We start from the raw sequence: 54,840 nt of genomic DNA on the forward strand, positions 1-54,840 counted from the left end.
GCGCATCTGCGCCTCTGAGGACTCGAGCGCTCATCGGCAGGACAGGGCGCAACCAGCGGCATGAGCGTGCCGTCGGATCAGGAGGTGGCCCGCTCAGCCAAGCCACCGATCGCCACATCTGCGGCCTTCACGCCGACCACCGAGATGGCCCGTACGTCTCGGTCGGTGAAGGAAGTGAGCGGGAGCTCCACGACGGTCGCTCGCGCCGTGCGGCCACCCAGGACAGGCACGACAAGAGCGTCACCCAGCGCCAGATCGTCACCGCCTTGGTCGACTCGAACGCCAGCCAAGGTGACGTCACCCTCGTACCCGTCCATCGGGTCGGAAGCGTCCCGAATCTCGAAACTGAATGTCCCCACGCTCACCATCGTAGGGCTGGACCGCGACCGCTCATCGGCAGGACCGCGCACAACCTGCGGCATGAGCGGAACGCTATGCCGCCATCCGCTCCGCGGCATGTGCGTGCGTCACGGAGCCGCGAAGTTGCTCGCGATCTTGTCCCAGAACGGGGGGCATGCCCCATCCACGTGTCCACCGACCGGTGGTGCGACGAAGTCCCTTCCGGTCGCAGGAGCGGCGAAGTCTGGCCGAGGTTTCACCGACGGAACGCGCTTGCGGCTGGCGGCGGCATCTTGGTGGCAGGCCTTGAGGCGGGAGGGCACGTCTGTCGCGAGCCAACTGGGAACCTGACCTGAGGCCGCTTCGAGATCGAGCAGCGCAGTCTTCGGGTCCTTCAGGAGCCGCCAGACCAGCGCGCCTCGGCACCAGGTGAGCACTGCACGGTCAACCGGGCCTTCAATCCAGGTTTGGAGTCCGACATCGAGGCTGTGAATGGCGTTCTTCGGCTCCCCTTTGAGGAGTGCAGACGTCGCATACAAGAGCCAGGCATCCGGGAGCCATGCACCCCCACCCCAGCCCACCCAGGACTTGGTCCAGTCGTGGCCTCCGCGCCAGTCGTTCTCTAGGACCGCGTCCACAGCGCGTTGACGACACTCACGTCCGAAGGAGGCGACGTCGCCTCCGGGGACTCTTGATGCATCGAAAGCCACTCGGAGAGGGTGTCACATGGCCGTCCTCGGAGTTCACGCTGAACGGCACGACCGCGCACAACGCGGCAAGACCGGATGGGCAGAACAGGTCTGTATCAACGCGTCCTCGTGCCACCGCCGTACGGGTCCGGAACGTCTGGAGGCATTCGGTCCACCAATGACACGGAGACCGGTTCGCGCCGCCGGGCAAGCATGCGTTGCTGAACTTCGCGCTCTCCAGGCCAGGTGGGTTGATCGTTCCCGTCCATGCCGACCAGCCACACCAGGCCACGCCCGGGTCCCGGGCTGATCTGTTCAGGCACCGCGTCGTAGACGAGTGCGACCGCGTAGGTGAGCGAGTCACCGGCCTGCCGCTGCGCCCAGTCGATCACCTGGAGAACGTCGGCACCGGTCACGTCGTAGGTGTCAGTCCAACCGGCAGTGGTCTCATCTGCACTGCCGAACAGGTACACCCGATAGCGCGGATGGTTCTCCTCCCAGCGGCTGTCGCGTTCGTCGACCTGCACGATCGTCACTTCGTTCACGAGCACGATCATCGCAACTTCCGCCTCGCGCAGGGACATCCGCTCGTCGGCATGAGCGGAAGCTTCAAGGGCGGGCAGTGTCGCGGATCAGCTGACGGATAAGTGTCGTGCATCAACCGTCGGAACGCACGGATCCGATTCGCTGTCCGATCCGGTTCGCTCCGATCCGACTCGCGATCGGTTACGACTTTCCTTACTGGTTCAAGGCGCGCCTTCGGCGCGCGCGGCGGGGCCCCCGCGCTGCAGGCGGCGCTGGCGCGCCGTCTTCGCGCACCCCACCTCGAGCAGCTGCTGCGCGACCGGATGGATGTCGTCGACCCGACGGAAATCGTGTCCCGGCGCCGGCCGGCGTCAAAGGCGCAGAGCGCCGCTCCGCGATGGCCTCCGGCCACCCCTGACCCCGGCCGACACCGGGCAGGAGCGCTGGCTATCGGGTCGACGACGGTGGTCTGCCTTCCCCCCGGGGGGCACCCCGCGCGCACCCCGGACGCCGATCAGCAGGCAGCCAGCCCATGCATTTGGCGGCTACACGGGGCAGGACGAGGTGGTCGAGGCCGGGGAAGCCTTCGCAATGAGAGGGTCAGGGGTTCGAATCCCCCCAGCTCCACCAGGCACCCACCTCGTCCCACCAGCGCAGACACCGCGCGAGGGGAGGGGTCTCGCCTTGCCAGCCACCCCCGGCCCGCTCACGCGCCCCCCGCCCCCGACCAGACGCTTCTGCCCAGGCATGGGAGCCATCTCTGGGGTCCGCGTCGAGCTCGAGGGCGTCCTGGGGGGCATCGCCAACGCGGCATCGCTCTCGCACACGACTTGCTGACGAGCGACGATCCCGTCCACGTCACGGTGGCGATCGTCGACCGCGCCGGTGGCGAGATCTTGAGCGGAGGACGGTCGCACAACCGCTCAGGTACCAGCCGAACGGTCCGGGCTCTCCTCCCACGGCGGGGAATGCCCCGCTCGTTGCAGCGGGCACGAGCGAGTTTCGGGGCTGATGTCCTTGACCAGCACAGTGCCGGCCCGGGTGCCGTCCGAGGTCCACAGCTCCCGACCGTGCGTGCCGTCGTCGACGGTGAAGAACAGCGCTCCTCCTGCAGCCGTCAGCGACTTCGCCCGGGTGTAGTAGGAGTCGTAGTGCGTGCCCTCGGGGTCGATGTCCTTCACCAGGACCGTGCCCGCACGCGTGCCATCCGAAGTCCAGACCTCGGGCCCGTGCGGACCGTCGTCACGATAGAAGAACAGGGCCCCGCCCACGTCGGTCAGCTCATACGGCCTGCCGAAGGAGCCGTCGCGTCGGCTGATGTCCTTCACCATGACGGTGCCCGCCCGGGTGCCGTCCGACTTCCACAGCTGGGTCGATGATGGGACGGTTGGTGGTCTCGTCGGCGCCGAAGAACAACGTGCCGCCCACGTCCGTCGGGGACTCCAGCGCCGGGTCGTAACTGTGGGACGAGGCAAGATCCTTGACCAGCACCGTGCCGCCACGGGTGCCGTCCGACCTCCACAGCGCACCACCATGGACGCCGTCGTCCGCGGTGAAGAACAGGCGCCCGCCCGACGCCCACGAGGTTGGATGGCCGACTCGGGCGGGTGCGAGGCTGACACTCCGCAAACGAAGCCACACCACCCGTGGACACCTCGACCGCCGCAGTCACGTCCGCCGGGTGCGCCGCAGCCATGGACGCTCCACCGCCACTCAGGCTGACCGCGGCGGCTGCGGCGGCGGCGCTCCGCCTTGCCCCGGCCCCACGTAGGCCACGGCGCAACACTTTCGCTCTGGCCACACGCGACCAGGCGATCCTCTCCCTCGCACGAGGTCGACGAGCGGTCATCACCCGACCTCCAACCCGTCAGCCTCGGCCCGTGCGAGCACCATGGAGCCGTCGCGACTCACATCCGCCTCGAGGGTGCGCAGGGAACTCCTCCTGCTGCCCTTCGACTGTACGAAGCAGGCATTCCCCGAGCATGAGCGCGATGCGCCATGTCCCGGTGGCTCAGCGGCTCCCGCGCCAACCGGGATCAGGACGTCCTGGCCCGCCGGTGCGGGACATAGGTGCGGGACATGGACGTCGACCTGCGCGGGCCATGGCACGCTCAACCGCAGTTCAGATGGCGGCATGGCATCCCGCTCAGGCGGCAGTCCCGGTCGCGTCAGTGGTGCCCGAGCAGCGCGGAACCGTCGGGATTGTCGATGACGTACTTCCAGCTGCCGTCGCCCTGGCGTCGGACGACCTCGGCAGTCGCCCCCTCCGGGCTCGAACCGTCCGGCATCTTCATGGTCCAGGGGGTGTGCATCAGGGCCAGGTCGCCCGCTTGGAACACCAGCGTTTCCCCGAACGTCAGCTCCGCACCCGAGTCGAGGTAGGCCTGGAGGGTCGCGCGGATCGCGGCCTGCCCGGTCGACGTCCCGTGAGGCGTCGGGAACACCGCGTCGTCCTCGTAGAGCGCCATCAGGCCGTCGAGGTCCCCTGCCGCGAAGAGGCGTTCGAAGAGGCGGCTCGCCTCGGCCGGCTCGTGCGCGCTCATGGGGCTCCCTTCGAGGTGGGTGACCGAACCCTACGCCGGGCGGGTCGCGGCGCCGCGGTGGTCGAGTCCACCACCGACATGGGTGGCGAGCGCCCGGTGGTGGGCCCCTGGTCTAGCGACGGCGTGCGGTCGTGGCGCCCGGCGGCCTGCGAGGGGCAGGGTGGCGAGACGTCATCCCAGCCCGAGGAGTCACCATGACCAGGTTCCGCACCCTGTCGCGCCACCTCACGCCCAGTCTCTTCATCTCCCTGCTGGCGCTGGTGATCGCCACCTCCAGCGGCGCGTATGCGCTGTCCACCCTCCGTGCCGGTGAGGTGCACACCCGGCACCTCGCCTCGGGGGCGGTGACGACGCCCAAGCTGGACGGCGGCGCCGTCACGTCGTCCAAGGTGAGGAACTTCGGCCTGCGCCTCATCGACCTCGGCGGCAAGGACCACGCCCAGACCGCCACCACGTCGCAGCCGCTCGCGATCCCGGCCGGCGAGTGCCGCCAGACGTTCCTGGACCTCTACAACCCCGCGCCCCCGGGAGTGATCGGGTCTCTGGTGGTCGGTCACGTGACCGATGCCGACGGTGGGCCCGTCCTGTCCAACAGCGGCGTGGTGCTGCCGACGATGATCAGCGAGACCAGCCAGGGCGGCGCGATCGCCAACCTCGTCGTCTGCGCGTCCGGCAACGAGAGCATCCCCGCCGGTTCGGTCTTCCACTACCAGCTGATCGGCCCCGGCAAGTAGTCGCGTCGGCGGGGCCTCTCGAGAAGGGGGCCCTGCCGCACGGCCGGGGTACGGTGGGAATCAATCACCTGCCGAACCGGACTCGTCGAGTCCGTGGGGGCAGATCGGAAGGTTGGGCGTCATGACGACGTCACCGCCAGGTCCCACATCACCGTCGCCCGAAGTCGCGCGTGTCGCGCTGCGCATCCGGGTCGACGCCAACGTCCACGACGGTCCGCTCGACGGGGCCTGGTGGCCCCAGTCGCGCGACCTCCAGCGCGAGGCCGCCGACCTCGTCGACCACTTCCCGGCAGCGGTCGGCCGGGTCGAGCGGCTGCTGTTCTCCCGTCCCGACTGGGACGCCGTCAGCGGCTCCCCGAGCATGCGCCGGATCCAGGCCGAGCGCGGCCCGGTGAAGGTCGGCTCGTTCCCGAGCGACGACACCCACGTGATGATGGTCAAGGTGCTGTCGGGTCGGCGGCTCCGGCTGCTCGTCGTCCCCAGCGACACCGAGGCCGGCCTCGCGGCGCGGCTGATGGAGCAGGCGGCGGACGACCACAACACCCAGTCGCCGAGCACGCTCCTCGGTCTCTCCACGCCCGACCAGAGCGAGTCCGCCCACACCGCGTGGGTCGACGACGCGGGGCAGCCGGCGTAGCAGCGCCCGACCACCGGTGCCGGCGGCGGCCTCCTGACGTCGGGCGACACCGCGAGGCACCGTCGGGGAGAATGGCTCCGCGCGCGGCCGCCCGTGGCCACCCCGGCGCGCCCCGCTCGCGGTCAGGAGGAGCTGCATGAGCGTCACCCGAGGGTTCGTGGGTCGGCGGAGGAACCCGGAGGGCAGGCTGCCGCCGGGCCAGTACGACACCGGCGCGAGCTGGCCGGTCCTCACCGCGGAGGCCACGCCGCGGATCGACCCGGAGCGGTGGAGCGTCACCGTGGACGGGCTCGTGGAGCAGCCGACGACGTGGACGTGGGACCAGCTCCACGAGCTGCCCCGCTCGTCGTACGTCGGCGACATCCACTGCGTGACGACGTGGTCCAAGCTCGACGTCGCGTTCCGCGGCGTGAGCGTGGACCTCCTGCTCGAGGCGGCCCGCCCGACCGGCGACGCGGCGTACGTGATGGCGCACGCGAGCACCGGCTACACCACCAACCTGCCGCTGTCCGACCTGGTGGACGGCAAGGCCTGGCTGGTGTGGGAGTACGGCGGCGAGCCGCTCCCGCAGGACCACGGGGGACCGGTGCGGCTGCTGGTGCCTCACCTCTACTTCTGGAAGTCCGCGAAGTGGGTGTCCCGGCTCGAGGTGATGGCCCACGACCGCCCGGGCTTCTGGGAGCAGAACGGCTACCACGACCGCGGCGACCCCTGGCTCGAGCAGCGCTACCAGGGTGACTGAGGAGGAGCGGATGTCGATCGAGGACGTGCGCCCCGTCGAGACCGCGTGGACCACCGGCACCGTCGTCGAGAAGGACCTGCCCACCGACCGCACCGTGCGGCTGCGCCTGCAGGTGGAGGGCCGGATCCGGCACCGGCCCGGCCAGCACTACCTGCTGCGCCTGCGCGCGCCCGACGGCTACACCGCGCAGCGCTCCTACTCCGTCGCCAGCGACGACGCCGACCCGCTGGTCGAGCTCCTGGTCGAGCGGCTGCCCGACGGCGAGGTCTCCTCCTTCCTCTCCGACGTCGTCGAGGTCGAGGACGTGCTGGAGATGCGTGGTCCGATCGGGCGGTGGTTCACCTGGGACACCACGACGCCGGCGCTCTGCCTCGTCGGCGGCACGGGCGTCGTGCCCGCCGTCTCCATGCTGCGCACCGCCGCCCGCCTCGACCGTCGCGACCTGCTGCGGGTGGTGGCGGTGGCCCGCGGCCCCGACGACCTGCCCTACCGCGCGGAGCTCACCCGCGCCGGCGCGGTCGTCGCGTACACCCGGCGCGACACCGACACCCGACCGGCCGGCGCCCCGACGCGCGCGGAGATCACGCCCCTGCTCGAGGGCGTCGAGCGCGCCTACGTCTGCGGCTCGGCCCGGTTCGCGGCGTACGCCGAGGCGCTGCTGCTCGACCTCGGCGTGCCGGCCGGCGACATCCGGGTGGAGCGGTTCGGTCCGACGGGCTGACCCGGCGGGGCGGTCCCCCGGCCCTCGGTCTTGAGCCGGGAGACCTCGACGACCCACACCCGCGGCCGTGGGACGTCGTGGGCTCTGGTGCCCCCCGGGGCCGCACGTAACCGGGGGACAGCGTGTGCAACTGCCGCGGCACCGGTCCTCACCCCTGCGGGTGTGCCGATCGTCACCCGACCGGTGCCAGCCTCGGCCGGGCGTCGTGACCACCGAACGGAGGCAGCGCCCTGAGCACCGTCTACACCTTCGTCGACCCCGCGACCGGTGCCTGGCGCAACCGGTCGGGCGGACGGCGGCCCTTCCCGATGACCTACCGGGAGCTGGAGCAGGCCGTCGCCGGCGGCCTGTCCCTCGCCCACCTCTTCGGCGCCGAGCACGTCGTGGTGGCGCCCTCCGACGGCCAGAGGACCGTGCTCCCCGTGACGGGCCACGACCCGCGCGTCCGCTCCTCGGCGCAGGGCTGACTGTTTGTTCAGTCACGGCCTGTCCAACGGCCGTCCTGCTGTCTAAACTCGGCGCATGCCCCGAGGTGATGCCGCCCCCCGCGCCGGTGGCGGGTCGATCTCGATCGTCGGCCTGCGCAAGGAGTTCGACGGCGTGGTCGCCGTCGACGGCATCGACCTCGAGATCGAGGGCGGCGAGTTCTTCACGCTGCTCGGCCCGTCGGGCTGCGGCAAGACCACGACGCTGCGGATGCTCGGCGGCTTCGAGCAGCCCACCGACGGCCAGATCCTCATCGACGGGGTCGACGTGGCCCAGAGCCCGCCCCACAAGCGGCCGGTCAACACGGTCTTCCAGAGCTACGCCCTCTTCCCCCACCTCGACGTGCAGAAGAACGTCGCCTACGGCCTGCGCTGGCGCAAGGACGTCGACAAGCAGGAGAAGGCGGTCAGGGTCGCCCGCGCGCTCGAGATGGTGCGCCTCAGCGAGTACGCCGAGCGTCGGCCGCACCAGATGTCCGGCGGGCAGCAGCAGCGCGTGGCCCTGGCCCGGGCGCTGGTCCTCGAGCCCTCGGTGCTGCTCCTCGACGAGCCGCTCGGGGCCCTCGACGCGAAGCTGCGCCACTCGCTGCGCGCCGAGCTGACCGCGCTGCAGCGCGAGGTCGGGATCACCTTCGTCTTCGTCACCCACGACCAGGAGGAGGCGCTGGAGATGTCCAACCGGCTCGCCGTCATGGACGGCGGCCGGATCGTGCAGCTCGGCACCCCCCGCGAGGTCTACCAGGAGCCCCGGACCGAGTTCGTCGCCGACTTCCTCGGCGTCGCCAACCTGCTCGACGTCGAGTGCCTGCCGGGCGGCGGCGCGACGCGCACGGTGCGCTACGGCGAGTTCACCCTCGAGGCGCAGGCCCCCGACGGCGCCGAGGACGGCGCGCGGCGCGCGGTGATCCGACCGGAGTGCGTCGAGCTGGACGAGGCCGGACGCACCGGCGACAACTGCCTGCCCGGCATGGTCGAGAACGCCGTCTTCCTCGGCTCGACGACCCAGGTGAAGGTCCGTCTGCCGCACGACACGGTGCTGCAGTCGGTGAGCACCAACCGCGTCGGCCGCGACGTCTTCACGACCGGTCAGCCGGTGACCGTCCGGCTCCCGCGCGAGGCGCTGCGGGTGCTGGCGCCCTCGGCCCGGCCGGCAGCCGAGGCCGAGCCGGTCGCCGTCGACGCCTGACCCCGGGGCGCGCAGGCCCACCCGCGCGACGCCGGTCGGCGTGCGACGATCGTGCCGTGGCTTCGTGGCAACCGCGCTGGGACGACTTCCCGGCACCGCTCCTGCAGTTCTGGAGCGAGCGACACCTGTGCACCCTGACCACGCTGCGCGTCGACGGCCGGCCCCACGTGACCCCGGTCGGCGTGGCGCTCGATCTCGAGGAGCGGTGTGCCTGGGTCATCACGTCCAGCAGCTCGCTGAAGGCCGTCCACGTCGCCGCCGACCCCAGGGTCGCGGCCTGCCAGGTGGACGGCCGGAGGTGGTCGACCATCGAGGGCACGGCCGAGGTGAGGACGGACGCCGCGTCGGTCCGTCGTGCGGAGGAGCGGTACGCCGCGCGCTACCGGACCCCGAGGCCGAACCCGTCACGGGTGGCGCTGCAGATCACGGTCGACCGGTTCCTGCGGTCGTCCGACCTCGCCGCGCCGGAGCCCGTCGCGCCGGCTCAGCCGTAGTCGGCGAGGTCCTCCAGCGCCGACCGGTCGCTGCCCCGGCGGCGCGCGCGCAACCCGACGTACGCGAGCAGCAGCGCGAGGAACGAGGCCACCAGCAGCAGCGTGGCCAGCGCGTTGAGCGCGGGCGTGGGGGAGGATCGGACCGCGTTGTAGAGCTTGATCGGGACGGTCGCGTTGGCCGCGTCGCCGAAGAGGAACTGGCTGACCACGAAGTCGTCGAGCGAGGTGGCGAAGACGATCATCGCCGAGGCGAAGATCGAGGGCATGAGCAGCGGGACCAGCACGGTACGGATCGCCTGCAGGGGGCTGGCGCCGAGGTCCTGGCTGGCCTCCTCGTAGTCGCGGCCGATCGCCAGCAGCCGGGAGCGCACGATGACCACGACGTAGGAGACCGAGAAGGTGACGTGGCCGAGCAGCATGGCTGGGAGGCCGAGCGGCACGAACGTGTAGAGGTTCACCATCACCAGGTAGAGCGCCGAGCCGACCACGATCTCGGGCGTCACCAGCGGGATCATCGCGATGCCGTTGGCCACCTTGCTGCTGCGCGAGCGCCAGCGGGTGAGCCCCATCGCGAGCATCACGCCCAGCGGGGTGGCGACGAGGACCGTCAGCAGGCCGAGGGTGAGGCTGTTCTGAAGCGACTGGAGCAGGCTCTGGTCCTCGCCGATCGAGCCCTCGGCGCAGCAGTACCACTGGGTGGAGAAGCCCTGCCAGGTGCTGCGCGACCGGCCGTCGTTGAAGGAGAACTGCACGGCGACCAGCACGGGGAGCAGCGACCAGAGGATGTACGCCCAGGTCAGGGTCGCGAGCACGTAGGGCTTGCGCCAAGGGTTGCGCCACGGCGGGACCCGCCGGCGGGTGCTCGGGCGGGGAGCGGCGGACGCGTCGCGTCGTACGTCGGTCGCGGTCACCGGGTGGCGTCCTTGCTCGCGCGCTGGGTGAGGACCAGGTAGTAGGCCATGAAGAACAGCAGGACCAGCGAGAGCAGCAGCACCAGCGAGGCGCCGTAGTTCTTGAGGGGCCCCTGCAGCAGGAAGAGCTCGATCTGGTTGCCGATCATGTTGGTCTTCGGCGAGCCCGAGACCAGCGTGTTGGTGTAGTAGTCGCCGGCCATCGGCAGCGCGGTGATCACCATCGCGGTGATCAGGCCCAGCTTCGACAGCGGCAGGGTGACGTGCAGGAAGGTGCGCACCATCCCGACGCCGAGGTCGCGCGAGGCCTCCAGCAGCCGCTGGTCGATCCGGTCGATGGAGGCGAAGAGCGGGATGATGAAGAACGGCAGGTAGCCGTAGGCCAGCGCCAGCACGACCGTGTAGGCGTTGCCCGCCAGCCAGTTGACCGGGTCGATGCCGACCACGCCGATGATCCGGTTCACGTAGCCGTCGTCCTGCAGCATGTTGATCCACGCCAGCATCCGGGTGATGTAGTTGATCCACCACGGCGCCAGGATCAGCGCCAGCACCAGCCCGCGGCGCTTCCCGGCGAGGCGGGCGGTGTAGTAGGCCACCGGGTAGCCGACGACGACGCAGATGGCCAGCGAGACGATCGTGTAGAGACCGGTGCGGATCCACACCTCGCGGTAGGTGCCCGAGATCGACTCGGAGAGCACGTCGAGGAAGGTGGTGAACTGCCAGTCGAGCGGGTTCCAGGCGGGGATCGGCTCGCCGAAGACGTTGATGTAGCCGCTGAACGCGACCGCCATCACGGCGTACGTCGGCACGACGAAGAGGGCGATCAGCCAGACGGTGCCCGGGAGTGCGAGGGCCGGCCACAGGCGCCGCGTCGCGCGCTCGTGGGTCGGCTGCCGGTCAGCCACCTGACTTGAACCTCGACCAGTTCTGGCGCCACAGCGCCTCGGTGCTGGGGCTCACCTCGTAGAAGGTGAGGCCGGTGTCGAAGTCCTCGGGCACCACCACGGAGCTCATCAGGTTCGACGGGATGTAGCCCTGGTCGACCAGGTACTCCGCGGAGAGCTTGGTGAGCGGGGGCTGGTAGCCGTTCCACCCGAAGTTCCTCAGCCCGATCTCGTTGTCGAGCAGGTCGTTGATCATGAGGTGGGCGAGGACCGGCTTGGTCGCGCTCTTCGGGATGGCGATGACGTCGTTGCCGACGACGCGCTGCGACGGGTCCTCGGGCCGCCAGTACGCCAGCACGTCGGGGGTCTCGCCCTTCGGCAGGTAGTACTGGCCGGCGATGGCGTCGCCCGACCAGGCCTGGTGGATGGTCGCCGTCCCCTCGGGCACCTCGGAGTAGGCGTTGACGTTCGCCTTGATGTTGACCAGGTCGATCAGCTCGATGAGCGAGTCGGTGGCCGCCTGCACCTCGGCCGGGTCGCTGGTGTTGATGTCGTCGGTGATGCCGTTGCGCAGCAGCGACATGCCGATGGCCTCGCCCGGGTCGTCGAGGAGGTAGACCTTGCCGGCGTACGCGTCGTCCCACATCAGGTCGTAGCCGTTGTCGGGCACGCTCGTGACCACGTCGGCGCGGTAGAGCACGCCGGTGGTGTAGATCGTGTACGGCACCGTGTAGCGGGCCTCCCGGTCGTACCAGGGGTCCTGGTACTCCTCCCAGACGTTCTCCAGGTGGGGCACGTAGCTGTGGTTGAGCGGCTGGAGCAGGTCGGCGTAGACCATCTTGCTGAGCACGCTCGGCCCCGGGAAGACGAGGTCGAAGGACTCACCGGGCGCGCGGATCTTGGCGAGCATCTCGTCGTAGTTGGTGTACGGCGTCACCTGCACCTCGACGCCGTGCTGGTCGCCGAAGTCCTTCATCACGCCCGGCGCCATGTACTGGTCGTAGTTCAGGATCTTGAACGCGCCACCGGTCTCGGGCTCCAGGCCGTCGGCGATCGCGGGGTTGGAGTCCTTGATCGGGAGCGTGACCGGGGAGTCGGGCCGGGCCAGCGGGTACGGCGCCTCGCCCCCCTGCACCTGGGGCGACCCGTTGTTGCACGCCGCGAGCAGGGGTGCCGCGCCGAGCCCGACGCCGAGCCACAGCCCGCCACGCAGCACCTGGCGGCGGTCGAGGGGGCGGCCCAGCGGGGGCAGCGCCGGTCGTGGTCGACGTGATCGCGGCGGTCGGGGCCGACGATGGTCCGGGTCCCACTGGTCGAAGCTCATCGCCACGTCTCCTCACAGGCGAGCCGGCAGGCTCCTGCATCGCTGTGACCCTTGACTGACTGTTCAGCCAAGCGAGGCCATTGTTGCTCGCGCGTGCCCGCGTGTCGAGTACCCCGCGCGGTCGACTTCCCCGGCAGCGTCAGCGTGCCGGCGCCCGGGAGGTCAGGAACTCGATGCAGCTCGCGGTCGACGCGAGCGCCGGGTAGTCGGCCTCGTCGATCCGCACGCCGGTCGCGCTGCTGAGCAGCTCGACGAACGACAAGAAGTCGAGGGAGTCGAGCTCCAGCTCCGAGCGCAGCCGCGCGTCGTCGTCGAGGTCGTCGAGGTCAGCGTCGGGGACGATCCGCAGGATCGCGGTCGCGACGGCGGCCCGTGCGGCCTCGGGGGTCAGGGCGGTGTCGGTCATAGCTCCTCCGGGTGGTGCAGGCGGTCGTCGATGTCGGCGAGCAGGCGCGCGCCGGTGAAGCCGTCGGTCGCGCGGTGGTCACCGGCGAGGGTCAGGGTGGTGACGGGGCGGACGCCGAGCAGGCCGTCGACCGCCCAGGGACGCTCCACGACGCGTCCGAAGCCGACCAGCGCCACCTGCGGCGGGTAGATCACCCCGTGCACGGCCTCGACGCCCTGGTCGCCGAGGTTGGTGACGGTGATGGTCGCGTCGGTGAGCTCGGAGCCGCGGAGCCGGCCCGCCCGGGCGCGGGTCACCAGGTCGCGCATCTGTCGCATCAGCTCGACCAGGGGCAGGTGCGCGGCATCGTGGAGGGCGGGCGCGACCAGCCCCCCACGGCGCAGGGAGATCGCGATGCCGAGGTGGACCTCGGCTGCCGGCTGGAACGCGCCGTCGACCCAGTAGCCGTTGAGGGCCGGGGCGGCCTGCACGGCCAGTGCCGTCGCCTTGAGCAGCAGGGCCGCGGGCACCAGCCGGTCCTCGATCGCGGCCTGCCGGTTCTGCTCCTGCATCCAGGTGAGGGCCGGTGCGAGGTCGACGGTGGTCGACAGGTAGTAGTGGGGGATCTCGCGCTTCGACCGGGCCATCAGGCGGGCGATGGTGGACCGCATCGCGTCGGGTCCGGCCGGGGTCGACGAGGCCGTCACGGACGCGGCCGCCGCCGGCGCCGGTGGACTGGCAGGCGGGCTGGCGGGCGGGCCGGTGGGTGTGCCTGCGGACGCGGCGGCGCGGACGTCGGCAGCGCGCACCGGCTCGGAGGTCGTCGCCAGCGCCACCAGGTCGACGCCGAGCTCCGCGGCGAGCCGCCGGGCCTGGGGTGTGGCCCGCACCCGGACGCCCTCGCGCGCCGGGGCGGGCGCCGGGTGGGCGGCGGCACGCTGGAGGTCGTCGCGGGTGATGGCGCCGCCCGGACCGCTCCCGGCCACCCGCGCGAGGTCGACGCCGAGCCGCTCGGCGTCGCGCCGCACGAGGGGGGAGTGGACGGCGGGTGGCCGCAGGTCGGGAGCGGCGACGGCCGGTGCCGTGACGAGGGGCTCCGGTGCCGTGACGACGGGCTCCGGTGCCGCGACGGCAGGTTCGGGTGCCGGCTCAACGGTCTTCTCGGGCGCTTCCTCCGCGCCGGCCGCGACGGCCGCGCCGTCCCCGAGCCGGGCCAGTGGCTGCCCGACGGGGACGGTCGTCCCCGGCTCGACGAGGAGCTGCTCGATCACGCCCTCGACGAAGGACTCGACCTCGACGGCCGCCTTCGCCGTGTCGACCACGGCCACGACGTCGCCGCGGTGCACCGTGTCACCTGGCGCGACCAACCACTCGAGGAGCGTGCCCTCGTCCATGTCGGCGCCCAGTGACGGCATCGTGAAGTCCGGCACGGCTCACCCCAGGGTCTCGAGCACGGCGGCCACCACCTGCTCCGGCTGGGGCAGGGCGGCCTCCTCGAGGTGCTTGGCGTAGGGGATGGGGACCTCGGCGGTGCACACGCGCTGCACCGGGGCGTCGAGCTCGAAGAAGGCCTGCTCGGTGATCCGGGCGCTGATCTCCGCCGAGATGCTGCCGCTGCGCCACCCCTCGTCGACGACGACGGCGCGGTGGGTGCGTCGTACGGAGTCGATGATCGTGGCGTCGTCGAGCGGGCGCAGCGTCCGCAGGTCGATGACCTCCGCGGACACCCCGTGCTCGGCCTCCAGCGCCGACGCGGCGTCGAGCGTGCGGGCGAGCGTGCCGCCGTAGGTGATCAGCGAGACGTCGGTCCCGGGGCGCCGCACGGCGGCGTGGTCGAGGTCGACGGGCTCGAGCGGCTCGGGCAGGGTGCCCTTCGCCGCGTAGAGCGACCCGTGCTCGAAGATCAGCACGGGGTCGGGGTCGCGCAGGGCGGGGGCGAGCATGCCGCGCGCGTCCTCGAGCGTCGCCGGGGCCAGCACGCGGATCCCCGGGATGTGGGCGAACCAGCCCTCCAGGCTGTGCGAGTGCTGCGCCGCCAGCTGTCGACCCGCGCCGGTGGTCATGCGGATCACCAGCGGCACGTTGTACTGGCCGCCGGACATGTGCAGCAGCGACGCGGCGTTGTTCATGATCTGGTCGAGGGCGAGCAGGCTGAAGTTGACGGTCATCACCTCGACCACGGGTCGCATGCCCGCGAGCGCGGCGCCGATGCCGGCGCCGACGAACGCCGACTCCGAGAGCGGCGTGTCGCGGATGCGCTCGGGGCCGAACTCCTCGAGCAGCCCGAGGCTCACGGCGAAGCAGCCGCCGTAGGCGCCGACGTCCTCGCCCATGAGGAACACCCGGTCGTCCTCGCGCAACGCCTCCCGCAACGCCTCGCGCAGGGCCTCGCGGTACGTCGTCTCCTGCGTGGCCACGGCGGTCATGTCGCGCTCCTCTCGGAGTAGACGAAGCGCGTCAGGTCCTCGACCGGCTCCAGCGGGCCGGCCTCGGCCACCTCGACCGCGCGGTCGATCTGCTGGTCGACCTCGGCGCGGATCGCCTCGAGGTCCTTCTCCGTCAGCTGGCCGGCGGCCTCCATCGTCGCCACCAGCGCCCCGATCGGGTCGTGCTCCTTCCACGAGGAGATCTCGGCCTTGTCGCGGTAGCGGTCCGGGTCGTACATCGAGTGCGCCCGGAACCGGTAGGTGTCGAGCTCGAGGAAGTGCGGGCCGCCGCCGGCGCGGATGCCCGCGACGGCACGACGGGCCGCCTCCTCGACCGCGAGCACGTCCATGCCGTCGACCGGCGCTGCCACCAGGCCGTACGAGGCGGCCCGCAGCGCCAGGTCGGTGCGCGCGTGCTCCGTGGTGATCGCGGTGCCCATCGCGTAGCGGTTGTTCTCGCAGCAGAAGAGCACCGGCAGGTGCCACAGCGCGGCCAGGTTGAGCGACTCGTGGAACTCCCCCTCGGCTGCGGCGCCGTCGCCGAAGAAGCAGACGGTGACACCGTCGCGGCCGCGCAGCTTGTCGGCGAGGGCGAGGCCGACCGCGAGCGGGATGCCGCCGCCGACGATCGCGTTGCCGCCGACCAGCCCGCTCGGCTTGTGGAACAGGTGCATGGAGCCGCCGCGGCCGCGGCTGCAGCCGCTCTGGCGGCCGAACATCTCCGCCATCACCGCGTCCATCGGGACGCCGCGGGCCAGGGCGTGGCCGTGCTCGCGGTAGGTCGACACGACCTTGTCGTCGCTCCCCAGCGTGGCGAGGACGCCGGTGGCGACGGCCTCCTCCCCGACGTAGAGGTGCAGGAACCCGCGGATCCGGGTGGCGCTGTAGAGCTCGGCGCACCGCTCCTCGAAGCGACGGATCGTCACCATGGTGCGGAGCAGCTCGAGCCGGTGCTTGCGGACCGGGTCGTCGGCGACGCGGGCTCGGCGCGCGGCGCTCATGACGACCCCTCCAGCGTCGAGACGTCGCCCTCGGGCAGGCCGAGCTCACGGGCCTTGAGCAGGCGGCGCATGACCTTGCCGCTGCTGGTGTGCGGAAGGTGCTGGTCGAAGGTGATCTCCTTCGGGGCCAGCCCACCGAGGCGGCGGCGTCCGAAGGCCAGCAGGTCCATGCGCAGCTCCTCGGTCGGCTCGTACCCGGGCTTGAGCGTCACGAAGGCCTTGACCAGCTCGCCGGCGACGGGGTCGGGCTTGCCGATCACGCCCGACTCGAGGACCGACGGGTGCTCCATCAGCGCCGTCTCGACCTCGAACGGGCCGACCAGGTGGCCGGCGGACTTGATCACGTCGTCGGCGCGGCCGACGAACCAGAAGTAGCCGTCCTCGTCGACCCGCGCCACGTCGCCCGAGCAGTACCAGCCGCCCTTGAAGCAGGCCGCGTAGCGCTCGTCGTCGTCGAGGTAGCCGCGGAACATCGACGGCCAGCCCGGTCGCAGTGCGATCTCGCCGATCTCGCCGGTCGCCGCCGGCCTTGCTTCGCCGTCCACGACGGCAGCGCGTCCGTCGGCCCCGCGCACCAGCGCGGTCGCCTCGACACCCGGCATCGGCCGGCCCATCGACCCGGGCCGGACCTCCATGCCGGGGTAGTTGCTGATCATGATCGCGCCGGTCTCGGTCTGCCACCAGTTGTCGTGCACGGTGAGGCCGTAGGCCTCGCGGCCCCAGACGACCACCTCGGGGTTGAGCGCCTCGCCGACGCTCGCGATGTGCCGCAGCGCGGAGAGGTCGTGCTGACGGGGCAGGTCCACGCCGTACTTCACGAGCATCCGCAGCGCGGTCGGCGCCGTGTACCAGACGTTGACGCGCTGCTCCTCGAGGAGGCGGTACCAGGCCTGCGCGTCGAACTCCCCGCCGTAGCTGATCAGCGTCGCACCGTGGGTGAGCGGCGCGATGATGCCGTACGACGTGCCGGTCACCCACCCGGGGTCGGCGGTGCACCAGAACACGTCGCCCTCGTGCAGGTCGAGCGCGAAGGCCGAGGTGGCGTGGTGCGCGGCGACGGCCGCGTGCACGTGCACGGCGCCCTTGGGCTTGCCCGTCGTGCCGCTGGTGAAGTGGAGCAGCGCCATGTCCTCGGGGTCGGTCTCCCCGATCTCGTACGACGGCGGGGCGGCGTCCAGCGCGGCCTGCAGGTCGAGCGTGCCGGGCGGCGGCTCGCCGCCGACGACGAGCACGTGCTCGAGGCCCGGCAGGGAGTCGCGGAGCTGGGCCACCTTGCGCTTGTAGAGCTGGCGGGTGGTGACCAGCACCCGGGCGTCGCCGAGGCGCAGCCGGTCACGGATCGGCTCGGGACCGAACGAGGAGAACAGCGGCGCGGTGACCGCGCGGTGCTTGAGGGTGCCGAGTGTGGCGACGTACTGCTCGGGCTGCCGGCCGAGCAGGGTCATCACCCGCTCGCCCGGGCGCACGCCGAGGTCGTCGAGCACGTGGGCGAACCGGCTGGTCTGCTCGGCCAGCCCGGCGTAGGTGAGGTCCGCGACGGAGCCGTCCTCGCCGAGGCACCGCAGGGCGACCCGGTCGCCGTGGCCCTCGGCGACGTGCCGGTCCACGGCGACGTGCGCGATGTTGAGCCCGCGGCCGCCGGGCAGCCCCGGAAGGCGCGCCCGCACGTCGTCCCACGAGAACCCCTGCCGCACGCCCTCGTAGTCCTCGAAGGGCCTGGGCGCGTGTTCCACCGGTGTCTTCATGCCAGAGCCTCCTCGCGACGAAGCAGCCCCGTCTCGAACATCGCGGTGTCCCGCTCCGGGCGACAAGGGCCGAAAGTGGTGGTGAACGGGGGCTTTGGTCTCTGCGCCACGGCATGCTGGGGTCATGCCGACACCTGACCCGGGCCCCGTGCTGCGGGTGAGCGAGCTGCGGGTCTCGCTCACCGTGAAGGACCACGCGGCGCTGCGCGCCTTCTACCGCGACGCCCTCGGGCTCGACGAGTCCCAGAGCTGGGAGTTCCACGGCCACGGCGTGGTGCTCGAGGCCGGCAGGGCCACGCTCGAGCTGATCGACGAGGAGCACGCCGAGTTCGTCGACGAGGTGGAGGTCGGGGAGCGGGTCGCCGGCCCGGTGCGCCTCGCCTTCGCCGTCGAGGACGCCGGCGAGGCCGCCGTCCGGCTGGTGGCGGCGGGGGCGGAGCTGCTGGCCGAGGCGCGACCGACCCCCTGGGGTGACGTGAACGCGCGGGTGCGTCCGCCCGAGGGTCCTCAGGTGACGGTGTTCAGCCCGCCCCCGTCGTAGACCTCACTCGGTCCGGCCGAGCCCCGCCTCGCGGGCGCGCACGATCGCCTCGGCGCGGTGCGCGACCTGGAGCTTGTCGAGGATCGCGCTCACGTTGTTGGCGACGGTCTTGGGCGAGAGGAACAGCCGGCGGCCGATCTCCGGGTTGCTGAGCCCCGCGGCGACGCCGTCGAGGATCTCCCGCTCGCGGTCGGTCAGCGCGGGAACGGCGCGCCTCGGGCGCCGTCGGCGGGCGCGCGAACCAGCCCTGCAGCCGCTTCGCCAGCGCCGCGCCGAAGACCACCTGCCCGGCCGCCGCCGCCCGCACCGCGGCCACGATGTCGGAGCCGTCCGCGCCCGTGAGCAGGTAGCCGGCCGCACCCGCGGCGACGGCCCGAACACCGTGTCGTCGTCGTGCGTGAGCACGAGGACGGCCGTGTCGGGAGCCACCCGGCAGACCTCCCGGGTCGCGTCGATGCCGTGCAGCCCCGGCATCTGCAGGTCCATGAGGACCACGTCGGGGTGCTGCTCGACGCAGAGCCGGACCGCCTCGCGGCCGTCGTCGGCCTCGGCGACCACCTCGATGTCGTCGGTCGTGTCGAGGACGGCGCGCAGGCCCTGGCGGACCAGCGGGTGGTCGTCGGCCAGCACGATCGTGGTCATCGGCCGGCTCCCAGGGGATAGGCGGCGCGGACGCACCCGCAGGTCGGTGTCGGGGCGGCCGAGAGCGTGCCGCCGAGCTCCTCGTCCCGGCCGGCAGCGCCCGGTGACCACCTGAGCGCAGCGATGGGTCGTGTGCCCCAGGACACCCCGACGGGTGCTCACGGGCACACGACCCGTCGGCAGGGCAGCGTCAGCGGGGCGAGGTCAGTCCTCGCGGGCCAGCCAGAGCTGGGCCTCGTCGACCTCGTCTTCGTCGAACAGCCGGACCTTGCCGGGCATCATCCAGCGGAAGGCCTTGATCGCGTTCTCGATCCAGTCGATGTCCGTGGCGATCGCGATCTTCTCCCAGCCGCGGAGGTTGCCGGCCCAGAGCCGGGTGTCGGCCCACATCGCGCCGGGCGCGTAGGACTCGAAGTCGTCGCCGAGGACGTACAGGATGCGCACCCGCCCGGCCTCCATGGCGGCCCGCACGGCCGGGACCAGCACCGTCTCGTAGTCCTCCTGCGAGACCTTGCCGGTCGCCTCGAAGCCGATCGTGCCGATCGGCATGTGCGGGATCGTGCGGATCATGCGCTCTCCGCCCGCGGCCAGACGGCGGCCACGATGATCCCGACCAGCGGCAGGAAGAACCCGACGATCGCGAAGCCGATCGGCGAGCGTCCCTTGCGTTGCGCCAGGATCCAGCACACCAGTGCGCTGACGCACCCGAGGATGAAAGCGCTGATGTAGTAGTAGACCTCCATGGCTGGCCATCCCACCCCACCCGGGGCGGCCCGGCCTCATCCCCGCGGGGTGAGCGCCCGGGGGCGGGTCAGACCCAGCGCTTGAACCAGATCCGCCCGAGCCACTCGCTGTGCGTGAGCAGGCCGTCGGTGTAGATCGGCCAGAACCACGCGAAGTTGGCCAGCACGAGCACGAAGAACGAGCCCGCCGCGACGACCCCCAACGTACGACGGCGCGAGGGCTCGCGGGACGTGCCGATCATCTGGCCCATGGCCAGGGTGGCGGCCAGCGCCAGGAAGGGCACCAGCACGATCGCGTAGAAGAGGAAGATCGGTCGGTCGTCGTACTGCATCCACGGCAGCCAGCCCGAGAGCAGGCCGACGATGGGCACACCCCACCTCCAGTCGCGTGCCCCGATCCACATCACCAGCCCCCAGAGCATGGCCAGGCAGCCGCCCCACCACAGCGCCGGTGTGCCGAGCAGCAGGATCTGGCGCAGGCAGTTGCTGCCCTCGGGCGCCGTGCAGCCGTCCTCGCCGGGCTGGATGTCGGTGTCGGCGTCGACGCCCACGCCGCGGTTGAGCAGCGGCCAGCCCGAGGGCTGCGACTGGTAGGTGTGCGTGGCGTCGTTGAGGAACTGGGTGTGGAAGACGTAGACGTCGCGGTGGTAGTGCGCCAGCGAGCGCATCGACTGCCAGACCTCGCCGAGGCCGCTGGCGTCGGGCTCGGACGCGGTCGGCCAGTCCTGGCCGCCGTTGAAGTGGGTGTACTGCGTGGAGGAGAGGTCGCGCTCGTAGTCGTTGGCGTGCATCAGCCACCCGGTCCAGGTCATCAGGTAGGCGATCGCCCCGATCACGACGAGGTGCACGAACGCCGGGAGGCCGTCGACCAGCGCCGACCTCAGCACCGGCCAGCGCACGCCGAACGAGCGACGCGCGCCCCAGCACCACGCCCACACCAGCAGGCCGAACGCCGCGAGCGGGTAGAGCGCGGTCCACTTGGTGCCGATCGCGAGGCCGAAGCAGATGCCGGCGAGGAGCAGCCACGGCCGGAACAGCAGCCCGCGCACCGGCCCGAAGCCGCTGGTCACGCCGTCGGGCGCGAGGCGGCCCAGCTTCGCGCGGAACCAGTCGCGGTCGTTGACCACGCAGGCGACCGCGCACAACAGCCAGAAGGCCACGAAGATGTCGAGCAGGGCCAGCCGCGAGAGCACGAAGTGGAGACCGTCGAACATCAGCAGCAGGCCGGCCACGCAGCCGAGCAGCGTGGACCCCGTCAGGCGGCGGCCCAGCCGGCACATGACCAGCACCATCAGCGACCCGACGACCGCCGAGGCGATCCGCCAGCCGAAGGGGTCCATGCCGAAGAAGTGCTCGCCCAGGGCGATCAGCCACTTGCCGCCGTCGGGGTGCACCGCCATCGACGCGGTGTCCTTCCAGACGCCCGTGGTGGTGCCGCCGAGGATGAGGTCGTTGGCGCTGTCCACGTAGTCCTGCGCGTGGCCGTAGTGGAGCAGCGACCAGGCGTCCTTGGCGTAGTAGGTCTCGTCGAAGGCGAACTTGTGGGGGTCGCCGAGGTTCCAGACCCGCATCACGAAGGCGAGCACGGTGATGCCGATCGCGGCGCTCCAGCTGATCAGCGGGTCCTCGAGCCTGGCCCTGCCCGCGGCACGCTCTCGCGCCGGTGGCACCGGGCGCCCGGCCGCCGTGCGCGACAGGGTGGTGAGGCGTCGGCGCGGGGCGGGCGCGGCCGGGGGCTCGGCCGCGGGATGCGCCTCGGGAGGGGCCTCGGTCGTCACGGTCCCAGACTCTACGGGCAGGTACGTGGCGACCTGCGGCATTCCCGCCCCTGCCAGAATCCGCGTCATGGGCACGCAGGCGGACACGGTCACAGGGGGAGGAGTGCTGGTGCTGGCCGCGACCCCGATCGGCCGGGTCGAGGACGCCCCGCCCCGGCTGGCCGCCGAGCTCGCCGCCGCCGACGTGGTCGCAGCCGAGGACACCCGGCGCCTGCGCCGCCTGGTCTCCGAGCTCGGGGTCGACCTGACCGCGCGCGTGGTGTCGTACTTCGAGGGCAACGAGGCCGCCCGCACACCCGGCCTGGTCGAGGCCCTCCTCGCCGGCGAGCGGGTGCTGCTCGCCACCGACGCGGGGATGCCGAGCGTCTCCGACCCGGGCTACCGCCTCGTCGCGGCGGCTGTGGCAGCCGGGATCCGGGTCACCGCGGTGCCCGGCCCGTCCGCGGTGCTGACCGCGCTCGCGGTCTCGGGCCTGCCGGTCGACCGGTTCTGCTTCGAGGGCTTCCTGCCCCGCAAGGCCGGCGAGCGCGCCCGGCGGCTGGCCGGCTTGGCCGACGAGCCGCGCACGATGGTCTTCTTCGAGGCGCCGCACCGCACCGAGGCGGCCCTGGCCGCGATGGCCGAGGCCTTCGGCGGTGACCGGCCGGCGGCGGTGTGCCGGGAGCTGACCAAGACCCACGAGGAGGTACGCCGCGGCCCGCTCGCCGACCTCGTCGCATGGGCGGGCGAGGGCGTGCGCGGCGAGGTGACGCTCGTGGTGTCGGGCGCGACCGCGGCCCCGGCCGCCACCGACGCCGACAGCCTCCGCGCGGCCGTGGCCGACCGCGAGGCCGCCGGCGCCACCCGCAAGGACGCGATCGCCGAGGTCGCCCGGGCGACCGGGGTGCCCAAGCGCGAGGTCTACCAGGCGGTGCACGTCCCGTGACGCAGCGGATCACGTCGTACGCGCGCGACGGCTGGGTGTTCGACGTGCGCGACACCGGGCCGCTCGACGGCGACCCCGTCGTGCTCCTGCACGGCTTCCCCGAGCGCGCCTCGTCGTGGGACGCCGTCGCCGCGCAGCTGCACGAGGCGGGGCTGCGGACCCTGGCGCCCGACCAGCGCGGCTACTCGCCCCGCGCCCGGCCGCGCACGCGCTGGGGCTACCGCGCCACCGAGCTCGTCGCGGACGTCGCGGCGCTGGTCGACGTCGTCGGAAGGCCGGTGCACCTCGTCGGTCACGACTGGGGCGCCTTCGTGGCCTGGGAGCTCGCCGCCCACCGGCCCGACCTGGTGCGCACCCTGACGGCCGTCTCCGTGCCCCACCCCGGCGCGTTCGTCGCGGCCGCGCGGCACGGGGACCAGCTGCGGCGCTCGTGGTACTTCCTGGCCTTTTCCCTGCCGCTGCTTCCGGAGTGGCTCGCGGGGCACCGCGCCGACCGCTTCGACGCCGGGCTGCGCCGCGGCGGGATGACCGCGGACGACCTGGCGAGGTTCCACCGCGACGTCCTGGCGTACGGCGCGCTGCCGGGCGCCCTGGGCTGGTACCGCGCGGTCCCCTTCACCCCGCCCGGCTGGGCCCGGTGGACGGTCGGCGTGCCGACGACGTACGTCTGGAGCGACGGTGACGTCGCGCTGGGCCGCGACGCGGCCGAGCGCACCGCCGACTTCTGCACCGGGCCCTACCAGCTCGTGGTGCTGCAGGGCGTCACCCACTGGATCCCCGCGCAGGCGCCCGACCTCCTGGCCGAGGTCGTCCGGGCCCGGATAGCGTCGAGCGGGTGACCGACGGACCCACCCGCCGCCGCGCGGCGACCGAGGAGCGCAGCGGCGCGCGCCGCGACCGCGACCGGCCGCCCGCACCCGAGCCGCTGCCGCACCCCGTCGTCGACAACCACTGCCACCTCGACATCGCCGACGAGCCGGTCGAGGGCGAGTGGTTCGCGGTCGAGCAGGCCCTCGCCGCGGCGGCCGCCGTCGGGGTGCCGCGGATCGTGCAGATCGGCTGCGACCTGCCCGGCGCCCGCTGGGCGGTCGAGGCCGCCGCCACCCACGAGGCGCTGGTCGCGGGGGTCGCGCTGCACCCCAACGAGGCGCCGCGCCTCGAGGCCGCGGGTGAGCTCGAGGCGGCGCTGGCGGAGATCGAGCGGCTGGCGCAGGCCCACGACCGGGTGCGCGCGGTCGGCGAGACGGGGCTCGACCACTTCCGCACCGGCGAGGAGGGGCGGGCCGCGCAGGTGCAGTCGTTCCGCCGCCACATCGACCTCGCCAAGCGGCTCGGCAAGACGCTGGTCATCCACGACCGCGATGCCCACGACGAGGTGCTCGAGGTGATCGACGCCGAGGGGGCCCCGGAGCGCTGGGTGATGCACTGCTTCTCCGGCGACGCGGCCTTCGCCCGCGCGTGCCTCGACCGGGGCGCACACCTGTCGTTCGCGGGCACGGTGACCTTCAAGAACGCCGCTCCGCTGCGCGAGGCCCTCGCCGTCGCGCCCCGCGACCGGGTGCTCGTCGAGACCGACGCGCCGTACCTGACGCCGGCGCCCTGGCGCGGACGCCCCAACGCCTCCTACCTGGTGCCGCTGACGGTGCGGGCGATGGCCGAGGTGCGCGGCGACGACCTCGAGGAGCTCTGTGTCGCGATCGAGGCGAACACCGAGGCCGCGTTCGGCGGAGCGTGGTGAGACAGGTGTGACCCCTCCAGACCACTGCGTCACTCCAGTCACACGAGCAACTCCGGTCACGTAATCCTGCACACGTTGGGCCTGAAATGGGCAGGAAGAGTTGGTCTGCCCCCGGGGCGCCGTTATGGTCCTGTGATTGTTGGCCGGGATCGGGTAGCACGATCAGCACGATCACGACCAGCGCGGGTGGAGGTCAGAACCATGGCCCCCACCGACGGTGACAGCGACCGTGACCCAGCGGCTGCCGCCACCACACCCCCGAGATCCGCACGCACGACGCCTGACCGGTGTCGCGCGCGCCCCCGGGAGTCCGCGCTGGCCGCCCGAGGCCCGGGGAGTACGACGTTCGGAGAAACGTGCTTTCCAGTGAGCACCCCCACCCCCGCTCCCGTTTCGGGACCCTGATCCGTAGCCGCGGCGTCCTCGTCGCGCTCGCGACGGTCGTCATCCTGGCGCTCGCCGGCACCACCTACGGGTACGCCGCGCTGAGCAGCACCGTGACGCTCACGGTCGACGGCCAGGACCGTCAGGTGACCGCCCTCGGCGGCACCGTCGGAGACGTCCTGGAGGACCAGGGCATCGAGGTCGGCGACCACGACGTCGTCCTCCCGAGCCTCGACACCGAGGTCAGTGACGGCAGCCGGATCAACGTCCAGTACGGCCGCCCGCTCGAGCTCACCGTCGACGGCGACTCCACGACCCACTGGGTCACCTCGACCGACGTCGCCTCGGCCCTCGGTGAGATCGGCCAGCGCTTCTCCGGCGCGGAGCTGTCCACCAGCCGCTCGGCCTCCATCGGCCGCGACGGCATGGCGCTCGAGATCGTGACGCCCAAGCACCTGACGCTCGTCGTCGCCGGCAAGAAGCCGATCCACCGCTCGATCCCGGCGCTGACCGCCACCGACGCGCTCGAGCAGCTCGGCGTGAAGATCGACGGCCACGACAAGGTGAAGCCTGCCGACGAGGTGGAGCTCCAGGACGGCGACAAGATCGTCTTCACCAACATGCGCGTCGTGATGAAGCACGTCGACGGCGAGGTCATCCAGGCCGGCACCATCGAGCGCGAGGACTCGTCGATGGCCTCGGGCCGCGAGCAGATCGTCCGCGCAGGCAAGGACGGCAAGCGCGACGTCACCTACCGCCTCGTCTACCGCAACGGCAAGCTGATGGTCCGCAAGGTCGTGAGCCAGACGGTGCTCTCGCCGGCGGTCGACGCGATCGTCCGCATCGGCACCAAGGAGGCGGCCCCGGCCCCGACGACCAACTTCGCCTCGGGCAACACCGTCTGGGACCAGCTCGCGCAGTGCGAGTCCGGCGGCAACTGGGCCATCAACACCGGCAACGGCTACTACGGCGGCCTGCAGTTCAACCTGAGCACCTGGCAGGCCTACGGCGGCACCGGCCTCCCGAGCGAGAACAGCCGGGAGACGCAGATCGCGATCGCGACCAAGGTCCGCGACGCCAGCGGCGGGTACGGCGCCTGGCCGGGCTGCGCGGCCTCGCTCGGCCTGCCGACGTGACGCACCGCTGAACGCTGGACCCACGACGGGCGGCACCGGGCGCAGAGTCCGGGGCCGCCCGTCGTACGTCCGGCTGGCGGCACTCTCTACCCTGACCACCATGCCCGACGTCCGGCTCCTCGGCCCGGTCGAGGTCCGCCGCATCGCGGCCGATCTCGGCCTGCGCCCGACCAAGCAGCGTGGGCAGAACTTCGTGATCGACCCCAACACCGTGCGGCGGATCGTGCGCGAGGCCGGGCTCGGCGCCGACGACGTGGTGCTCGAGGTCGGCCCCGGGCTCGGCTCGCTGACCCTGGCGCTGCTCGAGGTGGCCGGCTCGGTCACCGCGATCGAGGTCGACCCGCTGCTCGCCGCCCGGCTGCCGCAGACGGTCGCCGAGCAGGCGCCCGGGGCTGCCGCGCGCTGCCGGGTGGTCGAGGCCGACGCGCTGCGGGTGCGCGAGGTGCCCGGCCCCCCGCCGACCGCGCTGGTGGCCAACCTGCCCTACAACGTCGCCGTACCGGTGCTGCTGCACCTGCTCGCGCTGCTGCCCTCGATCGCGAAGGGGCTGGTGATGGTGCAGGCCGAGGTCGCCGACCGGCTGGCTGCCCACCCCGGCTCCAAGGTGTACGGCGTGCCGTCGGTCAAGGCCGCCTGGTACGGCGAGGTGCGCCGCGCCGGCGCGATCGGACGCAACGTCTTCTGGCCCGCGCCCAACGTCGACTCGGGCCTGGTCGCCTGGGAGCGTCGCGACCCGCCGACCACCGCGGTGAGCCGCGAGCAGGTGTTCGCGGTCGTGGACGCGGCCTTTGCCCAGCGTCGCAAGGCCCTGCGGGGCGCGCTGCGCGAGATGGCCGGCTCGTCCGGGGCGGCCGAGGCGGCGCTGCGGGCGGCCGGCATCGACCCGCTCGCGCGGGGCGAGAGCCTCGAGCTCGACGCGTTCGTGCGGCTGACCGAGCAGCTCCGGCCGAGCGGGACCACGCGGTGAGCGCCGTGCCCCAGCCGGCGCCCGCGGTGACCGTCCGCGCCCCGGCCAAGGTCAACCTGCACCTCGGGGTCGGGCCGCTGCGCGCCGACGGCTTCCACCCGCTCGACACCGTCTACCAGGCGGTCAGCCTCTACGACGACGTCACCGTCACCGACGCCCGGGCGTGGTCGGTCGGGGTGACCCCGGTCGGGGGAGTCGACGTGAACGACGTGCCGCTCGACGACACCAACATCGCCGTGCGGGCGGGGCGGGCGCTGGTGGCGCACCACGGCACCGACCGCTGCGCCCGGATCGAGGTCGCCAAGGGCATTCCGGTCGCCGGCGGCATGGCCGGGGGCAGCGCCGACGCCGCTGCCACGCTGGTCGCCCTCGACCGGCTGTGGGACCTCGGCACGTCCGACGACGACCTGCTCGCGCTCGCGGCCGGGCTCGGCAGCGACGTGCCGTTCGCCCTGCTCGGCGGCACCGCGCACGGCACCGGCCGCGGGGAGGTCGTGGAGCCGGTCGACGACGACGGCACCTGGTGGTGGGTCGTCGTCCCCGACGACGGAGGGTTGTCGACGCCGGCGGTCTACGCCGCCTTCGACGACCTCGGTGGCGGCGGTGGGTCGATCGGTGCCGGCGCCGTGCGCGCGGCCCTGGGCACCCACGACGCGGGCGAGCTCGGCGCAGCCCTGCGCAACGACCTCGAGGAGGCGGCGCTCCACCTGCGGCCCGGGCTGGTCGCCACCCGCGACGCCCTGCGCGGGGCCGGCGCCGTGACCCTGCTGTCCGGCTCGGGCCCGACGTACCTCGGCCTGGCCCGCGACCACGAGGCGGCGCACCGGGTGCGGCAGGCCCTGCTCGACCAGGGCCTCACGGCGGTCGTCGCCACCGGGCCCGTCGCCGGCGCGCACGTGGTGACCCATGGCTAGCGCCGCGAACCTCGTCAACCTCGAGCGCGTCTCGAAGTCGTACGGCGTGCGGGTCCTGCTCGACGACGTCTCGCTCGGCGTCGGCCAGGGCGAGCGGATCGGCGTGGTCGGCCGCAACGGCGACGGCAAGACCACGCTGCTGCGGCTGGTGCTCGGCCTCGAGGAGCCCGACACCGGCCGGATCTCGCGGGCCCGCGGCCTGCTGGTCGGCCACCTCCAGCAGCGCGACGCGCTCGCCGACACCCACACCGTCCGCGAGGCGGTGCTGGCCAACCGCTCCGACCACGAGTGGGCGGCCGACCCGCGCACCCGTGAGGTGGTCGAGGTGCTGCTGGCGGGGGTCTCGCTCGACCGCGCGGTTCAGGGGCTCTCCGGCGGCGAGCGCCGCCGCTGCTCGCTGGCCGCCCTGCTGCTCGGTCACCACGACCTGCTCGTGCTCGACGAGCCCACCAACCACCTCGACGTCGAGGCCGTCGCCTGGCTGGCCGACCACCTCGCGAAGCGGCCGTCCGCCCTGCTCGTCGTCACCCACGACCGCTGGTTCCTCGACGCGGTGTGCCAGCAGACCTGGGAGGTGCACGACGGCACCGTCGACACCTACGAGGGCGGGTACGCCGCGTTCGTGCTCGCCAAGGCCGAGCGGCAGCGGCAGGCGGCGGCCTCGGAGGTGCGCCGGCAGAACCTCGTGCGCAAGGAGCTGGCCTGGCTGCGCCGGGGCCCGCCGGCGCGCACCTCGAAGCCCAAGTTCCGCATCGACGCCGCCAACGCGCTGATCGAGGACGTGCCGCCGCCGCGCGACCGGCTCGAGCTGCAGCGCTTCGCCGCCCAGCGGCTCGGCAAGGACGTCCTCGACGTCGAGGACGTCGACCTGGTGCGCGGGGAGCGCACGCTGCTCTCCCACGCCACCTGGCGCCTCGGGCCGGGCGACCGCGTCGGCATCGTCGGCGTCAACGGGGCCGGCAAGACCTCGGTGCTCGGGCTGCTCAGCGGCGAGCTGGCACCCAGCGCGGGTCGCGTCCGGCAGGGACGCACGGTGGCGCTGCAGCACCTCACCCAGCACGTCGACGACCTCGACCCCGAGGCGCGGGTGCTGCCCACGATCGAGTCGATCCGCCGGGTGACACGCACGGCCGACGGCGAGATCAGCGCGTCCTCGATGCTCGAGCGGTTCGGCTTCACCGGCGACCGGCTGACCGCCCGCGTCGGCGACCTCTCGGGCGGTGAGCGGCGCCGCTTCCAGCTGCTCCGCCTGCTGCTGACCGAGCCCAACGTGCTGCTGCTCGACGAGCCCACCAACGACCTCGACATCGAGACCCTCAACGTGCTCGAGGACTTCCTCGACGGCTGGCCCGGCACGCTGGTCGTGGTCTCCCACGACCGCTACTTCCTCGAGCGTGTCACCGACGAGGTGCGCGCCCTGCTCGGCGACGGGCAGGTCTCGATGCTGCCGCGCGGCGTCGAGCAGTACCTCGAGCACCGCGCCGAGGCGCTGCGGCGTGAGGACGAGGCCCTGCGCGTGCAGCAGGCCGCCGACACCGCCGCCGCGGCCGACGCCGCGTCGCTGCCGGGCGCCGCCCGCCCGCGCGCCGGCTCGGCCCAGGAGCGCGCGGCCCGCAAGACGATCGCCCGGATCGACCGTCAGCTGGCCCGGATCGCGGAGCAGCAGGCCGAGCTCGACACGCTGCTGGCCACCCACGCCGACGACTACGAGCGGCTCGCCGAGCTCTCGGCGTCCCTCGGCGACCTCGCCGCCGACCGCGACCGGCTCGAGTCCGAGTGGCTCGAGGCGGCCGAGCTGCTCGACGACTGACGGGCCGCGGCTGACCGTGCAGATACTTCGGAGCCACACGCCCCGTCCCGGCCGCCGGACCGCGGCCTGAACCTCCGAACTACCGAGCTAGGCGAAGGGGGCGAGCAGCCGGCGCAACGACGCGGCCAGGCGCTCGCGCTCGCGTGGCGGGAGGTCGGCCAGCAGCGCGGCCTCGGCCGCGAGCAGCGCCTCGAACGCGCCGTCCACGGCGGCCTTGCCCTCGGCGGTGAGCCGCACCAGCACGCCCCGGCGGTCGTCGGGGTCGGGGTGACGCTCGACCAGGTGGCGCGCAGCCAGCCGGTCGACCCGGTTGGTCATGGTGCCGCTGGTCACCAGGGTCTCCTTGAGCAGCCGCCCCGGCGAGAGCTCGTACGGCGCCCCGGTCCGCCGCAACGCGGCCAGCACGTCGAACTCCCACGACTCGATGCCGTGCGCGGTGAACGCCTCGCGACGGGCCAGGTCGAGCCGGCGCGCCAGCCGGCTGATCCGGCTGAAGACGGCGACGGGAGCCAGGTCGAGGTCGGTGCGCTCGCGCGCCCACGCCTCGACGATCTCGTCGACCTCGTCCCGCATGCCGCCATCGTACGCACTCCGTCGAGAATCTTGACATCAAGAGAAAATCGACGGAGGGTGGTCGCCATGCCGCACACCTGGGACCCCGACCGCTACCTCACCTTCGCCGACGAGCGCGGCCGCCCGTTCGTGGAGCTGCTGGCGCGGGTGGGAGCCGCGGCCCCGGTCGACGTGGTCGACCTCGGCTGCGGGCCCGGCAACCTCACCGCGCGGCTGGCGCAGCGCTGGCCGGGCGCCCGGGTCCGCGGGGTCGACTCCAGCCCCGAGATGGTCGCCACGGCCCGGGCGACGGTCTCCGGCCCCGTGTTCGAGGTCGGCGACCTGCGCGACTGGGTCGCGGGCCGTGGGTCGGTGGACGTGCTGGTCTCCAACGCCACGCTCCAGTGGGTGCCCGGTCACCTCGACCTCCTGCCGTCGCTGGTCCAGTGCGTGCGGCCGGGCGGGTGGCTGGCCTTCCAGGTGCCCGGCAACTTCGACGAGCCGAGCCACACGATCCGGCGCGACCTCGCCGCGGAGGCGCCGTACGACGCACACACCGCCGGCGTCGCGGTGCCGTCGAGCCACGACCCGGCGACCTACCTCGAGGTCCTCGCCGGCGCCGGGTGTGCCGTCGACGCCTGGGAGACCACCTACCTCCACGTGCTGTCGGGCGACGACCCGGTCTTCACCTGGGTGTCGGGCACGGGTGCGCGGCCGACGCTGGAGGCGCTGCCCGACGACCTGCGGCCGGCCTTCGAGCAGGAGTTCAAGCGGCGGCTCCGCGCGGCGTACCCGCCCGGACCGCTCGGGGTGGTGCTGCCGTTCCGGCGCGTGTTCGTGGTCGGGCAGGTGGCGGCATGAGGCTCCACCACGTGCAGGTCGCCTGCCCCCCGGGCGGCGAGGACGCCGCCCGTGCCTTCTACCGCGACGGGCTGGGCATGGCCGAGGTCGCCAAGCCGCCGGCGCTGGCGGGCCGCGGTGGGGCGTGGTTCCGGTCCGGCGCCGCCGAGGTGCACGTCGGCGTCGAGGACCCCTTCGCCCCCGCCCGCAAGGCCCACCCGGCGCTCGCGGTCGACGACGCGGCGGCGCTCGAGGCGCTGGCGGACCGCCTGGCCGGGCGGGGCTTCGAGGTCGACGCACGCGAGCGCACGACGTTCCCGGGCTTCCTGCGCTTCCACGCCTTTGACGGCCACGGCAACCGGGTCGAGGTGCTGGCACCCGTAAGTGACCCATCGGTAACATAGGCGCATGCCCCAGGTCCTCGACCTCTGGAACCGCGCCTCCCGCCTCCCCGCCGGGCCCCGCGTGTTCTCGCTGCTGTTCACGCGCAAGGCGCCGTACTTCGCCACCATCCGGCCACGCTTCACCGAGATCGGTCCCAACCGCGCCTCGCTGGTCATCCCGAACCGGCGCCGCGTGCACAACCACCTCGGCACCGTGCACGCGATCGCGCTGTGCAACGGCCTCGAGGCGGCGATGGGCGCGTTGGCCGAGGCCACGATCCCCGCGGGCAAGCGGTGGATCCCCCAGGGGATGGAGGTCAGCTACACCGCCAAGGCGACCAGCGACATCACCTGCACCGCCGAGACCGACCCGGAGCAGTGGACCTCGGGCGACCCCGACCTCCCGGTCCGGGTCCGGGGCGTCCGCGATGACGGCACCGTGGTGGTCGAGGGCGAGATCCGGCTCTGGGTCACCGACAAGTCACGCTGACCCGCCGTTAGTTAACGGCGGGTCACCGCCGGATCACGCTGACCCGCCGTTAGTTGACGGCGGGTCAGCGTCAGGCGCCGAGGAAGACCGGGTTGGTCAGGGCCACCATCGGCAGCGCGGTGAGGTTGCCGAGGGGGTCCACGGCGCTCGGGGTCCGTCGTACCTCCGCCCGGACGAAGGCCGCGTCGGCCACCGGGACGTCGACCTGGAGCGTGATCGTCCCGGTCTCGTCGGCGAGCACGCCCCCGAGCGCCGAGGTCGGCCCGCGGAGCTGGGCCACGCAGCCCGGCACGCCGGTGACGTCGAGCTTCACGGTCGCGGTGGCGTCCGGCGCGGCGCCGAGGTGGTCGCCGCACCCGGCCGTCGACTCGCCGGCGGACGCCGTGAAGGTCAGGTCGACCGCGGAGGACTCGGCGATCCACGCGTGCCCGCCCCGGATCGCGTCGAGCACCGCGGCCGTCGAGAGGGTGTCGAGGTGGTAGACGGTCTGCGCGAGCCCGACCGTCTGCGTGTCGTTGTGCGCGTCGGAGTTGCCGATGGCCGGCAGGTAGGTGCCGTTCACCAGCAGCGCGTGCCAGGTCGCGACGGTCGCCTGGTCGTCGGAGCCCCAAGGGCCGTTCCAGACCTCGATGGCGTCGACGCCGTCGTCGTAGCCGTAGGCCCAGCCGTTGCCCCCGCCGGCAGCCTTGGGGTGGGCGGCGACGGCGACGCCGCCGAGCTGGTGGACCTGCTCGGTGAACTGGGCGAGGAGGCCGTCGTCGGCGCGGTAGCGCCAGTCGATCCAGGTGCCGGGCGGCAGGCCGAGGGCCAGCCAGTGGCCGGTGCGCGTGGTGACCTCCTCGCCGTTCACGACGAGGAAGCCGGGGGCCACGTGCCGGCCCCAGGTGCGGGTGGCGGAGCAGGTGTTGTGCTCGCTCGAGCCCATCAGGTCCAGGCCCGCCTCGAGCGCCGCGGCCTGCAGCTGCGGCTGGGTGCGCCGGCCGTCGGAGTGGACGGTGTGCAGGTGCAGGTCGCCGCGGTACCAGCCCGGTCCGGTCCCCGGCACCTCCTGCGGCGCCGGCACGGGCACGAAGTCGGGACCGGGCTCGCCGAAGTGCAGCGTGACCTCGACCTTGTACGGCGTGCCCGGCGGCACGATCAGGTAGGGACCGAGCGCGATGTGCCAGGTGCCCGGGGTGATCGGGCCGGCGAGGTAGCCGGGCGTCGCCCGGGTGCGGGTCAGGAAGAACTCGCGCCGCGCGCCGCCCGACCAGCCGCGGAACCCCTTCGCGTTGCCGAGGTCGGTCCCCGAGGGGTCGAAGATCCCGATGTCGACGACGTTGACGCTGAAGCCGGCGCCCGTGTCGGTCGGGTGGTAGCTGTACCTCACCGCGATCTTGCGCACGCCACGCGGCACCCTGAAGGGCAGGTAGTGCCAGTCCGCCGTGTCGGCGTTGCGGAAGGCGCCCTTGAACACCTTGGTGCGCGTCTGCCCGGCCTCCGCCGGCGCGAAGGTCAGCAGGGGCGCCACGGTCACGGCCGCGGCACCCGCCCGCAGCAGCGATCGGCGGTCGAGGTCGGACATGCCGCGCAACCTACCCCGCGCGCTCCGGAGCCGCTCGCATTCGGCGGGCGGCCGTCCCCGCCGTACCCTTGACGACTGTCATGAGCAGCGCAGCGACCACCCCCCGCACCTACGAGGTCCGCACCTACGGGTGCCAGATGAACGTCCACGACTCCGAGCGGCTGACCGGGCTGCTCGAGGAGGCGGGGTACGCCGCGGCGCCCGCGGGCGAGCAGGCCGACGTCGTCGTCTTCAACACCTGCGCGGTGCGCGAGAACGCCGACAACCGGCTCTACGGCAACCTGGGGCACCTCGCGCCCGTGAAGGCGCGGCACCCGGGGATGCAGATCGCGGTCGGAGGCTGCCTGGCGCAGAAGGACCGCGACACGATCACCACGAAGGCCCCCTGGGTCGACGTCGTCTTCGGCACCCACAACATCGGCTCGCTACCGGTGCTCCTCGAGCGGGCGCGGGTGCAGGAGGAGGCGCAGGTCGAGATCCTCGAGTCTCTCGAGGTCTTCCCCTCGACGCTGCCGACGCGCCGCGAGTCGGCGTACGCCGCGTGGGTGTCGGTGTCGGTCGGGTGCAACAACACCTGCACGTTCTGCATCGTCCCGTCGCTGCGCGGCAAGGAGCAGGACCGCCGGCCCGGCGACATCCTGGCCGAGGTGCGCGCGCTGGTGGCCGAGGGCGTCAGCGAGGTCACGCTGCTGGGCCAGAACGTCAACGCCTACGGCGTGGAGTTCGGCGACCGGCAGGCCTTCTCCCAGCTGCTGCGCGCGTGCGGCGAGGTCGAGGGGCTGGAGCGGGTGCGCTTCACCTCACCCCACCCGGCGGAGTTCACCGACGACGTGATCGAGGCGATGGCCGAGACGCCGAACGTGATGCCGTCGCTGCACATGCCGCTGCAGTCGGGGTCCGACAAGGTGCTGCGCGACATGCGCCGCTCCTACCGCCAGGCGAAGTACCTCGGCATCATCGAGCGGGTGCGGGCCGCGATGCCCGACGCCGCGATCACCACCGACATCATCGTCGGCTTCCCCGGCGAGACCGAGGAGGACTTCGAGGCCACGCTCGACGTCGTGCGCGCCGCCCGCTTCGCGGGCGCCTACACGTTCCAGTACTCCAAGCGCCCCGGGACGCCCGCAGCCGTGCTCGACGACCAGGTGCCGCGCGCGGTGGTGCAGGAGCGGTACGAGCGGCTCGTCGAGGTCGTCGACGCGATCGCCTGGGAGGAGAACAAGGGGCTCGTGGGCCGGCAGGTCGAGCTGCTCGTCGCCGAGGGCGAGGGCCGCAAGGACGCCGCGACCCACCGCCTCTCCGGCCGCGCTCCCGACAACCGGCTGGTGCACTTCACGCCCGCCGGTGCGTCCGTCGACCCCGCCGACATCCGGCCCGGCGACGTGGTCACGGTCGAGGTCACCTACGCCGCGCCCCACCACCTCGTGGCCGACGGGCCGCTGCTCGCACACCGTCGTACCCGCTCCGGGGACGCGTGGGAGGCCCGCCGGAGCGCGCCGACCCCGGCCGGCGTCACCCTCGGCATGCCGACCGTCGGCGTCCCGGCCCCGCTCCCCGACGCGCCGGCCTGCGGCTGAGCCGGCCGACCGGGCTCATCCCGCCGGGGTGAGGTCGCCCGGAGCCGCGACGGCGGAGATTGTCCGCCGTGAACGTCGTTCCCGAGGCCCTGCGGGGCTACCAGAAGGCGTGGCTCCTGCGGGACGTCGTCGCCGGGCTCACGTTGTCCGCCGTCGCGATCCCCGAGGTCATGGGCTACACCTCGATCGCGCAGACCCCGATCGTCACCGGCGTCTACACGATCATCTTCCCGACCCTGCTGTTCGCGCTGCTGGGGTCGTCGCGGCTGCTGGTGGTCGGGGCCGACTCGGCGACGGCCGCGATCCTCGCCGCCGGACTGGCCGGGCTGAGCGTGAAGGGGCTGGTGCCGGGAAGCGAGCAGTGGGTGGCGTGGACCAGCCTGGTCGCCCTGATGTGCGGCGTCCTGCTCGTCCTGGCGCGGCTGCTGCGGCTCGGGTTCATCGGGAACTTCCTCAGCGCCACGGTGCTCGTCGGCTTCCTGAGCGGCGTCGGCATCTCGGTGCTGTCGGGGCAGCTGCCCGACATGCTCGGGGTGCCCAAGTCCAGCGGCAACTGGTTCGAGCAGCAGTGGGGGACCCTCACCTCGATCCCGGACGCCAACGGCCCCACGGTGGCCTTCGCGGTCGGCACGGTGCTGCTGATCTGGGGGTTCAAGCGGTTCCTGCCGGTCGTCCCGGGCGCGGTCGTGGCCGTGGTGCTCTCGATCATCGTGTCGGCGTCGCTCGACGCGCAGTCGGACGGCGTGTCCGTCGTCGGCTCGCTCGACGGCGGCTTCCCGCCGGTCGGACTGCCCTCCGGCGTGGGCTGGTCCGACATCCCGTCGGCCGCGGCGATCGCCTTCGCCTGCTTCGTCCTGATCGTGGCCCAGAGCGCCGCCACCTCCCGCAGCTTCGCGGCCAAGCACGGCGAGCGGGTCGACATCAACCGCGACCTCGTCGGCCTCAGCGGCGCCAGCTTCGCGGCCGGGCTCACCGGCACGTTCGTGGTCAACGGCAGCCCCACCAAGACCGAGATCCTCGACGAGCAGAAGGGCCGCACCCAGGTCGCGAACATGACCATGGCGGCCGTCGCGCTCCTGTTCGTGCTGTTCCTGACCAGCCTCCTCGCCGACATGCCCAACGCCGTGCTGGCCGGCATCGTCTTCACGATCGGCGTCGGCCTGGTCGACGTGGCGGGCCTGCGTCGGATCGCCCACGAGCGGCAGGGCGAGTTCGTGATCGCCTGCGTCACCGGCTTCGTCGTCTTCGCCGTCGGGGTGGAGCAGGGCATCGTCCTCGCCATCGTGCTCTCGCTGCTCGACGTCGTACGGCGGGCCTACCAGCCGGGCGCCTTCGTCGTCGGTGAGGGCGACCGTGACGAGCTCGAGTACGCGCCGGCGACCGCGGGCGTCGAGAGCCGCTCCGGCCTGGTGGTGTTCCGCTTCGACGCACCGCTGTTCTACGCCAACGCGATCCGCTTCACCGACGACGTCAAGGCGATCGTCGAGGGGGCACCGTCGCCCGTGCGCTGGCTGGTGCTGGACTGCTCCGCGATCGACGACGTCGACTACTCCGCGGGTCTCGAGCTCGACCAGCTGATCACCTACGTCGAGGGGCGCGGGGCACGCTTCGGCCTGGCCCGCGCCGACGAGTCGATCCTGGCGACGCTCGACACCTACGGCGTGCTCGACCGGGTGCCGCAGGAGCTGCGGTTCGACCACCTCGCCGACGTCTTCGACGCGTTCGAGGCACTGCCGCCGGCGGCCACGACTCAGTCCGCCACGATTCAGTCGGCCACGACTCAGTCGGAGCGGGGGTCCGCCGAGGGGTAGCCCGCCTTCGGCTTGATGCCCTCCGGGTTGGTCTCGACCTGGCCGGGCCGCTGCTCGGGCGGGACGTCCGCGTCGGCCGGCCGTTCCTCGCTGGTGACGTCACGGACGCCGTCGGTCGCGTGCTGGCCGGGGCCGGTGGGCCCGACCCGCTCGCTGCTCACGCCCATCCCGCCCGCGGCGCGGCGCGGTCCGGTCGAGCCGGGCGTCGAGTCCCGGACGTCGGTCTCCTGCTCGTGCGTGTCGCGCTTGTCGTTGCCCATGGCCCGACGTACCCCGTGGGCGCGGACGGATGCTGCCCCCGGTCGGATCAGGCCGGGGGCTCGGTCTCGCCGCCCTCGTCGGCCGGGGAGCCGGAGTCCTCGTCGGGCTCCTGCTGCTTGTCCTCGAGCTCGGCGACCTCGTCGGGGATCTCGTGGGCTGCCTTCGGGCCGCCGTGCGGGTCGAGGTCACGGACCGCGGGGTCCTCGTCGTGGTAGCGCTCGGGGTCGTCGACGGCGTCGGTCCCTCCCGGGAACAGCTCCGGCTTCTCGGTGGCGGGCTCGGGCTTCGGACCGAGGTCGTGCTCGGTCGAGGTGTCACTCACGGGTTCGTCCCTCCCTGTCGGAATCCGTGTGCCAGGTAGGGGACTCCCTTACCCAGATGCTCCAGCGCCATGAGTTCGTGCGGGACCACCGGTTCCGGCAGCGCGTCGAGCGGGCACCAGCGCAGGTCGGCGGCCTTCTCGGGCTCCATCAGCCGCGGGGTGCCGGTCCAGCTGCGTGCCGAGAAGAAGAAGTCGACCCGCTCGTCGATCGGCTCACCACCGCGGGTGCGCTGCATCGTGAGCTCGAACGTCAGCGCGACGTCCTCGATGCCGAGCTCCTCGAGGGCCTCGCGGCGGGCCGCGTCGTACGCCGTCTCGCCGCGCTCGACGTGGCCGGCCGCAGCCGCGGCCCAGTGGTCGTCCATGAACCCGGTGTTCCGGCGCAGCTGGAGGAGCACCTCCGGACCGCTCACGCCGTCGCGCAGCAGGAACACGTAGGACGCCGGGACGACCACGAAACGGTCGAGCGGGATCACCCGGCGTCCCCCGAGGGCTGGTGGTAGGTCTCGCTCACGTGGTGTCCTCCCGAGTCGGGACGTCGCTCAGCGGCGTCCGAGGTCGTCGTCGTCCTTGCCGTCGAGCTTGTCGAGCCCGTCCTCCGCGGCCGACCGGCCGGTGCCGATCGCTCCGGAGTACTTGCCCTTCGTCTTGCGGTCCGCGAGGTCGGCGGCCTTGTCGATGCCCTGGGCGATCTGCTCCCCGTGCTCGTCGACGGCCCGGGTCACCTGCCGCCGCAGCTTGTAGAGAAAGCCCATCGCTGCCGCCCTTCGCTCGCCCCGTCCGGGCTCCGGGGCCCGGGGCTTGCCAGACTAGCCACATGCCAGCCGTCCCCGTCGTGGCCGTCGTCGGCGCCACGGCGTCGGGGAAGACCGGTCTGTCCCTCGACCTCGCCGAGCGCCTGGGCGGGGAGGTCGTGAACACCGACGCGATGGCCGTCTACCGCGGCATGGACATCGGCACGGCCAAGCCGCCGGTGGCGGAGCGTCGCGGGATCCCGCACCACCTCCTCGACCTGCTCGACGTCCGCGAGCCGCTGTCGGTGGCCGACTTCCAGCGCCGGGCGCGGGCTGTGATCGCCGAGGTGCGGTCGCGGGGTGCGGTGCCGGTGCTCGTGGGCGGCTCGGCGCTCTACACCCGCGCGGTCCTCGACCGCTTCGAGTTCCCCGGCACCGACCCGGTCGTGCGGGCCCGGCTCGAGGCCGAGCTGGCGGACGTCGGGTCGGTCGTCCTGCACGGCCGGCTGGCGGAGGTCGACCCCGAGGCCGCCGCGCGGATCCTGCCCGAGAACGGCCGCCGGGTCGTCCGCGCCCTCGAGGTCGTCGAGATCACGGGCCGGCCGTTCAGCGCGTCGCTGCCGCAGCTGGAGTACGTCGACCCCGCGACCGTGCAGGTGGGCGTCGACATCGACCGGGTGGCGCTCGACGAGCGGATCGAGCGCCGGGTGGCCGCGATGTTCGAGGGCGGCCTGGTCGACGAGGTCCGGCGGCTGCTCGAGGCCGGGCTGGCGGACGGACGTACCGCCGCGCGGGCGATCGGCTACCCCGAGGCCGCGGCGTACCTCGCCGGCGAGCTGAGCCTCGACGAGGCGCGGGAGCGCACGGTGGTCGCGACCCGCCGCTTCGCCCGCCGCCAGCTGGCCTGGTGGCGCAAGGACCCCCGCATCACCTGGGTGGCCTACGACGACCCCGACCGGGTCGCGCTCGCGGAGGCCGAGGTGCGCAAGATCGGTCGGGCGACCGGCGCCTGAGTCGCGGCAGACTGCCCGCATGACCCAGAACGGCGACCGGGCGGACGGGCCGCCGCGCGGCCGGGACCGGCTGCGCGAGCTGCTCGACGCCGTCCTCGACGACGACCACCACACCCTGGGCGACATGGCCGAGGGTGCCTACGCCTCCCCGTTCCACTTCAGCCGCACGCTGACGCGCGACGCCGGGGAGCCCCCCGTCGCCATGCGGCGGCGGGTGATGCTCGAGCGGGCCGCCTGGCAGCTCCGCGGGGGCGCGAGCGTCACCGACGTCGCGTTCGCCTCCGGCTACGACTCCGTCGAGGGCTTCAGCCGCGCGTTCAGCCGGGCCTTCGGTCACGTACCCAGCCAGGTCGGGCCCGATGCCGACCACTGGCTGCCCTCGCCCAACGGCATCCACTTCCACCCGCCGACGTCGCTCTGGATCGACAGCCGGGGCCGTTCCGGCACCCGCAGCACGGCCGAGGTGACTGCGATGCTGGTCCACCACGACCTCGACGACACCGCGGCCCTGCTCGACGCGGCGAAGGCGCTCGACGAGGACGCCTACCGCCGAGTCAGGGCACCGGGCCGGGTGGTGCTCTGGTTCGAGGGACCCGAGGAGACGGTCGCCGCGCTCCTGGAGCGCCTGGTGTTCACCAAGGAGGTCTGGCTGGCCTCGATCGAGGGGCGCGACGCGCCGACCGACCGCGCCGACGACCTCGCCTCCCTCGTCGCCCGGCACGCCGAGGTCGGGCCGCGCTGGCTGGCGATGGTCCGCGACATCGACCGGCGGGACGCCTGGGGCGACCGCCTCGTGGACGCTCTCTGCGAGCCGCCCGAGAGCTTCGTGCTCGGCAGCGTGCTCGCGCACGTGATCACGTTCTCGGCCGTACGCCGCCAGCTGGTGCGCGAGCTGCTGCGCACCGACGGCGTGGACGTCGGCCACGGTGACCCGATCGACTGGCTGAGGAGCAACCGATGAGCCGCACCGTCTTCTACACCGCCGCCACCCTCGACGGGTTCCTCGCCGACGAGCACGACTCGCTCGCGTGGCTCTTCAAGCAGGAGATCGACGAGAGCGGTCCGATGAGCTACGGGGAGTTCATCGCGGGCGTCGGTGCAGGGTGCCTCGGCTGGACGACCTACGACTGGGTGCTCGACCACGAGCAGGGCCGCTGGTCCTATCCCGACCTGCCGATGTGGCTGTTCACCCACCGCGAGGTCGAGCCGGTCCCCGGGGTGACCGTCGCGCGCGGTGACGTGCGGCCGGTGCACGCCGCGATGGTCGAGGCCGCGGCCGGCAAGGACGTCTGGGTGGTCGGCGGGGGTGACCTGGCCGCGCAGTTCGCCGAGGCCGGTCTGCTCGACCGGGTGATGGTGTCGGTCGCGCCGGTGACGCTGGGGGCAGGCCGGCCGCTGCTGCCGCGGCCCTTCGACCTGCGGCTCGACGCGGTCGCGCGCAACGGCGCGTTCGCCTGCCTGGAGTACGACGTGGTGGGCCCCCTGACGACCTGACCGACGCGGGGGCCCGCCCGGCACCGGTACCGTGGGGCGGGTGAGTGGGTGGACCGAGATCACCAGCACCGACGCGCTGGTCGAGGTGCTGGGCGGCGAGCCGCTGCCCCGCGTGCGCGACAAGGGGCGGCCGACGCTGGTCGAGCGCGACCGCGACTGGCTGGCTGCCTCGCCGTTCTGCGTGATCTCCACCGCGGACGCCGACGGGCTCTGCGACGCCTCGCCGAAGGGCGACCCCGCGGGCTCGCTGGTGCACGTGATCGACGACCACTCGATCGCGCTCGCCGAGCGGCCGGGCAACCGTCGTGCCGACGGCTACCGCAACGTGCTCGACAACCCGCACGTCGGCCTGCTGTTCATGATCCCGGGCCGCGGCGACACGCTGCGCGTCAACGGCCGCGCGCGGCTGGTGAGCGACGCGCCGTTCTTCGACGCCATGGTGGTGCAGGGGCACCGTCCGGTGCTCGCGCTGGTCGTCGAGATCGACGAGGTCTTCCACCACTGCCAGAAGGCGTTCCTGCGCTCGGGGATGTGGGAGCCGGAGACCTGGGACCCGACCGGCCGGGTGCCGCGCCGCGCGGTGCTGGCCCACGAGCTCGACGTCCCGGAGAAGACCGTCGAGGAGCTCGACGCCTACTACGGCCCGTCGTACCGCGAGGGTCTCTATGGCTGAGCCGGGCGGCTACCCCTTCCTCAAGGGCCACGGCACCGAGAACGACTTCGTGCTGCTGCCCGACCACGACGGCAGCGTGCACGGCGAGCTGCACGCCACCCGCGTGCGTGCCCTGTGCAACCGCCGGGCCGGCATCGGCGGCGACGGCGTGCTCCGCGTGATCCGCACCGCCGTGCAGGACCCCAGCCAGGCCGACCGCGCCGAGTGGTTCATGGACTACCGCAACAGCGACGGGTCGCCCAGCGAGATGTGCGGCAACGGGATCCGGCTCTTCGCGCGGCACCTGGTCGACGAGGGCCTGGCCGACCCCCACCACCCGGTCCCGGTGGCGACCCGCGACGGCGTGAAGACGATCACCGTCGACGGTGACCTGATCACCGCCGACCTCGGGTCCCCGAAGGTGCTGGGCGAGAGCATGGTCGCGGTCGGCGACCGGTCGTGGCCGGCGCGGCACGTCGACATGGGCAACCCGCACGCCGTCGCGCTGGTCGAGGACCTCGCCGACGCCGGCCCCCTGCTCGACCCGCCGGTGCACGACCCCGACGTCTACCCGCACGGGGTGAACGTCGAGTTCGTGGTGGCCCGCGGGGAGCGCCACATCGCGATGCGGGTGCACGAGCGCGGCTCGGGGGAGACCCGGTCGTGCGGCACCGGCGCCTGTGCCGCGATGGTGGCGGCCGCACTGGCCGACGGGCTGCACCCCGGCATGGCCGTCGGCGGGGGTGACGTCGCCTACCGCGTCGACGTGCCCGGCGGCCGGCTCACCGTCACCTGGACGACCGAGGACCACGTCCTGCTCACCGGGCCGGCGGTCGTGGTGGCCCGGGGCACGACCCACCTCTGACGGCCCGGCGCACGGCCCGGGGGTCCGCGCTCCTAGGATCCGGCCATGGAATTCACCGGGAACTCAGCGCTCGTCACCGGCGCCGCCTCGGGCATCGGCGCGGCCGTCGCCCGCCAGCTCGCCGCCGCCGGCGCGAAGGTCGTCGTGGCCGACCTCCAGGCCGACAAGGGCGAGGCGCTCGCCCAGGAGATCGGCGGCGTCTTCGTCAGCGTCGACGTCACCGACACCGCGCAGATCGAGACCGCCGTGCGCGAGGCCGCCGCCCTCGGCCCGCTGCGGGTCCTCGTGAACTCAGCCGGCATCGGCTGGGCCCAGCGCACGATCGGCCGCGACGGCGAGTTCGCCTCGGCGCACGACCTCGACGCGTACAAGAAGGTGATCGCGATCAACCTGATCGGTACCTTCGACGCGGTGCGGCTCGCCGCGACCGAGATGAGCCGCCTCGAGCCGACCGCGGACGGCGAGCGCGGTGCGATCGTGAACATCGCCAGCGTCGCCGCGTTCGACGGCCAGATCGGGCAGGCGGCGTACTCCTCCTCCAAGGGCGGCATCGTCGGCATGACGCTGCCCGTGGCCCGCGACCTGTCCGCCGCCGGCATCCGGCTCAACACGGTCGCCCCGGGCCTGATCGACACGCCGATCTACGGCTTCGGCGGCGACGCGGAGGGCTTCAAGGCCAAGCTCGGCGAGAGCGTGCTGTTCCCCAAGCGGCTCGGGCAGCCCGACGAGCTCGCCTCGATGGTGCTCGAGTGCCTGCGCAACACCTACATGAACGGCGAGGTCGTCCGGGTCGACGGCGGCATCCGCATGCCTCCCAAGTGACGGACGCGGGAGTCGAGCGACCGGACCCGCCGGCCCGGTTGACGACACGGGGGATCCCGGACGACCCGAACCTGCGGGTGCTGGCGGTGACGACCTTCGTCAACCGCGCCGGCACCGGCGCGGCCGTGACGACGTTCGCGCTGTTCTTCACCCGCGTCGTGGGGCTGGAGCCGACCCAGGTCGGCCTGGTGCTGTCGGTGGCCGCCGCGGTGGGGCTGGTGGGGCAGTTCCCGATCGGCCACCTCGGCGACGTGCGCGGCCCGCGCGAGCTGTTCCGCTCCCTGACCGTGGTGTGCGGCGTCGTGCTGCTCGGCCTGCTCGTCGTCCGCTCGGTGTGGGGCCTGATGCTGGTCATGGGTGCCGCGCAGCTGCTTCAGTCGGGCGCCGGTGCGGTGCGCAACGGCTACATCGCGCGGATCGCGGTCGGCGGCCAGGGGGTGGCGTTCAAGGCCTACCTCCGCGCGGTCACCAACGTCGCGATGAGCCTCGGCGCGGCGCTGGGCGGCATCGCGCTGTGGATCGACCAGACCTGGGCCTACCTCGGGGTGTTCGCCGTCGACGGTCTGAGCACGATCGCCGCTGGCCTGCTGGTGAGCCGGCTGCCGCACCTCGACCCGGCACCGCCGCGCGGCGAGGGCGAGCCGCTGTTCGCGGTGCTGCGCGACCCGCCGTTCGTGGCCGTCACCGTGCTGTGCGGGCTGGTGGCGATGCACTTCGTGGTGATGGAGGTCGGCATCCCGCTCTGGATCTCCGAGCACACCACCGCGCCGACCTCGATGGTCGCGGTGCTGCTGATCCTCAACACCGTGGTGGTGGCGCTGTTCCAGGTGCGGCTCAGCCGCGGCGCCGACGACGTCGTGACCTCGGCCCGGGCGATGCTGGTCGGCTGCGTCTGGATCGCCGCGGGCTTCGCACTGATCGCGCTCAGCGACGGCGTCACCCGCTGGGTGGCGGTCGCCGCGCTCGTGGCGGGCGCCGCGGTCCACGTGGTGGGCGAGATGCGCTCGAGCGCGGGCCAGTGGGGGATCACCATGGGCCTGGCGCCGATGGAGCACCAGGGCCAGTACCAGGGCTTCGCCTCGATGGGGTTCTCGCTCTCCAACGTGATCGCCCCGACGCTCATCACCTGGCTCTGCATCGAGTGGGGCTGGCCGGGCTGGCTCGTCCTCGGCGGCCTGGTGCTCGCCTGCGGCGTCGCGCTCGTCCCCGTCACCCGGTGGGCCCTGGCCACCCGCGAGCGGTACGGCGCCCTCTCCGCCTCCGGCTGACGCTGACCCGCCGTTAGTCAACGGCGGGTCAGCGTGCGGCGAGGGTCTCGCGGACCTGCCCGTAAAGCCACTCCTGGTACGCCGGGCGCTCGGCGGCGGGCTGGTCGTCGGCGAGGCGCTCGACGAGGGTGACCAGCTCGGCGTACACCCAGCCGTCGGGCTCGACCTCGGAGACCCAGTCGCGGAAGGCCGTGAACTGCGCGTGCGTGGCGGTCGCGGTCGCGAGCTGGCGGCGGGCCGTGCGGATCCGGCGGCCGTTGTAGCGGCCGAGGTCGCGGTAGGCCTCGAACTGCGCGAGGTGGAAGAACTGGTTGATCGTGGAGACGCGCGGGAAGGTCGGGTCGACCTCGCGGTAGGCGAGCAGCTTGGGCGGCATGTCCTGGGTGAGCGCGGGCTTGGCGTACCAGAGCACCGAGATCCGCTCTTCGCCCGAGTCGGTGCGACGCACGAGGCCGAGGTTCACCGAGCGCGGCGAGTAGTCCCGCCCGGGCGTCGGGTCGGCGTCGGAGCGCAGCACGTCGAGGTTGATCGCCACGGTCGCGGCGCACTCGAGCTGCGCGAGGTCGATCGCCTTGGAGATCGAGCCGACGAGGTTGCCGGGGCCGGAGTCGGCGTCGATGCAGACCAGCTCGCGGTGGTGCGCGGTGCGCAGCAGCTCGACCAGCGCGGTGTTCTCCCAGTGGCCGCCGTCGGTGACGTAGAGGAAGAGGTCGCTCGGGTCGTGCATCCCGACGAACTCCTTGAGCAGGTAGCCCAGCCGCGGGCGCGGCAGGCGCGACCCGTGCACCGCCAGGGCCGAGGCGTAGCGCGGGTTGGGCACCCACATCCCGAGCCGCACGTTGGCAAAGGTCAGCAGCATGCTGACCGGGCCGAGCCGGAAGCGACCCATCGCCGGGGAGACGGCCGCGCCCGACAGCCCGACGGCCAGGAACGTCGTCAGCCGCGGGCCGCCGCGCGGCATCAGCGACTCGAGCTCGGCGGTCGTGCACTCCTGCGCGCGCCAGAGCCCGTTCGCCTCCTCGGGCCAGAACGTGCGCACGTGGTCGGGGGAGAACGTGACGCTGATCGCCGGGATGCCGTAGTGGGTACGCACCTCCCGCCCGGTCACCGTCGCCGCCGCGCAGACGGTCAGCGGCGTCCCACCCGGCCCGGTCGCGCGGCTGCTCAGCTCCGAGAGCGAGGGCTCGGGCCGCCGGTCGTCGACCTGGCCGTCGCCGTTGGCGTACGCCCGCACCTCGACACCGCGCGCGGAGGAGCTCCACGGCAGGCGGTACGTCGCGAAGCCGAGCCGCAGCTTGCCCCGGTAGAAGGCCGCCAGCGACCAGGCCTCGGGCGAGAGCAGGACGTGCACGAGCAGGAGCGCGCCGACCACCACCGCCCACGGCACCCACGCGCCGTCCCACGGCCCGGTGCGGACCGCGGTCAGCGCCCAGCGGCTGGCCAGGAGGAGCAGCAGCAGCGCGAACAGGATCCCGCCGACCACCGGGGCGATCCTGGCCAGCGGCTTGCGCAGCAGTCGGAGCACGGCCGACGCGGAGCCGACCGCTGCGACCACCGTGGCCAGGGTGCTCCAGAGGTCGTGGAAGACGACCGGGCGCCAGAAGAGCCAGAGCATCGCGGGCAGCACCACGAGCAGCACGAGCAGCAGGGCGCCGAGGGCGAGGCCGCCGTACCCGGCGTACTTGAGGCCGAGCAGCCAGGCGCCACCCAGGCCGCGGCGCTGCTCGGTCGCCTTGGCCGCGCCCACCCACAGCACGAGGAGGACGAGACCGAAGCCGAACGCCGCGAGCACCGGCCCGCCGAGCCGGTCGGGCTGGACGAGGCAGGTGTCGGCGCGGTCCCACGAGAGCGTGCCGGGCTCGTGCCACTTCCGGCAGCCCAGGCCGACGTACCAGCGGTAGAACCACCCCAGCGGCTGGCTGACCGCGAACAGCAGGCCGAGCAGCACCGCGGCGTTGACCGCCATGCCGGTGAGCACCGTGGCCACGGCGGCGGGCGAGCGCCGCGCCCGCGCCTGCGCGCCGGGGTCCGCCGGCGCCGCGGCCGCCCCACGTGGAGTGTTGGAGAGCAGGTAGCCCAGGTTGGCCCGGAGGTGCTCCTCCTCGGGTGAGACCTGGATGCCGCCCTGGGCCCACGGGCGCGGGAAGGACGCGGGCGGCGGGGCGGCCGGGGCCAGGTCGGCGCAGCGGGCCACGCTCCAGGCGCCGGTCATGTACGAGCCGCCACTGACCGAGGTCACGTCGTGAACGGTGTCCCAGCCCGGGCCGGAGTCGCGCTCGAGGGCCTGCAGCGCGCCGAGCGAGATCGAGGCGGCGCGGACCCCGCCGCCGGAGAAGGCCAGCCCCACCTCCACCTCGTCGCCGGAGCGCGGCGTGAAGCCCACCGGCCCCTCCGGCGCGGTGCCGGTGCCGGCGAGGACGCGGCGGATCCACCGCGGGGTGAGCACGACCGTGGCCAGACCGCCGATCGCGTAGCCGGCCGCGAGCAGGACCACCACCCACTTGCCCCACGCGCACACCGCGGCCAGCTGCCAGCCGCCCGACCACGTGCCGTCGAGCGGCCCGCCGTCGATCGCGAGCCACAGGCCGAGGTCCTCGACGAGGTCGAGGGCACCGGCGGCGAGGGCCGCGGCGGCCACCGGTACGGCGAGCCGTCGGGTCGAGGCGGTGCGGTAGCCGCGGCCCAGCCGCCAGCAGAGCAGCGCGAGCAGCGGCGCCCAGCACAGGATGAACAGCACGTCCCACCGCAGCGCGGGGACGACGTCCGCAGCGGCGTAGGAACCGGCCCACGCCGACGCGGCCTGCGCGGTGCCCATCAGCTCGAGCCCGAGGATTCCCGGCTCCGAGCCCGGCGGCAGGTCGGCACGCGGGGCGGTGAGCACGGCACCCACCGCCAGCACGATCCCCAGCGCAACCAGTCCGACCGACACACCCGGGCCGGAACCCCGGTCGTGCTGGTCGCCTGCCTCCCCGACGTCCGCCATGGCGTCACCTCCGAGACGACGCGGTCGCCGACCGCGTTGGCCCCCATGGTGGCCCTCCGCGGCCCGGCGCGCCATGGTGTGCGGGGGTCAGGACAAGACCGGTCGCCCGGGCCGGGGCGGGACGTCGTGCGAGGATGCGCGCGTGCTGCGCATCCTCGCCCCCCGTCCGGGTGGCGACACCGTCGTCGAGATCGGTGGTCATCCATGAGCCGTCCCCTCGTCGCCGGGATCGATTCCTCGACGCAGTCCTGCAAGGTGGTCGTGCGCGACGCCGAGACCGGGGCGCTGGTCCGTCAGGGCAGGGCCCCCCATCCCGACGGCACCGAGGTCGACCCCGAGGCCTGGTGGGTCGCGCTGCAGTCGGCGGTCGCGGAGGCCGGCGGGCTGGACGACGTCGCAGCGGTGGCTGTGGGCGGGCAGCAGCACGGCATGGTGTGCCTCGACGAGGACGGCCGCGTCGTCCGCCCCGCCCTGCTCTGGAACGACACCCGGTCCGCCGGCGCGGCCCGCGACCTCGTCGCGGAGCTCGGCGGCGGGGAGGCGGGCAGGGCCGCCTGGGCCGAGGCCGTCGGGCTCGTCCCCGTGGCGTCGTTCACGGTGACCAAGCTGCGGTGGCTGGCCGAGCACGAGCCCGAGCACGCGAGCGCCACCGCCGCGGTCTGCCTGCCCCACGACTGGCTGACCTGGCGCCTCTCGGGCAGCACCCGCCTGGCCGACCTGGCCACCGACCGCAGCGACGCCAGCGGCACCGGCTACTTCTCGGCGGTGTCGGGGGACTACCGCACCGACCTGCTCGAGCGGGCGCTCGGCCACGTGCCCGCCCTGCCGCGGGTCCTCGGGCCCCACGACCCGGCCGGCCACCTGCCGTCGGGTGCGGTGCTGGGCCCGGGGGCTGGCGACAACGCCGCCGCCGCGCTGGGCCTCGGCGCCGGCGAGGGCGACGTGGTCGTCTCGATCGGCACCTCGGGGGTCGTCAGCGCGGTCACCTCCACGCCGGTCGCCGACGTGTCCGGCACCGTGGCCGGGTTCGCGGACGCCACGGGGCGCCACCTGCCGCTCATCGCCACCCTCAACGCCGCGCGCGTCCTCGACGCCGCCGGCCGGCTGCTCGGCGTCGACCACGCGGAGCTGGCGCGGCTCGCGCTCGAGGCGCCGCCGGGGGCCGGCGGCCTGGTGCTGGTGCCCTACCTCGAGGGCGAGCGCACCCCCGACCGGCCCGAGGCGACCGGGTCGCTGCACGGCCTCACCCTGGTCACCGCCCGGCCGCCGACCCTGGCTCGGGCCTTCGTGGAGGGAGTCTTCCTCGGCCTCGCCGACGGCCTGGACGCGGTGGTCGCCCAGGGCGTGCGCCCCGAGCGGGTGCTGCTCGTGGGTGGTGCGGTGGCATCGGAGGCCGTGCGCGCAGTGGCGCCGTCGGTGCTCGGGCTCCCCGTCGACGTCCCCGAGCCGGGGGAGTACGTCGCGGACGGCGCCTGCCGCCAGGCCGCCTGGGTGCTCGACGGCGGCGCAGAACCGCCCGGGTGGGCCGTCGGGGAGACCCGGCGCTACGACGCCGAGCCGCAGCCCGGGGTGCGCGAGCGCTACGCCCGAGCCCGCGAGCTCCACCTGGATCGTCTGGACTGATCCGAACTGGCCGTGGTTGCCACCGCCACGAGACGACCGACACAACGAACCGAGGAGCCTCGATGACCTCCGACCAGCGCACCCTCTCGGTCGGGATGGTGGGCTACGCCTTCATGGGCGCGGCACACTCCCAGGCCTGGCGCAACGCACCCCGCTTCTTCGACCTGCCGCTGCGACCGCGGATGACCGCCGTCGCCGGACGTGACCGCACGCGGGTGACGGCGGCGGCCGAGCGTCTGGGCTGGGAGTCCACGGAGACCTCCTGGCAGGCGCTGGTCGCCCGTGACGACATCGACCTCGTCGACGTCTGCACCCCCGGCGACACCCATGCCGAGATCGCCATCGCCGCCCTCGAGGCCGGCAAGCACGTGCTGTGCGAGAAGCCGCTGGCCAACAGCGTCGCGGAGGCCGAGGCGATGGCGGCCGCGGCCGACCGCGCCCGCGCCTCCGGCGTCCGCTCGATGGTCGGCTTCACCTACCGCCGGGTGCCGGCCATCGGCCTCGCCCGCCGGTTGGTTCAGGAGGGCCGTATCGGCGAGGTCCGCCACGTCCGCGCGCAGTACCTCCAGGACTGGATCGTCGACCCCGAGGCTCCGCTGTCGTGGCGGCTCGACAAGTCCCAGGCCGGGTCCGGCGCGCTCGGTGACATCGGCGCGCACATCGTCGACCTCACCCAGTTCATCACCGGCGACTCGATCGCGTCGGTCTCGGGAGCCCTCGAGACCTTCGTGAAGGAGCGGCCGCTGTCAGCGGAGCACTCCGGCCTCTCGGGGACCGCCGACTCCGAGCGCGGGCCGGTCACCGTCGACGACGCGGCGATGTTCCTCGCCCGCTTCCGCAGCGGGGCCGTGGGGGTCTTCGAGGCCACCCGCTTCGCGACCGGTCGCAAGAACGCGATCCGGATCGAGCTCAACGGGTCGCGGGGCAGCGTGGCCTTCGACTTCGAGGACATGAACGTCCTCCACTTCTACGACCGGGAGGAGCCGGCCGCCACGGCCGGGTTCCGGCGGATCCTGGTCACCGAGCCGGAGCACCCCTACGTGGCCGCCTGGTGGCCCCCGGGGCACCTGATCGGCTACGAGCACGGCTTCACCCACCAGGTCGTCGACCTGGTGAACGACATCGCTGCCGGTGCCGACCCGACCCCGTCGTTCGCGGACGGGCTGGCCGTCCAGCGCGTGCTGGCGGCGGTCGAGACCAGCGCCGACACGCGCTCCTGGCAGGAGATCCCCTGACGGCCGGAACGCTGCTGCGCCGTGCCTTCCCCCAGCGGGATGATGGTGTCTCCCGCGGGCGCGTTCGTGAGCCCCAGTGAACGGGAGGCCCCGCCGGCCCGCGTGCCGTCGTCGTGGACGTAGGCCGGGCGGTGCCGACCACGTACGCACGTGCCACGTGCCCGTGCTCGTCCTCGCCGCACGCACGACGGTCGCGGATGGGTTGCGAGCGCGAGCTTGGCGGTCTCGATGACGGAGGCAACTGGCTGCTGGCAGCGCAGGTTCTCGGGCGGGGTTGCCACGTTCGTCCCGCGTGTCGAGGACGAGGGAGACTCGCTCGGTCGCGGCGCGACCTCGTCGCTCGACTCCGGGGTGCAGGCCGTCAGGGTGGTGAACCCCCCGCGCGAGGGAAGCAGCCGGACCTCGGCCTGGTCGAACCTTCCGGCAGGCCCTCGCCGCGCTGGAGCGATAGGTGCACATGCACCTATCGCTCCAGCACGCCACGACCCTGTGGCCGGCCTCGTCTCGCGTCCTGCGCGGCGGCTCGAACGGGAGACGCCCCCCTGTGAATGAGTCAGAGCCCTCCTCGTCCAGGGAGGAGGTCGCGGCAGGCGGAGGGAGGCGGGGGAGCTGGCCACCGCGTAGTCGACCAGCCCGGGCGCCGGGCAGCCTCAGGGCGCGGACAGGTCGAGCACGACGTCCGCGCGGTCGGCCGCGGCGGTGACCAGGGCCGCGTTGGGCTCGTCGACGCGGGTGACCCAGGCCTCGGCCTCGGCCGGGGACTTGCCGAAGGCGACGTGGCGGGCGAGCAGGCGCGCGCGGCGTAGGTCCTCGTCGAGGCGCAGGTGCCAGACGGCGTCGAGCTGGGCCCGCACCGCGCGCCACTCCGGGGAGTCGAGCAGCAGGTAGTTGCCCTCGGTGACGACCAGGCCGACGTCGGGCGGCACCGCGATCGCCCCGGCCAACGGCTGCTCGAGGTCACGCTCGAAGGCGGGTGCCAGCACGTCGTGGTCGGGCTGCGCCCGCAGGCGGGCGAGGAGCGCGGCGTACCCCCAGGCGTCGAAGGTCTCCGGCGCGCCCTTGCGGTCCCGCAGCCCGCGCCGCTCGAGCTCGACGTCGGCGAGGTGGAAGCCGTCCATGGGGACGTGGCCGGCCCCGTACGACGTGGCGAGGTGCGCGGCGAGGGTCGACTTGCCGGCGCCCGGGGCGCCGGTGACACCGATCAGGAACCGGCCGGACCCGGCGGCCGGCAGGAGGTCGGCGACCTCGTGCCAGTCCGGCGAGACGGCGACCGCACGAGGCACGCTCAGGCCTTGACCCGCTCGGACGTCGGGTCGTACATCGGCCGCAACGACACCTCGACCGGGTGCCGGGTGCCGGCGACGTCGACCTCCCACGTGCCGGCGCGCAGCCAGTCGGGAGTCACGGGCACGCCACCGCCGGAGACCATGGCCAGGCCGACGGCGCCGCCCAGCGTCCAGCCGTACGACGCGGCCCGCACGTAGCCGACGAGCTCGCCGTCGCGGTAGACGGTCTCTGCGTGGTAGAGCAGCGGCTCGGGATCGAGCACCCGCAGCTGCACCAGCCGCTGGCCCATCCCGCCCGCCGCCGCGTTGGCCTCCTTGCGCGCGAGCACCGCCTCGCGCCCGACGAAGCCGCCCGGCTTGTCGAGCGCCAGCGCGAAGCCGAGGCCGGCCTCGAGCGGGCAGTCGGTGTTGTCGATGTCGTGGCCGAAGTCGCGGTAGGCCTTCTCCATCCGCAGCGACGCGAGCGCCTTGAGGCCGACCGGCCGGATGCCGTGCGGCGCCCCGGCCGCGAGCAGGGCGTCGTACACGTGGAGGGCGTGGTCGGCCGGCACGTAGAGCTCGTAGCCGAGCTCGCCGAGGTAGGTGATCCGCACGCACAGCACCTCGGCGCCGGCCACGTCGATCCACCGGGCGGCGCGGAAGGGGAACGCCTCGTTCGACACGTCGGCCCCGGTGACCGCGGCCAGCACCTCGCGCGACAGCGGCCCCTGCACGTTGAGCTGGGCGTGGTCGGCGGTCACGTCGGTCACCGTCACGTCGCTGGCGTGGGCGGTGACGTAGCGGTCGAGCCAGGCCAGCGCGTGGCCGTGCGCGGTGTCGGAGACGACCACCCAGAAGTCGTCGTCGCCGAGCTTGGTGACCGTCAGGTCGCCCTCGATGCGGCCGTCGTCGTCGAGCCACTGGGTGTAGGTGATCATGCCGGTCTCGGCGGTGACCGCGCCGGCCGAGACCCGGTCGAGCACCTCGGCGGCGTCGGAGCCCTGCACCCGCAGCTTGGCCATGAAGCTCATGTCCATGAGGCCGACGCCCTCGCGGACGGCGTGGTGCTCGGCCTTCCACTCCTCGAACCACGGCGCCTGGCCCCACGTCGGCTCGGCGACCGGGTGGACGCCGTCGCCGGCGAACCAGTCCGCGACCTCCCACCCGGAGACCTCGCGCAGGTAGCCGCCGTGCCCGACCAGCCGGTCGTGCACCGGGGAGAGGAGCCGGTTGCGGGCGGTGCGCAGCTGCTTGCCGGGCGTGTGCGCGGCGTACACGGTGCCGAGGATCTCGGTGGTCCGCGCGGCGCGGTAGTCGTCGTCGGCCTGCCACGGCCGGAACCGGTCGACGTTGAAGCCCGTGACGTCGACGTCGGGCCGGCCGGTCGTGATCCAGTGCGCCATCACGCGGCCGAGGCCGCCGGCGGAGAGCACGCCGACGGAGTTCATGCCGGCGGCCACGAAGTAGTTGCGGATGCCGGGTGCCTGGCCCACCGCCGGCGCCAGGTCGGGGGTGAACGACTCGGGGCCGCAGAAGAAGGTGCGGACGCCGACCTCGAGGGTGACCGGCACGCGCGCCATCGCCTTCTCGAGGAACGGGCTCATCCGGTCCCAGTCGGGCGGGATCTTGCCGAAGGAGAAGTCGCGCGGGACGCCCTCGACCTTCCACGGCGCGGCCTTCGGCTCGAAGAGCCCGACCATCATGCCGCCGCCCTCCTCGCGGTAGTAGCCGTAGGAGGCGGGGTCCTCGAAGATCGGGGCGTTCGGGTCCATGCCCTCGATCTCGTCGGTGATCAGGTAGTAGTGCTCGGCCGACTGGTTGGGGATCACCAGGCCGTTGCGGGCCCCGAGCTCGCGGGCCCACATGCCCGCGCAGTTCACGACGTGCTCGGCCTCGACGGTCTCGCCGGTCGAGGTGCGGACGCCGGTCACCGCACCGCCCTCGGTGAGCACGTCCTCGACGCTCACCCCCTCGACGACGCGTACGCCGAGCCGGCGGGCGCCCTTGGCCAGCGCGGTCGTCAGGTCGACCGGGTTGACCCGGCCGTCGCCGGGCACGTGGAAGCCCGCGACCAGGTCGTCGGTCCTCGCCCAGGGGAACAGGTCGGACATCTCGCGCGGCGAGATCTCCTCGACCTCGAGGCCGAGGTGGCGCTGGAAGGTGGCGACGCGCCGGTACTCCTCGAGCCGGTCGTGGTCGGCGGCCGCCTCGATCAGCCCGACCGGCTTGAAGCCGGTGGCCTGGCCGGTCTCCTCCTCCAGCTGCGCGTAGAGCTCGCGGGAGTAGAGGCGGATCTTCGTCGAGGTCTCGGAGAACGAGCCGAAGCAGGTCATCAGCCCGGCCGCGTGCCACGTCGTGCCCGAGGTGAGGCGGTCGCGCTCGAGCAGGACGACGTCGGTCCAGCCCGCGTGGGCGAGGTGGTAGGCGATCGAGCAGCCGATCACGCCGCCGCCGACGATGACGACGCGGGCTCGGTCGGGCAGGGCAGGAGGAGTCACCGGCCCAACCTACTGCTCGCTGACCCGCGAGTCAGGAGGGCCGGAGGGTTCCGCTCCCACGTGGTGGCGGGCGTATCAGGCGGCCCGCGCTGGTCTCTGCCCCTGCATATGCACGCAACCGGGGGAGACCGCATGTCCACGACCGTTCCTGTCCGTCCGCCCGTCCCCGAGCTGCGCACCGCCGGCTCCGTCCTGCCCGCGGCCCGCCCGCAGACGCCGTTCCTGCGCCTCGACCTCGACGTCGCCGTCGCGCGCTACCGCCGGCTCGCGGCCGCGCTCCCGGGGACGGCGGTCCACTACGCGGTGAAGGCCAACCCGGACCCGGGGCTGCTCGCCCGCCTGCACGCGGCCGGGAGCCGGTTCGACGTGGCCAGCCCCGCGGAGGTCCTCGCCGCGCTGGCGGCCGGTGCCGCGCCCGGCGACCTCGTCTACTCCAACCCGGTCAAGCGGCGCACCGACATCGAGCTCGCTCACCTCCACGGCGTGCGGCTGTTCGTCGTCGACACCTTGGAGGAGACCGACAAGGTCGCCGCGGCCGCGCCGGGCTCCGCCGTGCTCTGCCGCCTGGTGACCCCCGGCGAGGGCTCCGACTGGCCGCTGTCGCGCAAGTACGGCTGCTCGACCGCCCAGGCCGTCGACGTGCTGACCCACGCCCTGACCCTTGGCCTCGACGCAGCCGGGGTCTCCTTCCACGTCGGGTCGCAGCAGCGCGACCCCGGGGCGTGGGCGGCGCCGATCGCGGCGAGCGCCCGGGTCTTCGACCAGGTCCGCGCGCGGGGCGGCCGGCCGCACCTGCTCGACCTGGGGGGCGGCTTCCCGGCCCGGCTCGTGGGCGGCTGCCCACCGCCCGAGGAGTACGGCGCCACGATCGGCCGTCTGCTCGACCAGCACTTCGGGGCCCGACGCCCGGACACCCTCGTCGAGCCCGGCCGCGGCGTCGTCGCCGAGGCGGGGGTGCTCACCACCGAGGTGATCGGCGTGGTGCGCCGGGGCGAGGTGCGCTGGGTGTTCCTCGACGCCGGCGTCTTCACCGGTCTGGTGGAGACGCTCGAGGAGGCCATCCGCTACCCGCTGGAGACCGACCGCGACGGCGGTCCGACCGGCCCGTGCGTGGTGGCCGGCCCGACCTGCGACAGCGCCGACGTGCTCTACCAGGACACGATGGTCGACCTCCCGCTCGACCTCGCCGAGGGCGACCGCGTGCGGCTGCTCGGCGCGGGCGCCTACACCAGCTGCTAC

At 73.2% G+C, this 54,840-nt stretch carries 56 protein-coding genes (1 of these 56 only partly in view); 30 read left to right on the top strand and 26 right to left on the bottom strand.

The window, feature by feature from the left end; translation table 11 throughout:
- Positions 1-77: 77 nt before the first annotated feature.
- The 5 genes from ACFPGP_RS13885 to ACFPGP_RS13905 form a co-directional block, all read right to left on the bottom strand.
- Positions 78-422, bottom strand: a complete 345-nt coding sequence (locus ACFPGP_RS13885) for a hypothetical protein (protein WP_378591076.1) — start codon at positions 420-422, stop codon at positions 78-80.
- A 45-nt stretch (positions 423-467) separates the two neighbouring features.
- Positions 468-1,049, bottom strand: a complete 582-nt coding sequence (locus ACFPGP_RS13890; protein ID WP_378591078.1) for a hypothetical protein — start codon at positions 1,047-1,049, stop codon at positions 468-470.
- 95 nt (positions 1,050-1,144) lie between these two features.
- A complete protein-coding gene (locus ACFPGP_RS13895; protein ID WP_378591080.1) occupies positions 1,145-1,612 on the bottom strand; it encodes a hypothetical protein in 468 nt (155 codons plus the stop codon).
- Positions 1,613-2,476: 864 nt separating this feature from the next.
- Positions 2,477-2,884 (bottom strand): ELWxxDGT repeat protein, encoded by a 408-nt coding sequence (locus ACFPGP_RS13900; RefSeq protein WP_378591082.1) that lies wholly within the window; start codon positions 2,882-2,884, stop codon positions 2,477-2,479.
- Between the two features lie 837 nt (positions 2,885-3,721).
- Positions 3,722-4,096: a YybH family protein gene (locus ACFPGP_RS13905; protein WP_378591084.1), complete on the bottom strand. Its 375-nt coding sequence runs from the start codon at positions 4,094-4,096 to the stop codon at positions 3,722-3,724.
- 194 nt (positions 4,097-4,290) lie between these two features.
- Between ACFPGP_RS13905 and ACFPGP_RS13910 the strand changes: the two genes are divergently transcribed.
- The 7 genes from ACFPGP_RS13910 (at position 4,291) to ACFPGP_RS13940 (ending at position 9,095) form a co-directional block, all read left to right on the top strand.
- A complete protein-coding gene (locus ACFPGP_RS13910; protein ID WP_378591087.1) occupies positions 4,291-4,830 on the top strand; it encodes a hypothetical protein in 540 nt (179 codons plus the stop codon).
- Positions 4,831-4,951: 121 nt separating this feature from the next.
- Positions 4,952-5,467 carry a DUF5994 family protein gene (locus tag ACFPGP_RS13915; protein WP_378591089.1) on the top strand — a complete coding sequence of 172 codons (516 nt, stop codon included), beginning with the start codon at positions 4,952-4,954 and terminating at the stop codon, positions 5,465-5,467.
- A 136-nt stretch (positions 5,468-5,603) separates the two neighbouring features.
- Positions 5,604-6,209, top strand: a complete 606-nt coding sequence (locus tag ACFPGP_RS13920) for a sulfite oxidase-like oxidoreductase (protein WP_378591091.1) — start codon at positions 5,604-5,606, stop codon at positions 6,207-6,209.
- 10 nt (positions 6,210-6,219) lie between these two features.
- Positions 6,220-6,930: an FAD-binding oxidoreductase gene (locus ACFPGP_RS13925; protein ID WP_378591092.1), complete on the top strand. Its 711-nt coding sequence runs from the start codon at positions 6,220-6,222 to the stop codon at positions 6,928-6,930.
- Positions 6,931-7,238: 308 nt separating this feature from the next.
- Entirely contained in the window at positions 7,239-7,397 is a 159-nt protein-coding gene (locus tag ACFPGP_RS13930) for a hypothetical protein (protein ID WP_378591094.1), read from the top strand.
- A gap of 55 nt (positions 7,398-7,452) precedes the next feature.
- Complete coding sequence (locus ACFPGP_RS13935; RefSeq protein WP_378591096.1) at positions 7,453-8,601, top strand: ABC transporter ATP-binding protein; 1,149 nt, start codon at positions 7,453-7,455, stop codon at positions 8,599-8,601.
- 56 nt (positions 8,602-8,657) lie between these two features.
- On the top strand, positions 8,658-9,095 hold the full coding sequence (locus ACFPGP_RS13940; protein ID WP_378591098.1) for a pyridoxamine 5'-phosphate oxidase family protein: 438 nt from the start codon (positions 8,658-8,660) through the stop codon (positions 9,093-9,095).
- Here the strand turns inward: ACFPGP_RS13940 and ACFPGP_RS13945 are convergent.
- From ACFPGP_RS13945 to acsA, 8 genes are all read right to left on the bottom strand, one after another.
- Entirely contained in the window at positions 9,086-10,006 is a 921-nt protein-coding gene (locus tag ACFPGP_RS13945) for an ABC transporter permease (RefSeq protein ID WP_378591100.1), read from the bottom strand. The genes ACFPGP_RS13940 and ACFPGP_RS13945 overlap by 10 nt on opposite strands.
- A complete protein-coding gene (locus tag ACFPGP_RS13950; protein WP_378591102.1) occupies positions 10,003-10,911 on the bottom strand; it encodes an ABC transporter permease in 909 nt (302 codons plus the stop codon). Before ACFPGP_RS13950 ends, ACFPGP_RS13945 begins: the two co-directional genes overlap by 4 nt.
- Positions 10,904-12,214, bottom strand: a complete 1,311-nt coding sequence (locus ACFPGP_RS13955) for a polyamine ABC transporter substrate-binding protein (RefSeq protein ID WP_378591104.1) — start codon at positions 12,212-12,214, stop codon at positions 10,904-10,906. Before ACFPGP_RS13955 ends, ACFPGP_RS13950 begins: the two co-directional genes overlap by 8 nt.
- A 139-nt stretch (positions 12,215-12,353) precedes the next feature.
- Entirely contained in the window at positions 12,354-12,620 is a 267-nt protein-coding gene (locus ACFPGP_RS13960) for a phosphopantetheine-binding protein (RefSeq protein ID WP_378591106.1), read from the bottom strand.
- Complete coding sequence (locus tag ACFPGP_RS13965) at positions 12,617-14,029, bottom strand: dihydrolipoamide acetyltransferase family protein (RefSeq protein ID WP_378591108.1); 1,413 nt, start codon at positions 14,027-14,029, stop codon at positions 12,617-12,619. The genes ACFPGP_RS13960 and ACFPGP_RS13965 overlap by 4 nt, the downstream gene beginning before the upstream one ends.
- 3 nt (positions 14,030-14,032) lie before the next feature.
- On the bottom strand, positions 14,033-15,025 hold the full coding sequence (locus ACFPGP_RS13970) for an alpha-ketoacid dehydrogenase subunit beta (protein WP_378591110.1): 993 nt from the start codon (positions 15,023-15,025) through the stop codon (positions 14,033-14,035).
- Positions 15,022-16,026, bottom strand: a complete 1,005-nt coding sequence (gene pdhA, locus ACFPGP_RS13975; RefSeq protein WP_378591113.1) for a pyruvate dehydrogenase (acetyl-transferring) E1 component subunit alpha — start codon at positions 16,024-16,026, stop codon at positions 15,022-15,024. Before pdhA ends, ACFPGP_RS13970 begins: the two co-directional genes overlap by 4 nt.
- A complete protein-coding gene (gene acsA / locus ACFPGP_RS13980) occupies positions 16,023-17,771 on the bottom strand; it encodes an acetate--CoA ligase (protein ID WP_378591115.1) in 1,749 nt (582 codons plus the stop codon). The genes pdhA and acsA overlap by 4 nt, the downstream gene beginning before the upstream one ends.
- 124 nt (positions 17,772-17,895) lie before the next feature.
- Here acsA and ACFPGP_RS13985 point away from each other — a divergent pair, with 124 nt between their 5' ends.
- A complete protein-coding gene (locus ACFPGP_RS13985; RefSeq protein ID WP_378591118.1) occupies positions 17,896-18,312 on the top strand; it encodes a VOC family protein in 417 nt (138 codons plus the stop codon).
- Positions 18,313-18,315: 3 nt separating this feature from the next.
- On the opposite strand, the gene ACFPGP_RS13990 is transcribed toward ACFPGP_RS13985, so the two are convergent.
- The 4 genes from ACFPGP_RS13990 to ACFPGP_RS14005 all read right to left on the bottom strand — a co-directional run bounded on the left by ACFPGP_RS13990 (position 18,316) and on the right by ACFPGP_RS14005 (position 21,475).
- Positions 18,316-18,954 carry a response regulator transcription factor gene (locus tag ACFPGP_RS13990; RefSeq protein WP_378591120.1) on the bottom strand — a complete coding sequence of 213 codons (639 nt, stop codon included), beginning with the start codon at positions 18,952-18,954 and terminating at the stop codon, positions 18,316-18,318.
- Between the two features lie 204 nt (positions 18,955-19,158).
- Positions 19,159-19,524 (bottom strand): SpoIIAA family protein, encoded by a 366-nt coding sequence (locus tag ACFPGP_RS13995; protein ID WP_378591122.1) that lies wholly within the window; start codon positions 19,522-19,524, stop codon positions 19,159-19,161.
- Entirely contained in the window at positions 19,521-19,697 is a 177-nt protein-coding gene (locus tag ACFPGP_RS14000; RefSeq protein WP_378591124.1) for a hypothetical protein, read from the bottom strand. The genes ACFPGP_RS13995 and ACFPGP_RS14000 overlap by 4 nt, the downstream gene beginning before the upstream one ends.
- A 68-nt stretch (positions 19,698-19,765) precedes the next feature.
- Positions 19,766-21,475, bottom strand: a complete 1,710-nt coding sequence (locus ACFPGP_RS14005) for a dolichyl-phosphate-mannose--protein mannosyltransferase (RefSeq protein ID WP_378591126.1) — start codon at positions 21,473-21,475, stop codon at positions 19,766-19,768.
- A gap of 67 nt (positions 21,476-21,542) precedes the next feature.
- On the opposite strand from ACFPGP_RS14005, the gene rsmI reads away from it, so the two are divergent.
- From rsmI to ACFPGP_RS14040, 7 genes are all read left to right on the top strand, one after another.
- The gene (gene rsmI, locus ACFPGP_RS14010; RefSeq protein WP_378591128.1) at positions 21,543-22,400 is read left to right on the top strand and encodes a 16S rRNA (cytidine(1402)-2'-O)-methyltransferase; all 858 of its coding nucleotides are present in this window, start codon (positions 21,543-21,545) and stop codon (positions 22,398-22,400) included.
- The gene (locus ACFPGP_RS14015) at positions 22,397-23,239 is read left to right on the top strand and encodes an alpha/beta fold hydrolase (RefSeq protein WP_378591130.1); all 843 of its coding nucleotides are present in this window, start codon (positions 22,397-22,399) and stop codon (positions 23,237-23,239) included. The genes rsmI and ACFPGP_RS14015 overlap by 4 nt, the downstream gene beginning before the upstream one ends.
- On the top strand, positions 23,236-24,138 hold the full coding sequence (locus ACFPGP_RS14020) for a TatD family hydrolase (protein WP_378591132.1): 903 nt from the start codon (positions 23,236-23,238) through the stop codon (positions 24,136-24,138). Before ACFPGP_RS14015 ends, ACFPGP_RS14020 begins: the two co-directional genes overlap by 4 nt.
- 356 nt (positions 24,139-24,494) lie before the next feature.
- Entirely contained in the window at positions 24,495-25,658 is a 1,164-nt protein-coding gene (locus ACFPGP_RS14025) for a transglycosylase family protein (RefSeq protein ID WP_378591134.1), read from the top strand.
- Positions 25,659-25,758: 100 nt separating this feature from the next.
- On the top strand, positions 25,759-26,625 hold the full coding sequence (gene rsmA / locus ACFPGP_RS14030; RefSeq protein ID WP_378591136.1) for a 16S rRNA (adenine(1518)-N(6)/adenine(1519)-N(6))-dimethyltransferase RsmA: 867 nt from the start codon (positions 25,759-25,761) through the stop codon (positions 26,623-26,625).
- Positions 26,622-27,539 (top strand): 4-(cytidine 5'-diphospho)-2-C-methyl-D-erythritol kinase, encoded by a 918-nt coding sequence (locus ACFPGP_RS14035; RefSeq protein WP_378591138.1) that lies wholly within the window; start codon positions 26,622-26,624, stop codon positions 27,537-27,539. Before rsmA ends, ACFPGP_RS14035 begins: the two co-directional genes overlap by 4 nt.
- Positions 27,532-29,349, top strand: coding sequence for an ABC-F family ATP-binding cassette domain-containing protein (locus ACFPGP_RS14040; RefSeq protein ID WP_378591140.1), 1,818 nt, complete (start codon positions 27,532-27,534; stop codon positions 29,347-29,349). Before ACFPGP_RS14035 ends, ACFPGP_RS14040 begins: the two co-directional genes overlap by 8 nt.
- An 87-nt stretch (positions 29,350-29,436) precedes the next feature.
- Here the strand turns inward: ACFPGP_RS14040 and ACFPGP_RS14045 are convergent, their stop codons facing one another.
- On the bottom strand, positions 29,437-29,922 hold the full coding sequence (locus ACFPGP_RS14045; protein ID WP_378591142.1) for a MarR family winged helix-turn-helix transcriptional regulator: 486 nt from the start codon (positions 29,920-29,922) through the stop codon (positions 29,437-29,439).
- A 66-nt stretch (positions 29,923-29,988) separates the two neighbouring features.
- Between ACFPGP_RS14045 and ACFPGP_RS14050 the strand changes: the two genes are divergently transcribed.
- Genes ACFPGP_RS14050 through ACFPGP_RS14060 form a run of 3 tightly spaced genes read left to right on the top strand, consistent with a single transcriptional unit; the run spans position 29,989 to position 31,614 of the window.
- Positions 29,989-30,762 carry a methyltransferase domain-containing protein gene (locus tag ACFPGP_RS14050; RefSeq protein ID WP_378591144.1) on the top strand — a complete coding sequence of 258 codons (774 nt, stop codon included), beginning with the start codon at positions 29,989-29,991 and terminating at the stop codon, positions 30,760-30,762.
- Positions 30,759-31,145 carry a VOC family protein gene (locus ACFPGP_RS14055; RefSeq protein WP_378591146.1) on the top strand — a complete coding sequence of 129 codons (387 nt, stop codon included), beginning with the start codon at positions 30,759-30,761 and terminating at the stop codon, positions 31,143-31,145. The genes ACFPGP_RS14050 and ACFPGP_RS14055 overlap by 4 nt, the downstream gene beginning before the upstream one ends.
- A 4-nt stretch (positions 31,146-31,149) precedes the next feature.
- Entirely contained in the window at positions 31,150-31,614 is a 465-nt protein-coding gene (locus ACFPGP_RS14060) for a hotdog fold domain-containing protein (RefSeq protein WP_378591148.1), read from the top strand.
- A gap of 70 nt (positions 31,615-31,684) precedes the next feature.
- Here the strand turns inward: ACFPGP_RS14060 and ACFPGP_RS14065 are convergent, their stop codons facing one another.
- Positions 31,685-33,178, bottom strand: coding sequence for a CehA/McbA family metallohydrolase (locus ACFPGP_RS14065; RefSeq protein ID WP_378591150.1), 1,494 nt, complete (start codon positions 33,176-33,178; stop codon positions 31,685-31,687).
- Positions 33,179-33,258: 80 nt separating this feature from the next.
- Between ACFPGP_RS14065 and miaB the strand changes: the two genes are divergently transcribed.
- Together miaB and ACFPGP_RS14075 are read left to right on the top strand one after the other, a co-directional pair.
- Entirely contained in the window at positions 33,259-34,755 is a 1,497-nt protein-coding gene (miaB, locus tag ACFPGP_RS14070; RefSeq protein ID WP_378591153.1) for a tRNA (N6-isopentenyl adenosine(37)-C2)-methylthiotransferase MiaB, read from the top strand.
- Positions 34,756-34,823: 68 nt separating this feature from the next.
- Positions 34,824-36,566: a SulP family inorganic anion transporter gene (locus ACFPGP_RS14075; protein WP_378591155.1), complete on the top strand. Its 1,743-nt coding sequence runs from the start codon at positions 34,824-34,826 to the stop codon at positions 36,564-36,566.
- Here ACFPGP_RS14075 and ACFPGP_RS14080 read toward each other — a convergent pair.
- The 4 genes from ACFPGP_RS14080 to ACFPGP_RS14095 form a co-directional block, all read right to left on the bottom strand.
- Positions 36,536-36,826: a hypothetical protein gene (locus ACFPGP_RS14080; RefSeq protein WP_378591157.1), complete on the bottom strand. Its 291-nt coding sequence runs from the start codon at positions 36,824-36,826 to the stop codon at positions 36,536-36,538. The genes ACFPGP_RS14075 and ACFPGP_RS14080 overlap by 31 nt on opposite strands.
- 47 nt (positions 36,827-36,873) lie before the next feature.
- Positions 36,874-37,149, bottom strand: a complete 276-nt coding sequence (locus tag ACFPGP_RS14085) for a hypothetical protein (protein WP_378591159.1) — start codon at positions 37,147-37,149, stop codon at positions 36,874-36,876.
- Positions 37,146-37,625, bottom strand: coding sequence for an NUDIX hydrolase (locus ACFPGP_RS14090; RefSeq protein WP_378591161.1), 480 nt, complete (start codon positions 37,623-37,625; stop codon positions 37,146-37,148). The genes ACFPGP_RS14085 and ACFPGP_RS14090 overlap by 4 nt, the downstream gene beginning before the upstream one ends.
- 66 nt (positions 37,626-37,691) lie before the next feature.
- Complete coding sequence (locus ACFPGP_RS14095; protein WP_378591163.1) at positions 37,692-37,904, bottom strand: antitoxin; 213 nt, start codon at positions 37,902-37,904, stop codon at positions 37,692-37,694.
- A gap of 62 nt (positions 37,905-37,966) precedes the next feature.
- Here ACFPGP_RS14095 and miaA point away from each other — a divergent pair, with 62 nt between their 5' ends.
- The 7 genes from miaA (at position 37,967) to ACFPGP_RS14130 (ending at position 43,997) form a co-directional block, all read left to right on the top strand.
- Positions 37,967-38,896: a tRNA (adenosine(37)-N6)-dimethylallyltransferase MiaA gene (gene miaA / locus ACFPGP_RS14100; RefSeq protein WP_378591165.1), complete on the top strand. Its 930-nt coding sequence runs from the start codon at positions 37,967-37,969 to the stop codon at positions 38,894-38,896.
- A 19-nt stretch (positions 38,897-38,915) separates the two neighbouring features.
- On the top strand, positions 38,916-39,857 hold the full coding sequence (locus ACFPGP_RS14105) for a helix-turn-helix transcriptional regulator (protein ID WP_378591167.1): 942 nt from the start codon (positions 38,916-38,918) through the stop codon (positions 39,855-39,857).
- On the top strand, positions 39,854-40,390 hold the full coding sequence (locus ACFPGP_RS14110; protein WP_378591169.1) for a dihydrofolate reductase family protein: 537 nt from the start codon (positions 39,854-39,856) through the stop codon (positions 40,388-40,390). Before ACFPGP_RS14105 ends, ACFPGP_RS14110 begins: the two co-directional genes overlap by 4 nt.
- A 40-nt stretch (positions 40,391-40,430) precedes the next feature.
- Positions 40,431-41,063, top strand: a complete 633-nt coding sequence (locus tag ACFPGP_RS14115; protein ID WP_378591171.1) for an MSMEG_1061 family FMN-dependent PPOX-type flavoprotein — start codon at positions 40,431-40,433, stop codon at positions 41,061-41,063.
- Entirely contained in the window at positions 41,056-41,907 is an 852-nt protein-coding gene (gene dapF / locus ACFPGP_RS14120) for a diaminopimelate epimerase (RefSeq protein WP_378591173.1), read from the top strand. Before ACFPGP_RS14115 ends, dapF begins: the two co-directional genes overlap by 8 nt.
- Positions 41,908-41,952: 45 nt before the next feature.
- On the top strand, positions 41,953-42,729 hold the full coding sequence (locus ACFPGP_RS14125; protein ID WP_378591175.1) for an SDR family NAD(P)-dependent oxidoreductase: 777 nt from the start codon (positions 41,953-41,955) through the stop codon (positions 42,727-42,729).
- An 86-nt stretch (positions 42,730-42,815) separates the two neighbouring features.
- On the top strand, positions 42,816-43,997 hold the full coding sequence (locus ACFPGP_RS14130) for an MFS transporter (RefSeq protein WP_378591177.1): 1,182 nt from the start codon (positions 42,816-42,818) through the stop codon (positions 43,995-43,997).
- 28 nt (positions 43,998-44,025) lie between these two features.
- On the opposite strand, the gene ACFPGP_RS14135 is transcribed toward ACFPGP_RS14130, so the two are convergent.
- On the bottom strand, positions 44,026-46,980 hold the full coding sequence (locus tag ACFPGP_RS14135; RefSeq protein ID WP_378591179.1) for a hypothetical protein: 2,955 nt from the start codon (positions 46,978-46,980) through the stop codon (positions 44,026-44,028).
- A gap of 204 nt (positions 46,981-47,184) precedes the next feature.
- Between ACFPGP_RS14135 and ACFPGP_RS14140 the strand changes: the two genes are divergently transcribed.
- Both ACFPGP_RS14140 and ACFPGP_RS14145 read left to right on the top strand, forming a co-directional pair.
- Entirely contained in the window at positions 47,185-48,603 is a 1,419-nt protein-coding gene (locus ACFPGP_RS14140) for a xylulokinase (RefSeq protein ID WP_378591181.1), read from the top strand.
- Between the two features lie 62 nt (positions 48,604-48,665).
- Positions 48,666-49,838 (top strand): Gfo/Idh/MocA family protein, encoded by a 1,173-nt coding sequence (locus tag ACFPGP_RS14145; protein WP_378591183.1) that lies wholly within the window; start codon positions 48,666-48,668, stop codon positions 49,836-49,838.
- Between the two features lie 650 nt (positions 49,839-50,488).
- Here the strand turns inward: ACFPGP_RS14145 and ACFPGP_RS14150 are convergent.
- On the bottom strand, positions 50,489-51,121 hold the full coding sequence (locus ACFPGP_RS14150) for a nucleoside/nucleotide kinase family protein (protein WP_378591185.1): 633 nt from the start codon (positions 51,119-51,121) through the stop codon (positions 50,489-50,491).
- 2 nt (positions 51,122-51,123) lie between these two features.
- Positions 51,124-53,601, bottom strand: a complete 2,478-nt coding sequence (locus tag ACFPGP_RS14155) for a GcvT family protein (protein ID WP_378591187.1) — start codon at positions 53,599-53,601, stop codon at positions 51,124-51,126.
- 132 nt (positions 53,602-53,733) lie between these two features.
- On the opposite strand from ACFPGP_RS14155, the gene ACFPGP_RS14160 reads away from it, so the two are divergent.
- Positions 53,734-54,840: the 5' portion of a type III PLP-dependent enzyme gene (locus ACFPGP_RS14160; RefSeq protein WP_378591189.1), read on the top strand. The gene runs 54 nt beyond the window's last position; the window shows 1,107 of its 1,161 coding nt (coding positions 1-1,107); the start codon lies at positions 53,734-53,736; the stop codon falls past the right edge of the window.

This window comes from Nocardioides taihuensis, from assembly GCF_042657275.1.
In the GTDB taxonomy this organism is placed as follows: Bacteria; Actinomycetota; Actinomycetes; order Propionibacteriales; family Nocardioidaceae; genus Nocardioides; species Nocardioides taihuensis.

Bases quoted from the DNA above. Each gene is read 5' to 3' on its own strand.
- ACFPGP_RS13885 (WP_378591076.1), bottom strand. From the start codon at position 422: ATGCCGCAGGTTGTGCGCGGTCCTGCCGATGAGCGGTCGCGGTCCAGC.
- ACFPGP_RS13895 (WP_378591080.1), bottom strand. From the start codon at position 1,612: ATGTCCCTGCGCGAGGCGGAAGTTGCGATGATCGTGCTCGTGAACGAA.
- ACFPGP_RS13900 (WP_378591082.1), bottom strand. From the start codon at position 2,884: ATGGTGAAGGACATCAGCCGACGCGACGGCTCCTTCGGCAGGCCGTAT.
- ACFPGP_RS13905 (WP_378591084.1), bottom strand. From the start codon at position 4,096: ATGAGCGCGCACGAGCCGGCCGAGGCGAGCCGCCTCTTCGAACGCCTC.
- ACFPGP_RS13910 (WP_378591087.1), top strand. From the start codon at position 4,291: ATGACCAGGTTCCGCACCCTGTCGCGCCACCTCACGCCCAGTCTCTTC.
- ACFPGP_RS13915 (WP_378591089.1), top strand. From the start codon at position 4,952: ATGACGACGTCACCGCCAGGTCCCACATCACCGTCGCCCGAAGTCGCG.
- ACFPGP_RS13920 (WP_378591091.1), top strand. From the start codon at position 5,604: ATGAGCGTCACCCGAGGGTTCGTGGGTCGGCGGAGGAACCCGGAGGGC.
- ACFPGP_RS13925 (WP_378591092.1), top strand. From the start codon at position 6,220: ATGTCGATCGAGGACGTGCGCCCCGTCGAGACCGCGTGGACCACCGGC.
- ACFPGP_RS13930 (WP_378591094.1), top strand. From the start codon at position 7,239: ATGACCTACCGGGAGCTGGAGCAGGCCGTCGCCGGCGGCCTGTCCCTC.
- ACFPGP_RS13935 (WP_378591096.1), top strand. From the start codon at position 7,453: ATGCCCCGAGGTGATGCCGCCCCCCGCGCCGGTGGCGGGTCGATCTCG.
- ACFPGP_RS13955 (WP_378591104.1), bottom strand. From the start codon at position 12,214: ATGAGCTTCGACCAGTGGGACCCGGACCATCGTCGGCCCCGACCGCCG.
- ACFPGP_RS13960 (WP_378591106.1), bottom strand. From the start codon at position 12,620: ATGACCGACACCGCCCTGACCCCCGAGGCCGCACGGGCCGCCGTCGCG.
- ACFPGP_RS13970 (WP_378591110.1), bottom strand. From the start codon at position 15,025: ATGACCGCCGTGGCCACGCAGGAGACGACGTACCGCGAGGCCCTGCGC.
- pdhA (WP_378591113.1), bottom strand. From the start codon at position 16,026: ATGAGCGCCGCGCGCCGAGCCCGCGTCGCCGACGACCCGGTCCGCAAG.
- acsA (WP_378591115.1), bottom strand. From the start codon at position 17,771: ATGAAGACACCGGTGGAACACGCGCCCAGGCCCTTCGAGGACTACGAG.
- ACFPGP_RS13985 (WP_378591118.1), top strand. From the start codon at position 17,896: ATGCCGACACCTGACCCGGGCCCCGTGCTGCGGGTGAGCGAGCTGCGG.
- ACFPGP_RS13990 (WP_378591120.1), bottom strand. From the start codon at position 18,954: ATGACCACGATCGTGCTGGCCGACGACCACCCGCTGGTCCGCCAGGGC.
- ACFPGP_RS13995 (WP_378591122.1), bottom strand. From the start codon at position 19,524: ATGATCCGCACGATCCCGCACATGCCGATCGGCACGATCGGCTTCGAG.
- ACFPGP_RS14000 (WP_378591124.1), bottom strand. From the start codon at position 19,697: ATGGAGGTCTACTACTACATCAGCGCTTTCATCCTCGGGTGCGTCAGC.
- rsmI (WP_378591128.1), top strand. From the start codon at position 21,543: ATGGGCACGCAGGCGGACACGGTCACAGGGGGAGGAGTGCTGGTGCTG.
- rsmA (WP_378591136.1), top strand. From the start codon at position 25,759: ATGCCCGACGTCCGGCTCCTCGGCCCGGTCGAGGTCCGCCGCATCGCG.
- ACFPGP_RS14040 (WP_378591140.1), top strand. From the start codon at position 27,532: ATGGCTAGCGCCGCGAACCTCGTCAACCTCGAGCGCGTCTCGAAGTCG.
- ACFPGP_RS14045 (WP_378591142.1), bottom strand. From the start codon at position 29,922: ATGCGGGACGAGGTCGACGAGATCGTCGAGGCGTGGGCGCGCGAGCGC.
- ACFPGP_RS14050 (WP_378591144.1), top strand. From the start codon at position 29,989: ATGCCGCACACCTGGGACCCCGACCGCTACCTCACCTTCGCCGACGAG.
- ACFPGP_RS14055 (WP_378591146.1), top strand. From the start codon at position 30,759: ATGAGGCTCCACCACGTGCAGGTCGCCTGCCCCCCGGGCGGCGAGGAC.
- ACFPGP_RS14060 (WP_378591148.1), top strand. From the start codon at position 31,150: ATGCCCCAGGTCCTCGACCTCTGGAACCGCGCCTCCCGCCTCCCCGCC.
- ACFPGP_RS14065 (WP_378591150.1), bottom strand. From the start codon at position 33,178: ATGTCCGACCTCGACCGCCGATCGCTGCTGCGGGCGGGTGCCGCGGCC.
- miaB (WP_378591153.1), top strand. From the start codon at position 33,259: ATGAGCAGCGCAGCGACCACCCCCCGCACCTACGAGGTCCGCACCTAC.
- ACFPGP_RS14080 (WP_378591157.1), bottom strand. From the start codon at position 36,826: ATGGGCAACGACAAGCGCGACACGCACGAGCAGGAGACCGACGTCCGG.
- ACFPGP_RS14095 (WP_378591163.1), bottom strand. From the start codon at position 37,904: ATGGGCTTTCTCTACAAGCTGCGGCGGCAGGTGACCCGGGCCGTCGAC.
- miaA (WP_378591165.1), top strand. From the start codon at position 37,967: ATGCCAGCCGTCCCCGTCGTGGCCGTCGTCGGCGCCACGGCGTCGGGG.
- ACFPGP_RS14105 (WP_378591167.1), top strand. From the start codon at position 38,916: ATGACCCAGAACGGCGACCGGGCGGACGGGCCGCCGCGCGGCCGGGAC.
- ACFPGP_RS14110 (WP_378591169.1), top strand. From the start codon at position 39,854: ATGAGCCGCACCGTCTTCTACACCGCCGCCACCCTCGACGGGTTCCTC.
- dapF (WP_378591173.1), top strand. From the start codon at position 41,056: ATGGCTGAGCCGGGCGGCTACCCCTTCCTCAAGGGCCACGGCACCGAG.
- ACFPGP_RS14125 (WP_378591175.1), top strand. From the start codon at position 41,953: ATGGAATTCACCGGGAACTCAGCGCTCGTCACCGGCGCCGCCTCGGGC.
- ACFPGP_RS14135 (WP_378591179.1), bottom strand. From the start codon at position 46,980: ATGGCGGACGTCGGGGAGGCAGGCGACCAGCACGACCGGGGTTCCGGC.
- ACFPGP_RS14140 (WP_378591181.1), top strand. From the start codon at position 47,185: ATGAGCCGTCCCCTCGTCGCCGGGATCGATTCCTCGACGCAGTCCTGC.
- ACFPGP_RS14145 (WP_378591183.1), top strand. From the start codon at position 48,666: ATGACCTCCGACCAGCGCACCCTCTCGGTCGGGATGGTGGGCTACGCC.